Genomic DNA, 57,671 nt, shown 5'->3' on the forward strand with positions numbered 1-57,671 from the left:
CTACAAGGGGTGGGATGCGGAATCGGCAGCCGCGTTCAACGGAAACCGAAAATACGGCATATCGATCGCCGACAAGATCGAAGGTCCGTACACGAAGCACGAGAACAACCCAATCATTGATTTCTCCACCATTCACCCGAAGGTCCAGTGCGAGGATGCCTATGTCTGGATGCAGGATGGAAAGTTCAACATCATCCTTCGCGACATGGGATTCTACAATCACGAGTACGGCATCACAATGCAATCGGACGATGGCGTAAACTGGTCCGAACCGGAAATCGCCTTCCTCGACGCACCGACCTACTTCGACGAAGAAATGCCAGGTCTCGATCGCGAAGGTCGCTTTGAACGGCCCCAGCTATTGCTCGGACCAGATGGCCCGACCCATCTTTTCTGCGCGTATCGAGGCGGTAAATACAGGACTTCGAGCGGCGTCGTTCTAGCGATCGATCCTCAGTAGACAAGTAACCACTCAAAAAAACTGTAGGGCGGGGCGTCGACCCGCCTCCTCCTATGTCGCCTCACCGCGACTCCCCCCATCCCCCATCCCCAAATAACATGGAAACCCTCGACTGGATCATTCTAGCCGCCTTCGTCCTCCTACTCGTCTGGATCAGCATTTACACAAACCGGATCACTAAATCTGTATCCGGTTTCCTCTCATCTGAGCGACTCGCTGGTCGCTATCTCCTAACAATCGCCCAGAGCATGGCCTTCTTCTCGGCCATCGGAGTCGTCGGCCAATGGGAGAACTTCTACCGAAACGGCATCGGAGGATTCTGGTGGTCCTTCATTCAAATGCCAGTCGGCATCATCATTGCACTGTCCGGATGGATCGCCTACCGCTATCGAGCGACTCGTGCCCTAACGATGCCTCAGTTCCTCGAGATGCGGTACAGTCGGAAATTTCGCGTCATCGCTGGTATGGCAGCGTTTGTAGCGGGTATGCTTAATTGCGCTGTTTTCCCGATGGTGACCGCTCGCTTCGTGATGTATTTTCTCGGCTTACCCACCAGCTACAGTTTTCTCGGGGCAGAACTACCAACTTACCACAGCCTGATGCTTCTACTCGTGGGAGCTGGCGTCACTCTCGCGATCGCAGGAGGACAAATCACAATCATCGTTACCGATTTCTTCCAAGGCATCATCGCAAGCGTGGCATCGGCGGCCGTTGTCATCTTCGCCCTCTACAACTTTGGATGGACCGAGATGATCGATACACTGGCTGCGTCAGAGTTCATCAACTACTCGGAGAACAAAGACATGGTCCGCATCCTCGAAAGAAAGGAAGGCGTATCCATGATGAACCCATTCCAGCAGTCGGGCCTTCCTGACTTCGGTCTCCCCTATTGGATCATGTTCATCTTGCTCTACCTAGCTCGGACTCACGTCTGGCAAGGCGGGGCTGGTTACATGACCGCTGCTCGCACCCCCCACGAAGCCAAGATGGGCAATGTGCTGAACAACTGGCGCTGGCTATCGCTCGGTCTCGCTATGATCACCTGCGTGGTCGCGGTCTACACGCTTGTATGGAGCGGCAACTACGGCGAGGAAACAGCCCAGATCCAAGGTGTGCTCGACGGCATCAACGAACCTTACATCGAATCTCAGATGTTCGTGCCGATCGCCCTCTCTACTCTGCTTCCCGCAGGCTTGCTCGGTCTCTTCGCCGTCTATATGATCGGCGCATCGGTCTCCACCGACGACTCCGCTTACCACTCTTGGGGATCGATCTTCCTTCAAGATATCGTGATGCCTTTCCGCAAGAAACCATTCACGAAAGAAGAGCACCTCAAATACCTTCGCTGGTCCATCGCCGGCATCGGAGCCTTCGCCTTCCTCTTCAGCTCTATTTGGACCTTGAAGGAATTCATCAATATGTGGTTCGAAATCACCATGGCCATTTACCTAGGCGGAGCGTTTTGCGCGGTCGCTGGCGGATTGTATTGGAAATATGGAAACACTGCTGGAGCCTGGGCAGGCCTCTGCACTGGGAGCGTCTTGGCAGTAACCAGCATCGTCATCAAACAAATCTACCCTGACATCAAATTCCCAGGGACCGACGTCACGATCAATGGCCAACACACCGCCCTTTTCGCACTGATCGTATCTTGTATTCTCTACGTCGTCGTTTCTCTCCTTACGAACAAAGGCAAGACCTTCAATCTGGATAAGCTCCTCCACAGGGGTGAGTACGCAGTAAAGGAGGACCATGAAGTTAAGGACAAAGACGATAGCCGTGGTTGGATCGCACGTAAGTTCGGCATCACCGAAGAGTTCTCTCGCGGCGACAAGATAACCTACTTCGCCGTCATCGGGCACACGACTATCCTCGTCACTTGGGTTGTCTGTTTCTCGATCTACAACCTTTCCAATGAAGTCTCTAACGATACGTGGAAAACGATGTGGACCTACTTCTTTGGATACCTACTCGTGATCGCCCTTTCCACCGCAGTCTGGTTCGCGATCGGCGGAGCTAGGGATTTGCTGCGGTTGCTGAGCGACCTGAAAACGAAGAAGGTCGACGAAGAAGACGACGGCATGGTCCGCAACAAGGACTAGGCCCAAGCAAAATAGGTAGCGGCCGCTGTCCCCAGCGGCCACCCACCGTCTCCACACCCAATTTAAATCCTTAAATCACACACGTGTCGCAGTCGCAGGAAAACCAACAACAATTGAGATCATGCGCTCTTTGCTCCTCACCCTATTTGCACTCCTTAACATGAGCAGTTTTGCAGCCGTGCATAACGTCATGGATTACGGCGCAATCGCAGACGGAAGAACGAAAGATACCGTAGCCGTCCAAGCAGCCATCGACGCCGCGACCAAAGACGGCGGGGGCTTTGTCCTTATCCCCGCTGGAAAGACAGTAGTGGTAGGAACCATCTACCTGAAAGACTACGTCACCCTTCATGTTGAAAACGGTGCCACCTTGCTCGGTAGTCCAGACATCGGTGATTACGCAGAGGACACTCACAAGAACATGTACAAGAACGAGCCGCACATGGATCGTTGCCTCATATTCGCCAGAGGAGCCAAATCCTTCGCCATAACGGGAAAAGGTGTCATCGACGGAAACGGCCACCCAAAGAACTTCACTAATAAGACCGGCCGCCCAATGTTGATTCGCTTCATGGAGTGCCGCGACATAACGGTACGAAACATCACCATCCAAAACCCAGCCGCGTGGGCTTCGGCATGGCTGTATTGCGATGAAATCGTTGTAGAGGGCATTCGGATACACAGTCGCGTCAACCACAACGGAGACGGGCTCGACTTCGACGGCTGCACGAATGTACGTGTATCCAACTCCTCATTCGATACCAGCGACGATTCAATTTGCCTTCAGGCATCCCGCAAAGACCGACCTTGCAAGAAAATCGTCATCACCAATTGCACTTTTGAGAGCAAATGGGCAGGGATGCGCATCGGTCTTCTCTCCATTGGCGATTTCGAAAACGTGACTGTATCCAACTGCACCTTCACCAATATCCAGGACAGCGGACTGAAGATCCAAATGAACGAAGGAGGATCCATGCGCAATATGGTATTCTCCAACCTATCAATGAAGAACGTACCGCGGCCGATTTTCATGACCCTCTGCCAACAGCGAGCCTGTGACGACGCACCTGAGGAAATGTACCCGATGGGCGAGATCCGAGACGTCAGCTTCAATAATATCGTCGCCGACAACCGCGAACTCGATAAGAACTCCGCCTTTTTCCTCACCGGCATGCCGGACGGAATGATAAAAAACGTATCCATCAGTCAGGTACATTTCGCGGTTTCAGGTGGTGGCACCAAAGCAGACGCTGAACGCGAAATAAAGGAATACACACTCGAGACGCTTGAAGGCTGGTGGCCAGAGTTTTATCGAGTTGGCACTCTGCCCGCTTACGGCCTCTACGCTCGCCACATGGATGGCTTGAGCATCGATAATTTCCATGTCGAAACCAGTAGCACAGACGAACGTCCCCCATTCGGATTCGACAATGTGGCGATCACCAGCCTCACGAACGTGTTCGCCAACGGAAAGCCAATCAAAAACTAGAAACGATAAACGATTAGAAAAATGAATTTCGCTCGCTCACTCGCAGCAAGCGTCGTCGCCTTGTGCACGCTCGCCAACGCCAAAACTTGGAATATTGACGACTACGGAGCAACAGGAGACGCCGAAACTCTTAATACTACCGCCATTCAAAACGCCATTGACGCAGCGAACAAAGCGGGCGGAGGTACAGTCATAATCGATGACGGCGTATACGTATCCGGAACAATACTACTGAAAGACAACGTCACTCTCCACGTGGATGAATCCGCGGTTCTGCTAGGCAGCGAGAATCCCGCTGACTATTGGACTATCGACACCTTCGTCGATGCCACAGGCCAAGAACGCGGAAAGTGCCTCATCGGCTCCGTAGATGCGAAGAACGTCGGCATCTCCGGATCGGGCCTCATCGATGGCCGAGGTTCATCTTTCAAACGCAATGTCATCGCCAAAACGATGGAGAAACTGGGTATCGACAAATCTAAACTACAGGAGCTCGCAGCCAACCGCCCTTTCCTTCTCCGCTTTGTCAGATCTGAAGGGATTGAGCTAAAGGATATTAACCTTCGTCAGCCGGCCGCGTGGACCTGCCACTTTTATCAGTGCGATCAGATCGACGTCGATGGAATCAGCATCTATAGTCACGCCCACAAAAACAACGATGGTATCGATCTCGACTCCAGCACCAACGCTCGTATCCAAAATTGTGACATCGACGCTGGCGACGACGCAATATGCATCAAAGCGACCAGTCCACTTCCCACCCACACAGTCTACGTCGCAAACTGTCGTCTTAAAAGTGACTGGGGTACCATCAAATTTGGTACTGAATCCATGGGCGACTTCAGAGACATCACCATCGAAAACTGCACAATCTGGGATACCAAAGGTGGCGGCATCAAACTACTCAGCGTAGATGGCGCGAACATCAGCAACATCAACATCCGTAACATCTCCATGGAAAACGTGGACATGCCCCTATTTATTCGTCTCGGCGAACGGCGCCGCACTTACCGCGACGCTCCACAACAGCCAGTCGGTTCAATCGACAACGTCAACATCACCAACATAACCGCGGTTACGCGCTCGCTTGACGAATCCCGAGTATCCCCTCCCGCCGGTGTATTCATCACCGGAACGCCAAATCACAAGATCGGCAAGGTTTCCCTTAAGAACATCGACATCACACTCCCAGGTGGAGGCACGGAAGAGCACAGTGAGCTCTACCCTGCCGAAGACGAGAAACGCTATCCTGAGTTTAGCTTCTTCGAAGTTCTTCCCGCTTACGGCCTCTATGCCCGTCATATCCAAGGACTGGAGACGAAGAATATGTCTTTTACTACAAACTCACCCGACGCCCGTCCCGAAACACTGGTCAACGGCAAATAAAGATAGCGGCCATCGTCCCCGATGGCCACCTCCCCTTCATGAGAATTCTACTCTCTCTCCTCTTCACACTCTACACTTCACACTCCACACTCTTCGCAGCGTCCACTGCGAAGCCCAACGTCGTCATCATTTACACCGATGATCACCGGTACTCTGGAGTCCACGCCCTTGGCGGCGAAGCGGTACAGACACCCCATATGGATGCTTTGTCCGAGGAAGGCGTAACCTTTCACAACGCATACCTCATGGGGTCGTTTTCAGGAGCGACCTGTATCCCGAGTCGTGCGACCTTATTGACAGGGAAGAGCACCTTCGAGCTTCATCAACCAGGCAAAACGATTCCACCGAATCACACAACAATAGGAGAAGCTTTCCAAAAAGCCGGCTACCAAACCCACATCGTCGGCAAGTGGCACCAAGACTACCAATCGCTCGCTCGTTCATTCGACTCCGGAGATACACTGATGGGACTCTCCGCGTACCTAGTCGACCACTACAGAATGCCGCTCTGGGATTGGAACATATCCGGGAACTACCCGAAAAAGGACGCTTACCTATTGGAGTACGACAAAAAAGGAAAAGTCGTACGACGCTCGCTAAACGAAAAAGACAAACGCGGCCCGACCGGAACCGAGACACTGGGTCCCCACACCTCGGAAATCTTTGCCGACAACGCCATCAACTACATCTCGAAACAAAAACGAGCAAAGGACCCATTTTTCATGTATCTCGCATTCCACGCACCGCACGACCCGCGTCAGGCTCCGGCAAAGTACAAGGCGATGTATCCAGAAAGTGAGATCGAGCTACCCCCCTCTTACGCTCGTATTCACCCATTTGACAACGGACACATTGTTCTCCGCGACGAAGAGCTCGCCCCTTGGCCACGCACTCCAGAAATAGCTCGAAAGGAATTATCCGACTACTACGCCATAATAACCCACCTGGACACTCAAATCGGCCGTGTAATCAAGTCCCTCAAAGAGAGCGGACAATATGAAAACACTCTCGTGGTCCTATGTGGTGATAGCGGTCTGGCAGTCGGAAACCATGGACTCCTAGGAAAGCAAAACGTCTACGATGAGGATGGTCTTCACGTGCCTCTCATCTTCGCAGGCGGGGTCATCGAGAACAAAGGCGATAACTCTGATGCACTCTGTTACACCCACGACATCTTCCCGACGATTTGCGATATGGTCGGAATCGAAACACCTGGCTCTGTATCCGGCCATAGCTTCGCCAGAATCCTAAAAGGAAAAAGCAGTATTCATCGCAAACATACTTACCATGCTTACATGCAGTACCAGAGAGCCTTTCGCAAAGGCGACTACAAGCTAATCGAGTACGTCAAAGCCCCTGGAGAAAACAAACAAGACGGACCTCATATCCGCGGATCGAGAGTAACTCAGCTTTTCAATTACAAGACAGATCCATGGGAAACTGTAAATCTCGCCTACTTCCCTGAATACGAAGAGCTCATCGAAGAGATGCGTTCTCAAATGAAAGCTGAAGCAAAACGACTCGGAGACAACAAGGGAGCTCTCATCAACTATGACTTCGATTTTTGGGAGTCCTACAAGTAACCTCCTTCATATAACAATCCCGCCAAAGCCCATTTCTCAAAGGTTTAAATGTTCCGCGATTCGTAAAACCTCTGCACTTGCGGTTCTAGTAGGAAATCAAACCTAGCGATAAAATGAGAACACTCCACAAAGTAGCACTTGTACTCTTAACAATTCACTCCGCTTTCCTCTTCGCGGCTAAAGGGGAAAGACCAAACGTCATCATCATACTTTCCGATGACCAGGGCTGGGGGGACGTCGGTTTCAATGGAGCAACCGATATTCCTACTCCGCACCTCGACCGTCTCGCAGCGGACGGTACCATTTTTAATGCGGGCTACGCAGCCCACCCCTACTGCAGTCCAAGCCGAGCCGGGCTGATGGCTGGAGTATACCAACACCGTTTTGGGCACGACAACAATACACCCTACAAGCATGACGATCCCGAAGCAGGACTTCCGCTCGACCAGACTATGCTTTCTGAAGTTCTACAGGAAAATGGATACGCCACCGCAGCCATCGGCAAATGGCACCTAGGCGACTTCCCGAAATTTTGGCCGAACAATCGCGGCTTCGATTACTGGTACGGCATGTATAGCGGCGGAATGAGCTACTGGGGCGACCAGAAGGCTAAGACTCCCAAGATGGACCGTATCCTCCGCAACGGCGAAATCGTACCGTTTGACGAAATCACTTACCTCACCGACGATTTCACGAACGAGGCGATCAGTTTCATCGATCGTGAAAAGGAAAATCCATTCTTCATCTACCTCGCCTACAACGCGCCGCACGGTCCTATCCACGCAACCTCGGAGTATCTGGATAAGGTTGAGCACATCGAAGATGGTAAACGCGCCGCTTACGCAGGCCTTGTCGTGGGACTTGACGAAGGCGTTGGCAAAGTTGTGCAAAAACTGAAGGACGAGGGAATCTACGACAATACCCTTATATTTTTCTATTCTGACAATGGGGCTATGCGCCATGGCGCGAGCAGCTACCCATACCGAGGCTTTAAAGGCATGTTGTTCGAAGGCGGTATCCGCGTGCCGTTCTGCGTGACCTGGGGAGATCGCTTTCTCTCGGGTGCTAAGCTCGACGAACCGATCACCGCTCTCGACATCTTCCCAACTGTCCTCTCCGCAGCCGGTATCGAGCAATCTCCAGAGCTAGGGCTAGAAGGTCTCGACCTAACACCGATGCTCTCAGGCGAAAGCTCTTCACTTCCTTCCCGCGAGCTCTACTGGCGAGTGTCCGGGGGGGCTGGATACGCAGTTCGCCAAGGCGACTATAAGTTGGTTCACTCGATATTTAAGCCAGAGCCATTCCTCTTCAACCTTCGCGATGATCCCTACGAAAACACCAATCTCGCGAAGCAGATGCCTGAGAAGTTTCAAGAAATGCTAAAACTGTACAAGTCTTGGAATACGCAAAACATTGAACCAAAGTGGGACGACCCTCACTTTGCTAACCGCGACAAAGAAGTCGAAGGTCGCGAATCCTACATTCGAAAAGCCAAAGCCGGCGAAAAGAAGTAATAAAATGCCCCTCTACCCCAACCCTACCCCCTCTTTCAAAGGAGCCCTAGCAGGGCTCCTTTCTTTGCTTTTTGCGATTGTCACGATTGCCTCGCCCGAGGATTCCGAGCTCGTTCAATTTGGCCTGAAACAGCTGAACCAAAGCAAATATTCCAATTCCGTTAGTCTTCGGATCGACCCAACGTTGGGCCCACAGGCGTACCACATACAAAATGGGAGCTTACTCTCTGCCGGTGACGAACGCGGACTCATGTACGGGTTGTTTGAAATAGCAGAACGCCACAGCCTCTACGGCTCCAACGCGGATCTGAAGGACGTGCACGGCTCCCCATACATCAGCCAGCGCGGCATCAAATTCAATATTCCTCTCGACGCACGCACGCCAAGCTATGACGACACTGGCGACGCTGCCCAACGCAACATAGTCGAAATGTGGAATATGAGTTTCTGGATACAGTTTCTCGATCAAATGGCCCTCGATCGCTACAATATGCTTAGCCTGTGGAACCCACACCCCTTCCCCAGTATGGTTAAGCTCGAGAAGTATCCAGAAGTACAACTGGATGATATCTACGTTACCACACTCACTCCCAATGGCAGAGAAAACGAATGGGGAGAACCTCAACTCGTATCGGCCAGCGTCGCTGCAAATATCAAGAAGGTCAAAACGCTCAGTATCGACGAGAAGATCTCCTTTTGGCAACAAGTCATGCGGCACGCCAAAAATCGTGGAATCGACATCTATTGGATTACTTGGAATATCTGCCTCAACAGTGTGGCTGAGCCTGTACCGGACTACTACCGAACCTACGGAACAAAAGTACCAGACGAGAAACCAGGCAAATATGGCATTACTCACGACATGTACGACCAGGACACCCGGGACTACTTGCGTGCAGCGGTCAAGAGTTTCATCTCAACGTATCCAGATATCAAGGGCATTGGAGTGACGGCAGGAGAGCATTTTCCGCACAACAAAGGTCCAAAGGTTGATCGTGAAGAATGGCTGTGGGACACATACGGACGGGGAATCCTCGAAGCCAAGGAGAGCGACCCTGAGCGCGAAGTACGCTTCATCCACCGCGTTTGGAATACCGACTTCAGTTCAATCATGAATAGTTGGGAATCCTACCCCGACGACTTCGAGTTCAGTTTCAAATTCGCTAAAGCCCGACTCTACTCCTCGCCGAAGATGCCCTTCGCGGACGATCTCATCGAGGCAATGAAACCTCTCGGCCTTAAGAGCTGGTGGAATCTTCGCAACGATGACATTTTCGTGCACCGATGGGGTAACCCCGACTACGTTCGCGACTTCTTTAAACACTTCGACCTTGAGGCTACAGCAGGCTACCACATGGGATCCGACGGGTACGTTTGGGGACGCGAGTTCGTAACGAAGAAAGCAAAGTCACCTCGCGAACTCGAGATACACAAGCACTGGTACACCTTCATGTTGTGGGGGAGACTCGGATACAACCCGGATCTCGGAGACGACTACTTCATCGCACGCCTACAAGATCGTTTCCCTGAAGCGAACTCGGCTCAGCTATACGAAACTTGGCAAAACGCTTCGAAAATCATCCCGCTCGTTAACCAGTTCTATTGGCGAAACTGGGATCACATGTGGTCTCCTGAAAACTCACAAAGCCATGTAGAGGGCTATCATGGCATCGAGCTTTTCGCGGACAATAAGCCCATGCAAGGAAGTGGCATACAGAGTATACGCGACTACGTAGATGCAATGCTCTCAGAAAAGAAACGATCCGGAACCACTCCTACGGAAGTCTCCAGAGAACTCCTAAAGCTCTCCGAGGAAACGAGAGCGGTCGCGACCATTTTGCTAAGCGTCTCCGAGAACGACGACCTACGCTCTCTTCTGAACGACTGCATCGGCATGTCTTACCTTGGTGAATACTACGCTCACAAGATTCGCGCCGCTATAGCTCTGGCGACCTTCCAGGCGACTAGTCATGAAGCCGACAAAGCCGAAGCCATCAAGCAAGCTCAGCTTTCCTACGACGCCTGCACTAAGTACGCTGACCATTCCCAGGCTCGCTACCACCCTCAGATGCTGGCTCGCACCGGTCTTTTCGACTGGTCTGCGATGTTGAACAACGCTCGAAAAGACGTAGCGAATATGAAGGCGGCTCAAGCCCAATAATCCCCTTCTATTGAAGAGACTCCTAACAGGCTTATTGTTTCTTTCAGCTCCTCTCTGCGGAATTCTTTTCGCAAAGCCGGTGCGTCCTCTCCCACACGCAGACCCATGGCGATGGCAAGAGCTCGAACCGATCAGCAAGTTCTCAATGCGGCACGGCAACGAGGACGAGCAAGAAATTCTGTACTTTTGCGCCGACAAACAACTCGTTATCTATGACGGGTATCAGACTAAAATTCATGAACTCCCTGAAAGGTACCGACACCTAAACCTATTCAGAGTCTATCCTGGTTTGGAAGGCATCGTCTATCTCTTCAGCAACGGCGGCCTACTAAGTTTCCGGAACGAAACCTGGGCTCAGCTGAGCGAGTCAGACGAACCAATCGAACACCGCAATCCAAACCTCTACAGCAGAGGGAGAGGAAACAATGAGTTCTTTCTCGTTGGCGGACGCGTTCATATTCTTTACAAAGGAGAACTTACGCCGATCGAGGGCATAGACGAAAAAGCATCGGAGATCATGATCGATAGCTATGGACGTCTCTGGACGGCCAACCGAAAAAGCACCTTCTGTCACACCCTGTCTAACAGCGAACCTTGGCGAGCGACTGATAGCAAGGAGGCAAAAATTCCTTTCGACTCTAGCGATTTCTTTATCTTCGCGCCCAATCTTAACTCTAACGCGGACGGGAGCGAAATCTGGCTAAGCATCGGGCGCCGAGGGTATCCTTCCTATCGATACGATAGCGAAAAGTTGAAATGGATTCCTCAGGACGTTGGACAGACTGAACTCAATCTAGGCCATCAGGACGCATTCTTCGACAAGAAGACTGACGACTTTGTCATAGTCAGCCGCTCGGATCTCCATATACGACGAAACGGAACTTGGTTTCACTTGGACGAACTCGAAGATTTGGCCGATTCACGTTTCCGCTTCTTCCTAAGTCGCAAGAACGGAAACTTGGTCGTCGGAGGCCATGGCATCAAAACGGTCGAGGGGAACCTCTCGAACGATCGTCAGGAGACCTTCGAAGGCGTTCTCTTCCAATGCGAGGATACACGCGGGCACTGGTGGTTCATAGATATCGATAGCAAGATCTTCGAATGCGACCCGATCAATGATATCTGGACGCAACACAGTTCGAATCAAATCGACACCCCTATTTCAATTACCGCAGCAAATGATGGGACGGTCTGGGTTGCAGGGTCACACGAGGGGACTGCCGCAATCAGCTACCTAGACAAGAACAGATGGACTCGAGTTCAGCATCCAGAACTACGCAGCAGAATAGGCCATCTCTCAGTACACCAAGCTGCAAACGGAGACTTGTATTTTGGGAGCGGGCACGAGTTCAGAGGTCATCCAAACAATCTCGGCGGATTCGCCATCTACCGTCGCATCTCAGGCGAGTATCGCTCCACACACATCCCCTACCCGATGGTTCCAAACCGCCCTGTAGGATTCGCCGAATCTCCTGATGGGACGAGCTGGGTAGGAGGATTGCAACTACGGGAAACGAAAAGACTCTTCGAAGAGCGGATGATGGACATTCCTGAATTCAAAAACGAGTTCTGGATCGATCACCTTCTCTACGACTCAAACAACCTACTTTGGGTCGCGATTTGGAACAAAGGGCTTTTCCGTTTCGATGGGATCGATTGGGAGAAAATCCAAAGCGAGAACAAGCTCTCGAGCGAACAATACTGCTATCTTCTCGAAGATAAAGTTCGAGACGACAATATTTGGATCATGGGCAAGAGCGGCGTGTCTCGCTTCGACGGTCAAAACTGGTACCCTACCGCCCTTCCAGAAGCTTTAAAATTCGCTCGTGAATCAGGCACTCTAGCCCAGTCGTCAGACGGGTCACTATGGGTAAATCAAGCGGCCAGAGTCTGGTACTTTCGCCTGAATACAGATTTTCGCCCCAGCGAAAACCTCAGAGCAAATTTCAAGGCGATTCGCTATAATTTGGATACAGATGCTCCTATCGTGACGATCGACCCGACTTCACGCACTCCAGCAGCCCCGGCCGACATCTACATGAATTGGCAGGGTCACGACAAATGGTCCCGTACTCCGAGCAAAGAGCTCAAATACTCTTACCGCATAAACGGCTCTCCGTGGTCTAGTTATGAGGCCAAATCTGAAGTCGTACTCCTGGACGTAGAAGCCGGTAATCATAAGTTCGAAGTCAGAGCGATGGATCGAGAGGGAAACGTCAGCGATACAATCGCCGTATCCTCCTTCTACGTACAGTACCCAATCTGGCTACGCGCTTGGTTCATTACCCTCGTGGTTCTGGCAGTCGTTTCAATTGTCGCCCTCATCGCTATCGTCATTCGCCAGAGGATGAAACACCTGCTGGAAGTGGAGGACTTAAAACTTCAGCTTTTCACAAACCTATCGCACGAACTCCGCACCCCGTTGACTGTAGTCCTTGGTCCCCTGGAGAGCCAGATTGAGAAGCTCCCAGCTAATTGGGACAAGAAGCCCCTAGAGCTCGTTCACCGAAATGCAAAACGGGTTCTGAGACTGATTGATCAGTTACTCGATTTCCGAAGGGCAGAAGTACAGAGCATTCAGTTCAGCCGTTCGTTATTCGATGTAGTTGAAACAGTACGCGAAAATATCCAACTCCTCCAACCAGCGGCAGACCAGAAGCAGCAAAACATTTCATTCAAGAACGAACTTGAACACACCAAGGTCTGGTACGATCCAGAAGCCCTCGAGAAGATACTGAACAATCTCCTCGGAAACGCGATCAAGTACACACCAGAAAGTGGATACATAGAGGTATTCCTCTCTCATGAAACAAGTCCATCAGGAGAGAACATCGTCCTATCCGTTTCTGATAACGGCCTCGGAATACCGAGCGATTCAATCGATAAGATCTTCGATCCTTTCTTCCGAGTAAGTGATCGATCCAAGGAAAAGCTTCGCGGTAGTGGTATCGGCCTCGCATACACAAAGAATCTAGTCGACGCCTCAGAGGGCACTATCGATGTCGAGAGTCCGGTAAAGCAGTCAGACGGCAGCAATTCCGGTTCACGCTTCACCGTCAGGCTTCCTTTAACACACCCTCCCACAGCAAGCGAGGCACCCGACAAAGGACAGGCTCCTGCTACAATCGATGCCGACAAACCAATTCTACTCCTTGTCGAAGATGACCGCGACATTCTCGACTACCTAAACTCAGAGCTGAGACCAATCTACAACCTGCTCAACGCAACGAACGGACAGGAAGCCCTTGAACTCGCAGTCGCAGAAGTTCCCGACCTCATCCTAACCGACGTTCGGATGCCCAAAATGGATGGCAAGGAACTTTGTCGTCAGATAAAGAGCACAGAGGAGACAAACCATATTCCAGTCATCATGCTCACATCCCTCAAGTCGGACCATCACGAGCTTGAGGGCTTACGTTCCGGGGCGGATGACTTCCTAAACAAGCCGATTTCATCGTCTCTCCTAAGGGAAAAGATCAAGAACCACCTAGCGTCTCGCCGCCTGCTCCATGACAAGTTCAAGACTCAGACCCAGGAGATGCGCTTCGAGCCTAAGGAGTTCACCAAAAACCAGACCGATCAAGACTTCGTCGCAAAAGCTCGAAACTTCATCTTCTCGCACCTCGACGACCCTCAGCTCGATGTGGAAGGACTCGCTTCTCACATGAACATGAGCCGCACCCATTTGTATCGAAAGTTCAAAGCGATTCTGGGAATGTCCCCAAGTGTCTTCATCCGCTCCATTCGCATGAACGAAGCCGCTCGGATTTTGCAGACGAGCGACCACAACGTTACCGAGGTCGCTGCAATGGTCGGGATGGAGGACAGCTCTTCGTTTAGCTATACCTTCAAAAAGCACCACAACAAGAGCCCATCCGAGTTCATGCACCGGAGCAAAGGCTAATAGCTTACGGTAATTCCAGACAATTGAATCTGGATTCCTGACGCAAAACCTCAATTCCCCAGAGTATTTGCTCTATAGTTCAGTTGTAACGGCATAACCTGTTACAACACAGGTTATCAATTAACTGACAGGAACTTAGAGATTTCATGTATCGTTTTCCACGATTCTGGAAACGAAAGCCAATGCATGTAAAAAGGCGATTTTGGTAGAGTAATGGAGCTTCCCCATTGGGAGCGCCGCAAACAACTTACCTCAGAATACCCCAAGCTAACCCAACATTACCTGCCGGCCTCGCCACGAGGTCTTGACTGCCGCCTTTCAGTTAACCGCAGCGTGAGTGCCGCCTCAGAGCCGGCACGCTCCGCCCCAGTCGCACGCTCCCCTACCCCTCTTCAGATCTTTTGGGCACCTGTGTCCGAAAGGTCAGAAACTAAGAAACTAGAACCCACTATGAATAAATTAGCTTATTCCCAAACAGACCAGAGGCGACTCCCTGCAACTCTGCTCGGTCTCGCTCTGTTGATGGCTCCCCTAGGGCATGGTCAGAACGATGATGGAGACGACGAGGTTTTCGAACTGAGTCCTTTCGTCATCTCATCCGAAGACTCTGAGGGCTACCGCTCTCGTAATACCCTTGCGGGTACACGTATTAAAACAGAGCTCAAAGACCTAGGCGCATCCATCTCGGTTATAACCGAGGAGTTCCTCGAGGATACGGGAGCCACTGGAATCGAGGACTTGTTCCTCTACACCGGCGGCACTGAGATCGGCGGACCTGATGGAAACTTCTCTGGAATCGACTTCGGCGCCGACGCCGCAGGATCCGTTTTCAGCGACGACGCGGGACGTATCAACCCATCCGCTGGAGCTCGTGTACGCGGTATCGCGCGTCCAAACTTCACCCGTAACTACTTCAGCACCGATATTCGGGTAGATTCCTACAACACCGGCGGCATCACCATCAGCCGTGGCGCAAACTCTTTGCTCTTCGGTCTCGGTTCAGCGGCCGGGGTTGTAGAAAACAGTGTTAAGATGCCGGTTGTTGGTGAGGACAAGACGAAGGTCTCCTTGCGCTTCGACCACAACAGCTCAGTCCGTGCGACTATCGATCTCACGCGTACGATCATTGAAGATCGCCTAGCTGTTAAGTTCTCCGGATTGCGAGATGATAAGAAGTTCACTCAAAATCCAGCGTACATGGATGAAAGTCGCGCTTATGGCGCTTTCAATTGGACGGTTTTCAAGAATGAAGAAAGCAGCTGGTTGGGTAAGACCTCAATCAGAGGTAACCTAGAAACGGGCGACTCGATTGGAACACCTCCCAAATCGATCGCTCCGATCGTGGCTTACGACAGCTTCTTTATACCGCCTCCAAATTTCGCGGAGTACAACGGATACGATTACTTCACCTCCGCAGGTACCGACGGGTTCATCGAATCGTGGGAGAAGTGGAAGATTCTGGATACACGTGAGGCTGCAGACGGCACTCCAGGTTATCGCGAGACTTTCACGGCTGAAGGAGATTATCCCGTATACTCGACTCCGTTCTTCTTCTGGCCCGGAATGGTTACCTTCCAAGCGAGTGGAGATTTGTCTACTGGTATTCCTGGCCGCGAGAACATTCAGGGCTTCCGTACCTGGCCTAGAACTTCAAACGTAAACACTCCGAGTGGCATCAGGCATCGCCCAGCGATCCACGTAAACACTCGCGCATACGAGAATGCGCAACAAGGCGGCGGCTTCAGAACCAGAAACCTGAACAATCCTGCTATTTTCGACTACCGGAACAATCTGCTCACTGGAGATATGGACCAGGTCGAAATGGAATTCGATGCTCAAACCTTCTACTTGGAGCAGTCCCTCTTCGGCGGGAAAGGTGGCTTCGAAATTGCCATCGACCATCAGGACCACGAACAGTACTCCCTCTTCCCGTTCGGCGGAAACGCCCGGAATATCGCCCTCTTCATCGATACCACAGCGTATTTGCCAGACGGTACTCCTAATCCAAATGCGGGTAAGGCCTTCATGACTTCCGCAGGATCCAAGGAACAGGATGAACGACGAATCAGGGAGCGCGACAACGAGCGTGCCATTGCCTTCTACAATCTCGACTTCGCGGATATCGGTGACAAGTGGGCGCCACTCGGCCGCCACAGCGTAACGCTCCTCGCGCAAAGAGAAGAGTTCCGCCAAAGCCGGTTCCGTACTCGTGGCTTCCTTGATGGCCCGGTCAGAAACGCCAACCCGCTCAACTCAGGCCAGAACGGCTTCAACGGTGTTTACTACCTGACAGACGCAAGTGCGGCAGGAATGGAAGAAGGCGAAATGCGCTTCAACCAGTTGAGTCGTGACATGCTCATGCAAGATGGTGACACGTTCACGACCCTTCACTACCCATATTCCGGACCAGGCAGAGACCCGAAGTTCTCTACTGTAAACGATCCGGTGGGCGAAGGCTTCATTGAGCAGCCCTGGACATTCCGCCGTTGGCTTAGCAACGTCAACTACCAGCGCGAAGAAATTGAGAGTAAGGCTCTCGCCTGGCAGTCCTATCTTTTTGACGGCCACATCGTAGGTCTCGTGGGACTCAGAGAGGATGACGTCACCGAGTATCAGCAAGCACGTGTAGACCCTGAAACAGGCGAAATGCTATTCAGAGAAGACGGCAGCCCAGATACTCGCGGGATCGTACGCGTAGGAAACGAGCTCCTCACTGATTCAGTTGCGGCCGTGCTTCCAGTTACGGATCCAACGGGCAAAACCACCACCTGGAGTGTCGTTGGCCACCTCCCGGAAAAGTACCTGGAGAATCTGCCACTATCCCGAGTGTCGGCACACTATGGCGTATCCGAGAACTTCTCACCGGGCGAGAGCGGTATTGACCATGATCTCAACTTCATTCCTGCCCCGCAGGGTGAGACCGTCGAGTATGGCGTCGATATCAGCTTTGCTGGGGATGCCTGGAATCTGCGCGTCAATCGCTACGAAACAGACCAGCAGTACAAGTCGGCTGGTTCCCTTACCAGCCAAGTAAACCACGCTCGTAGCCGTCCTTTGAACTGGATCAACAATTGGTACGACGTTTACCTTGATAACACAGGACTCAGCAATCTCGACGCAGACGGTAATCCTCAACCGGATACAGATTTCGACTTGGTCGACGGATCTGGTGTCGTAAACATCCAAAACGTATGGGATGCCGGATACCGGGATTGGATGGACCTTGTTAACGACCTCCGTGGCCTCATACCTGACCGTCTCTCTGATCTGTATCAATATGAGCTTAACGATGACGGCTTGCAGTTCGTGGAGACAGGGCCCGGTGTCGATAACTTGAAAGGTGTCCAGAATGTCAGATCAAAAGGCTGGGGCGTGTACCTCACAGGTAGGCCTACCAAGAGCTGGAACGTTTCTGCCAACTTGACTCAGACGGAAGCGGTTCCATATGGCTCCGGCGAGCCGTTCGGCCGTTACGTTGGCGAGCTCTACTCTAATCTGCGAGATCTCGGTCTCTTGGGCATCAACGAAAGCGTCAACGGTATCACTAAGCCTTCGATCCGTTTGCAGCAGTCCTTGGCTGAAGTCGTGAACTTGCAAAGCCAGGACGGATTCCCAGCTCCGGAAGTACGCGAATGGCGCTTCAATGCCGTCACGAACTACAAGTTCAGAGAGGGCAAGCTCAAGGGGGCTGGCGTTGGCGGCGCGATGCGCTACCAATCCGCATCCTCCACAGGCGCTAAATTGATCATACGCGACGACGGCTTGGCCGTATCGGACCCCTACAATCGCTTCGAGGGAGCATCCGAAACGACCTTCGACGCTTGGCTTAGCTACAATCGCAAGATCATGAATGACGATGTGGATTGGAAGATCCAGCTAAACGTTCGGAACCTATTCGGTGACGAAGATGATATCGTCATCACTACGAATCCTGACGGACAGAATGCGCTCTACCGCATCGCTCCAGACGTCCGGAGTTGGTTCATCACCAACACCCTATCTTTCTAGCTATCCAAAGGCATACAGAAGCTAGAAAAAATCACCACTAGCGTGGGTTAGTAAACTTGGCTCGCGGGCATTATCGCCCGCGGGCTTTTTTGTGGCTCATCCGCAAAGACAGTGGAAACTGCTGCATATGAGTATTCAACTTATTGTGGTAAGCGGCCTTGTGCCGCGATCACTCGCATTGAAATCGCGGCTCAAGGCCGCTTCCTACAGGAGTTTTCGTAAGGAAGAAACCCTCCCCGCAAAATGGCGATGAGCCTGTTTGTTTGGTATAGCAATCAATCGATGCTACTGTGAAGAATACGACTTTCGTCTTTAGACTTTCCCGTATTCATAAACAAATGACTTCTGCAGATATCCAAAATCAAATCACGGAAACCAAGCCCTTCGGCGAGATTTCGGTCTGCGATATCATCCGCAACAATTCTTTCGTCAAACGAGAGTGGATGTCCCAAGGCATGAGTAAAAAGCTTCTCGGTTAACGCCCGATAAAACTGCTGAGAACGCTCGAGCAATATACTCTTCATCTCTGTCACACCATCGAAGAAACCATTTGAGACGGTTCCTTTTGAATACACGTCTTGTCCGTTTCGATACTCCGACCTGAAAGCTCCCACAGCATCGAACTGCTCTAATCCAAAACCCCAAGGGTCGATCTTTCGGTGACAACTGTTGCAGGTTTCAACCTCACGATGCTTGGCCAACATCTCACGAATCGTTGTGGTTCCCCTCACATCAGGTTCAATAGGAGGAACATCCGCTGGCGGTGGCGAAGGAGGAGCGCCCAGCACATTTTCGAGTACCCATACCCCCCTGACAACAGGAGAGGTACGTGTTCCATTTGAAGTTAGTTTTAGGATACTAGCCTGACCGAGCAAACCGCCCCTCGGACTATCCTCTGAAATTCCAACCTCACGGAAGTAATCTCCCACCACATCAGGAATATCATAGTGCTTCGCGAGTCGTTCATTTATCACTACAAAGTCAGAATCCAAGAATGCCGTCAGAGGCAGGTTCTCTTGCAAAACATGTAGGAAGAACTCCCTGCTCTCCTCCGCCATCAACCCCTCAAGCAAGGGTTCGTAATTTCGATACAGCTTCGGATCAGGTCGCATGAGCTCTATGTCCTTTAGCCCAAGCCATTGGGCCGTAAAATCGTGGACGAAGCGTTCTAAGCGTGGATCCTTGAGCATTCTCTCTGCTTGCCGCCCGACTTCTTCTGGGGACAACAAGCTACCTGCCCCAGCAGCTTCACGGAGTTCGTTATCGGGAGCCGAATTCCAAAGAAAATAGGACAAACGGTTCGCTAGCCCCCAAGCATCTTCGCCATCCCCGCGGTCGTAATTGAACAAAAACCGCGGAGAACAAAGCACCGCCTCCAATAAGTTCCGCATCGCCTCTTCATCGCTCAACCCTTGCTCCACTCCATTTAGGAAAAGCTCTGTGTAAATGCTCACCGTACTCTCAAGCACAGGACGGCGAAACGCTTCTTCAAGAAATCCTGACACTCTTCCCCCCAAGTCTACATCACTATTCAAAAGTCCAGCGTAAGCTTTCGTAGGCCAGCTCTCCATTAGCGGACCCTCGATTTGCAATTCACCCACATGGAGGATTTCCGCCACCAACATTCGCTTCCCTTCTACGATCGCATAGGGCGGAGCCTGCAAGTTCGCAGCCGACGCATACTGGATCATGATGTTCTCCCCCTTCTTCAACCGGACGTCGACAGTATCCCAAGCTACGTCTTTCTCGGAGTAGAAATAACCAACTCGCCGCCCTGGCAATGTACCCGAATCCTGAGGACGGGCCTCTTCCGCCTGTATGGCAACGATAGCAGCCAATCTCGTATCGTCAGGCGAACGACGTTTCTGCTTCGCCATGCTCTCGTTGTAATCTTGCTTGGTATAGCGGTATTCGATCCCTTTCTCTTCAAGCTCCCATCTATTGTCTCCAGCAAAAGTCCTGATACGAACCCGATAGAGCCCATCCTCTGGCACGACATACCCACACGGCCATATCGCAGCATTGCGATCCCTTCCTGACGCAGTATTCACAAATCCATCACGTAATTCAACACTACGTCCATGCCCTAGATCATCGGCTTCAAAAATCAGATTCTGTCGAGGATCCTCCCCGCTTGAAAGAGCAATAGCCGCTAATCGTCTCACATTGTCCTGAAGCTTCAAAACCAATTCTGGGTTGGCATCCAAAGTCATTGCCAAGTTCTCAAATCCCTCGAACTCCGCATCCGCTGGAAGGTTCTCAGACAAAAGTTGCTCGATCCCCAGTAAGTCACGGACCGTATTATCCAAGGCGCTGTGACTTAAACGTCGAATCTCGATCCGCCCTCCCCCTTGCTGTGCCTCAGCCGCTCGACGCAGCTGGGTATCGATCAACTCAACAACTTTCGAGATCTCTCCTTCAGGCGGCCGCTCCTCCTCTTCAGGAGGCATATCACCAATGATCAGCATGTCGGATATGTCCTGCCAAGCGACTGCATTAGATCCATCATTAAAATCCCATGCCAGATCATCAAGGCGTACATCGCCTTTTTGCTTCTCCTCACCGTGGCACTTCACGCAGTGCTCCTCGATAAACGGAGCCACACTATGCTCGTAGTCACCAATAGACGAATACGCAGATCCGCCCCCAAGTAGAACGAGCCCAATACTTCCGACTCGAAAGGAGTTAGACCAACTGAGCATTCAGATTTCCAGTACTTTTAGCAAATGTCTCTCTTTCGATTCCGAGACGCTGCAACATCGTTACATACAAGTTGGAGAGAGTTCCTTTACCTTCTTCGAACTCAAGGTCTCTGCCGTGCTTCAAGCCTCCACCCGCGAGCAGGACCGGCAAATTCTTGTTGGAGTGGGAACTACCATTTCCTAAGCCACTACCAAAGAGAACTTGCGTGCGGTCGAGTAGACTCGCCTCACCATCGTGAGTACCGTCCAAACGGGAAATGAACTTAGCCAAAGAATTCATGTGCATCAGCTCGATTTCGATCAGCTCCTCCACGACTTCAGGATCCTTACCATGGTGGGATTGCCCGTGATATCCCGATAGTTGGTTTTCACCGAGAATTATGGGCAGTCCCCCTTGCGGAAGTTCGACAGTTATAACTCGAGTCGAATCATGCTGCAAAGCCAAGGCCGTCAGTTCGAAGATCAGGTCCAGGTTCTCGTGAAAGGTCGTAGCCCTTTCCAGCAGCGGCGGGACTCCCGGCTTTGGAGTATTCACCCATTCCTGCTGTCGAGCGACTCGCTTTTCGACATCCCTGATCGAGCTGAAGTAAGCTTCGAGTTTTTCACGATCCTCGTAAGCGACCTCCTTTTGCAGAAGACGTGCGTCATCCGCTACCAGATCAAGAACACTTCGCTTGAAATCCATACTCCGACTCGCGGCTTGCGGATTTACATCATCAACGAAAAGACGGTTAAAGACTTTGATCGGATCGGATTCCGGTAACAATGGCACGCCATTTTCATCCCAAGAAAGCGTTTGCGTCGGCTGCCCTGGCGAGGCCCCTAATTGCAGGGAGTGGAAACGTGTATCACGGCAAAGCGTCTTGGCAGCAAGCTGATCGAGTGTGATCTGATTCCTGACCACAATCGAATCTCCCACGAACTCTGGTTGATATACCCCAGACAAAAAAGCCGGCGTCGCCTTATGCCCTCCATTCACGCCGTGATCCAGCCCTGAGATTACCGTGAAATGCTCACGAAGGGCATTCATTGGCTCAAGCAACTTTGGAGTTCGCCCAACAACTTCATTCGGATGCCACTCACGCGGATACATCCCTAAGGCCGTTCCGACACACACCAAGCACTGCCTAGGGGCGACGCTCTTGGAGGCTGCGGTAGCTAACGGAAGTGACTGCAGCAGCGGCAAGGCGATCATCCCGCTCGCTCCTCTTAGGAACTGCCGTCGATTCAATTCTACAACTCTACTCATGGGGTAAAAGGCACGTACCGCTCGCAACAGATGCGGCCAATTAAAACCCAAGCACTACGAGGGGTACCGCACAAATATAATCAACTAACCGCAGCATTCCATCTGCGCTTAACAATTTGAGCGAACGCGAGGCGAGAAGATTAGGTCTCTCTACTTCCTATATCCCTGCGGGGTAACCCCGAATTGCTTACGGAACTTGGTCGCAAAATACTGGCTCGTGCTAAATCCCGTCGCCATCGCGATATCCGTAACGCTCCGCTCCTCCCGCTCTTTCAACAACTTTGCCGCGTGAAAAAGCCGCACCTTGTTCAATTGTTCCGAAGGTGTCGTATTGAATATCTCCTTACAGGAAGCAGTTAAATAAGTCACACCGACTCTACATGCATGCGCGATATCAGCCACCGCCCAAGGTTCGGCGGCCTTTTCCACGCTCGCTTCTAAACCGTGGAAGAACTCCCGGATCGTCTGGTCAAATCCTTGCGGGTCGCTCGTCTCGTCCGAAATATCGCCAGACAGTCGATCAGCAACCTCCAGTAATAAGAAGTTGATCATGTTCGCAATCCGTGCCGTTGAAAGCTGGCTCTCTTCATCCAGTCGCGAACAGGCTTTCTCCATGAAACGCCGAAGCCCTTGTTTCTCATCCCGAATCTGACAACGTTGGTTTTTCCGGAAAACCTTTAGCAACTCACGGCGAGATTCTGCGTCCGGACCAATCCAGCTCGGGAACTCCCAAGCCGCTCGCCCGTCTCCACTTTCAACGTCGAGAATGAACCAAAACAGCTTACAGGCTCTGATGTTGGGGTCCCCCAAACGGTGCCTTTGCCAAGGTCGTGTAATCGTAATATCCCCTGGCCGAAGTACATAGCGTTCAGAATCTGTCGCGAATGCGGTCTCACCGCTTAACAAATAGCAAATCTCGATACCTTCGTTACGGTGCATCGGGAGTCCCCAAGTCTGGAGCCCCACCGCATCCCAGTACCCGATCGTTCTAAGTCCAGGAAGCTGACCTCCCTCTAGCCTGCGTCCAGGATATTGGCCACGCCCACAAGCCACGAGCCTCACTTCCCCTCTCTCCTCAGCTTCCTCGAGAGGAGAACAATCATCTGCCTGTAAGTGTGTCTTCTTCATCCTCGAAGCGATGTATAATATTTTTCGCAAGCAAATCCGAACGTCAAGCTAGCCTTTTCCTGCTAAAGTCTCGAGCATGATCAAAATCGGATGTTTTGCCCTCGTCACCCCTTTCAGCCCCTTATCCGCTCAATTCCAAGCAATTCGCGATATGGGCATCGACTACGCCGATCTGACTGACAGTCATGACGGCGCTATTCTTGGCAATGAGTTCGGCTTTACCGCCGCCGCGAGTCTCGATGCTCACCCTTCCCGTATCCGTCAAATGGTCGACGATGCGAACCTCACTCTTACTGCCGTTTGCGCACACGCCAACCTGCTCGACCCGACCTCACCGGAAACCTACGGAACTGGCCAAATCATCAAGGCAATCCGCCTTGCTCGCGACCTTGGCGTAAAGCAAGTGATCACCACCGAAGGCGATCCCAAAACTGCCTTCGGCGAAAACCTTTCCCACGCCGAGCGCATCTTCAGCATTGTCGAAAAACTATACTGGCCTGTGCAATGGGCCAAGGAACTTGGCATAGAGCTTCTGCTCGAACCACACGGAATTGTGACCGATAGTGTAGAAGGCACCGCCGAAGTTCTCGAACGTATCGGTGAACCCGATACATTTGGACTCAATCTCGACACTGGAAACCTCTGGCTCGGTGGCGGAGACAATTTCGAGTACATCCAACGTTTTGGATCCCGCATCAAACACGTGCACTGGAAGGACCTCGGATCCGCCTGGGAAGAGAAGCGCGGCAAGCAATTCGGCTGCGGCATGGGTGACATCGCTCTCGGCGACGGAGTCATTGGTCTCCCGGAAATAGTGGCAGAACTGAAGAAGATAGGATTCGAAGGTCCCACAACGCTCGAAGTCTTCGGTGAGGACAATGTCCGTCCCTCCGCCGAACGCTTGCGTGAATGGTTCGCCTAATTAACTCTTTCCCCCCCCCCACATGAACAAACAACAAACTCGTAGAACCTTTGTACAAAACGCTCTTGGCATCGGAGCATTGGTTGGTTTCCCAACCATTATCCCATCTAGCGTTTTGGGTAAGAACGGTGCCGTCGCCCCAAGCAACAAAGTTAACATCGGCGTACTTTCTTGCGGCGCCCAATCCGGCTCGGCAGGCAACTACTACAGCAAAGGCATTAGCCAAATCGTAGCTGTTTGCGATCCTATCAGAGAACGTCGAATCGCTCGGGCTGAGCAATGGGGAGTAGAAGATCACTATAACGACTTCCGCGATGTCCTCGCTCGCGACGATGTCGATGGCGTCCACATCTCCACGCCCGACCACTGGCACGTTCCCATGTCGATCGCTGCAGCCAAAGCGGGCAAGGACGTCTATTGCGAAAAACCGTTGGGGCTCACAATCGAACAGAATCTCGCCGCTCGCCAAATAACCGAGAAATACGATCGTGTTTTCCAATATGGCACACAACAACGCTCGTCCGAAGTATGCCGACGCGGGATTGAACTCGTGCTCAATGGACACATTGGAGAAATCGCAAAGATCTACGTTTGGGCACCGGGAGGAATGGCTGGCGGCTCAGCAACCCCGGAACTTCCTGTCCCGGATGGATTCGACTACGATCTCTGGCTCGGTCCAGCACCTGAAGCTCCATTCTCCTACGACCGTTGTCTAAACCAGGATTTCCAAAAGAAAGGCATCTGGTACATCTACGATTACGCGATTGGCTTTGTAGCTGGCTGGGGCGCACACCCTCTGGACCAGCTTCAATGGTGGGCCGACGAAGCTGGAATGGATATCCCAGTTGAATACGAAGCCACAGGCCGGCTTCCAACCGAGGGTCTCTTCGACACAGTCACTCACTGGGACGCTCATTGCCGCTACGCAAACGACCTGGAGATGCGTTTCATGGATACACAAACCGCTCAGGTAGTTACAAAGGAACTATCGCTGCCAGATCTAGGAAAATTTCCAGGCAACTGTACTCTTTTTATGGGCACAGAAGGTTGGGTAGCTGTTTCTAGAGGCTCCTTGAAAACTTCAAGTGAAGAACTTCGCAAGAAGGCCAAAGATCCCGGACCAATAAAACTGCCGGTAAGCCGTAATCACGGCCAAAATTTTGCTGAGTGCATTCGTTCCCGCAAACAACCGGTCTCCACCCTCAACTCGGCAATTCGCTCCGACATAGTATCCCACATGACCGACCTTTCCATCCGCACCGGAAAGAAACTTCGCTGGGATCCCAAAAAGGAAACCGTACGCGGCAGCTCACAAGCCCGAAAAATGATGTCTCGTCCTATTCGCGCCCCCTGGACAATCTAACCCAAAAAGGTAGCGGCCGTCGTCCCTGACGGCCATTTTCATAACCTAAAGTTTCGCGTAATGTTCTTTCGGATACTCCTTGCTACACTCGTGAGCATCTCCTCAACCGGTTTTTCTCAGTCAGCCGAGTTCGCCTGGGACAAGTCCGCCAACTCACTCGCTCTATTGGCGAATGACAAAGTCGTATGGCGGCACAACCACGACCCTGCTGAAGGAAAGCCCTACATTCACCCGCTTAGTACAGTGGACGGGAGTGTGCTCACCGAGCTGCGCCCCGAAGACCATCCGTGGCATCGCGCACTCTGGTTTTCATGGAAGTTCATCAATGGCGTGAATTACTGGGAGGAAAATCGCCAGACAGGCCAATCCGAGGGCAAGACAGAGATCAGAAAGATTGAGCTATTTCCACGTGAGGACTTCTCGGCAGATATCGTATCCACAATTGTCTACCAGGAGCCAGGATTTGGCGATGTTTTGACAGAGTCTCGTACAGTGACGATTTCACCACCGGACGAACTCGGCAACTACCAGATCGATTGGAAATCTCATTTTAAAGCTCTCACCGATATCACGCTCGATAGAACGCCACTCGAGCACGAGCCCAATGGAAAATCTTGGGGGGGATACGCCGGGCTTTCCCTTCGAATGGCGTTGGACTTGAGAAAAAAATGGAAGTTCTCCGATAGCGAAGGACGAACCTCAAAAATTCACGGAAGCGGCTCTCGCTGGGTTCGGTTCTCAGGTAAAGTGTCAAATGACAAGAATGCAGCCGTCACCTTCATCAATGCTCCAGACAGTGAGGATGGGTCCTATATCAAGTATTACATCGCCGAAGGCATGCCCTACTTCAGCCCAGCGATCCTGTTCGAGACTCCCAAGTCAATAAAGGAAGGAAACGAACTCGTCTTCAAATACAGGATACTTGTCGAGAGTGATACCAATCATGAGGCTCAGCCTCAGGTCAAATATCAAGACTACAGAAATTCGGTCGAACTGGTTGAGCTAGGAAAAGAGATGCTTCACCAGAAGGGGTGCCAAGAGTGCCACTCTGTGGAAAAGCAGGAGAATGCTCTCGGTATGCTCGGCCCTAGCTACTTCGGCCTTCTGGGATCACAAACAACCCAACGAACTGTTTCGATTCCGAGCGTGTACGCGGGCAAGTACAAGAATGAGGTCGCCACGATCGACGATGCTTACGTTGAGAACGCGATCAGAACCCCTAACGCACAACTTGCCATCTACACCCACGGGCCAAACAAAGGCAATCCCTACCCTCCAGTTATGCCGGCGTATTCAGATATTGAGGATCTTGAAGTCAAAGCGATCACCGCTTACCTAAAAACCTTAAACTCCCCTGAGAATAAGGGCCCTGAGCAAGCCTTCCTTGTTCTCGATCGCCCCTATCGAAAAGGCCCTCCTCCAAGCATTGTCGAAGTCAAAGATCAGGCTAAAATAGTGCGTGTCTCAATTTATGGCACTGGTACACGCTCCATCTGTGTCGGTCTTCCGGGCGGGTACAATTATCTTTTCGACCCATCGACCTTCGCCGTTAGCCGTGTCTGGTATGGAGATTTCCTAGACATTGGAGGAGAACGTCATGAACGCGGAACAGGTCCGAATCACCTACTTGGAGATGTCACGAATCTCGACGGAGCCTTCCTCCCGTTAGGTTCCTCAGGCCCGATCAACCAAGGCTACAAAGACTATGTGCACAACGGTGACTTCAAACGAGCCGCCTTCCAAAAAGAACTAAGAGACCAGCAACTGTACTCTGAGAAGTCCGCCGCTGACGCTCCAAACTTTCTTGGGTATCTTAACAAGAAAGACCAAGCGCCCGTTTTTCTCTTCGAAATCGAAGGCGTTGAGTACCGCCAACAACTCACCTTCAAGGGAGAAAACAAAATCATGTACTCGTTTGAAACACGGAACGCCGACAAGGACATTTGTTTCCAGGTGGACAACTCACGATTTAAGAACGTGAGCAGCACAAGGGGTACGATCGAAGCCGGTATCCTGAGCATACCAGCACACAAAGCCTCATCTTTCAGCGTAACCCTCGAACTGAATCGCTAATGAAATACGCACTGTTCGCGTCACTCGCTATCTCATCTGCAACACTCCTCGCCGCAACGGAAACAGAGTTCTATCCGAGAATTATTCCAGAAGGCTACTCCGTTAAGACCATCGCAACTCCGGTGGATGAAAACGGGGAGGATCTCCTCTTCGGCGTTGGAGGGATTGGATTTCTCTCCGATGGATCAGCGATGATCGCATCCCGCAACAACGGAATCTGGAAGTATCAGGATGAGAAATGGCATCGATTTTCGGAACATCTGCACGATCCTCAAGGTATCCACGTGGTGGATAACAGCTCGGTGATCGTCGCTCAAAAGCCGGAACTCACTCTTATCAAAGATAGCGACGGAGACGGAGTTGCAGACTTATACCAAACTCTCTGTGACGACTGGAGGTACATCGGTGACTACTGCGAGTACATCCATGGTCCAGTCGTAGATTCCGAAGGAAACTATTACCTCAACATCAATCTGGCCAATGGGCCTGACGACATGATGATGCGGCAAAACACTTGGATGGGAAGCGCTGGAGGATACGATGGTTGGAACGTTAAGATCTCTCCAGATGGAAAGATGACTCCCTTCGCCTCTGGGCTCCGCTCCCCTGCCGGTATAGGAATCGATAAGGTGTCCGACGAAATTTGGTACACCGAAAACCAAGGCGGCTGGGTCGCTGCCTCCTTTCTAGCTCATATAGAGGAAGGAAAGTTCTACGGGCACCCGTCCACTCTCCTCGATCATCCAGATTTTCGCGGGCAACCAGAGAAGATTCAGATAGAAAACTTCGAGCATATGCGAAAGCTTCCTTCAGTGTATCTTCCACATGGCGAGCTGAACAACTCTCCCGGTAATCCAGAATTCAATTACACAAAGGGCAAATTCGGTCCTTTCGAAAATCAGATTTTTATCGGCTGCCAAGCTCGCTCTAATATCACTCGTGTTTCGCTCCAAAAGGTGAACGGCGAATATCAAGGTGCAGCCTTCAACTTCATCGACCATCTCCAGTCGGGAGCAATCCGCCTCAGTTTCGATGACAGTGGTAGTTTATGGGTGGGTCAAACCGGTCGTGGCTGGCGTTCTAGAGGCGGTAAGCTCTATGGTCTTCAACGCGTTGAGTGGGATGGAGAAACAGTCCCCTTCGAAATGAAAGACATTAAGTTAACGGCTACAGGCTTCAAAGTCGAGTTTACCAGTCCTGGCAATCTCGATACACTATCGAACGACGACATTAAGGTGAGTCACTGGGGATACAACTACAGCGACGCATACGGATCACCCAAAGTAGACGAACAAAAAGAGAAGGCTGTAATCACCCAAAAATCCGACTATGGTCTTTCCTTCGAATTCGATGTCCCCCTCCAAAAAGACAGAGTCTATCGTATAACAATCGATTCTGAGAGCGTGGCCGGTAAACGACCAAGCGTTGTATCGGCTTACTACACACTCAACCATCTAATCGAATAGCAGGTATGGAAAGCACACTGGGAACTATCGCGATGATCACAGGCTTGTTGATGACGTTCTTAGGTCTCCCAGGCCAAATTCTCAAAACATGGAAAAGCAAATCGGCCAACGATCTTTCCCTATTTATGTGGGGGATGGGCTTCGCCAACGTAGTTGCCTGGACATCCTACGGTCTATTTCGTGAGGAGCCGGATTGGTACTTGGTGATCCCTAACGCTTTCGGACTGCTATTCGTTGCGGTTATCCTGTTTCAGATCTTTCACTACGGGAAAAAGAAACAGAACGTCCCGACAGACAGTCATTCTCCCAAATCCAAAAAATGAAAATCCTTACAGTATTCTCTTTCTTGATACTTTTAACTTCGTCTCAGGCCCAAACGATCAATGTCCTCCTTATCAGTGGTCAAAACAACCACAACTGGAGGCTTACAACTCCACTCATCCACACTTTCCTCGAATCGAGCGAAAAAATTTCGGTCAAAGTCACCGAGTCTCCGCAAACCCTGAACGCTGCGGATCTTTCGGAAATAGATGTCATTGTCTCGAATTGGAATACGTTCGCGAGCAAGAGCGTAAAAAAACCGGTCTCAGAGTGGAGCGAAGAAGCGAAAATTGCCTACGTCGACTTTGTGCGAAATGGAGGCGGGCATGTCGTGGTACACGCGGGCAGCACATCTTTCCATGATTGGGACGATTATTTCGCCATCTCCCTCATGCGGTGGGGCTTGTCGGGAACGACCCATGGAAAGAGACACAGTTTCCCTGTCCGGCTCGATGAGCCCTCTCACCCCGTTCTAAAAAACTTCAACCCGCAAACTCACTTCGACGAACTTTGGCGAAATGTTGAAGTCCACCCCGATGCGACGATCGTCGCCTCATCCTTCTCAGGCGAACCTGGCGGCACTCAGGAGTGGGAGCCGAGCGTGTTCGTAGGGCAATTTGGGAAGGGACGTTGCTTTGCCACCACTCTTGGCCACGATGCAAGTATACTGGCAAGCCCCCAACTTCAGACCCTTATTACCCAGGCGGTTATTTGGACAAAGGGCGAATAACGAAAATACAACCGCTTTAGGTTCAATAAGTACAAAAGAGCTCTGTGGACCCGCCTAAGGATCCCTACAAAATGGAGCTCTTAATACTTACCCTCAATGAAGAACCTAATCATTGTACTCCTAGCAATTGCAACTAGCTTCACCAGCATCTCTGCAGCTGATCTCCCCTTCGGTTTTCCAGAAACCGACCGAACAAAGCAGAGCATTAACCAAGGATGGAGATTCCATCGTGGCGAAGCTGAAGCCGAGTACTATAAAAAGAATTACGACGATTCCGATTGGGAGTTAGTAGACGTCCCTCACACGCTCGCCCTCACCTCCCTCACTCTCGACGACCTTCAAGACGAGAAGACTCAGCTCGTTTTCCACCGCGACGTTGGGTGGTACCGCAAATCCATTACCGTCACCTCCAGTTCCAGCAAAAAGGTTTTCCTAGAGTTCGAAGGAGCTCACCAAGTTACCGACCTTTGGGTAAACGGCAAACACGTCGGTCAACACTCAATCGGCGGATACACGCCTTTCCATTTCGACATCTCCGACTTTGTCTCCCGCGGAAAATCCAACCAAATCACCCTCCTCGTCGATAACCGCCGCAACGCCTTCGTTCCTCCCGATCCAGGCCCCTTCGATTATGTCAAATTCTCCGGTCTCTACCGCGATGTCTATCTCGTGCAGACCAACCCTGTCCACATCGGCTTCAACTGGGAGAGCCTAACCTCTGGCATCAACATCACCACTCCAACAATCGATACCGTGAACGGCAATGCCACGATCAACATCAAAACTGCCGTTAAAAATGCATCTCGTTCCACCGTCGAAGCCGAAGTCACAAACCGCATCATCGACAATCGTGGAATTGTCGTGCTCAAGCTGATACAGTCTCAGAAAATCGCTGCTGGACAAGAGTTACAATTCAACCAAATCGGAAGTCTCGAGGACGACGTAAAATTTTGGGACACAGAAAATCCCAACCTCTACCGCGTCAACACTATGGTCAGCGTCAACGGCCAGCCGGTCGACGTGCTCGAAAACCGCATTGGACTCCGAAAGTTCGACCTCGATCCCGTTCGCGGCTTCGTACTCAACGGCAAACCAATCAAGCTCATCGGTTTCAATCGCCACCAACAGTATCCATACATCGGCGACGCGCTTCCTGACTCCCTTCACTACAAGGACATGCTCCAGTTTAAGGAGTACGGCTTCAACGTCATGCGGACCGCTCACTACCCTCAGGACGATGCTCTAATCGACGCCTGTGACGAACTCGGAATCCTCGTTTACGAAGAAGCCCCTTCCTGGATCTCCATGTCAAACGATGGTGAGTGGTGGGACAATTTCGAGCAATCCGCCCGCATCATGATCCGCAACCACCGCAACCACCCTTCGGTCGTCATGTGGGGAGCTGGCATCAACCACCGCGGCTACGTGCCCGTCATGCACAACACGGTTAAGCAAGAGGACCCCACTCGCCTCACCGCCTCGCAAGGAGCTCGCTGGACGGGTTGGCAAGCTTCCGGCCTGACTGATATCAATGCCAACATGCTCTATGGCCCCTTCATCTGGGATCGCTCCGAGCCAATGTTCGCCATGGAAGGACGCAGCGGAGCCGAGCACGTCGCACCCTACAAACAGGACGACCTCATGGTCGGCCTCATCTCCTGGGTCGCCCACGCCTACTACACCTTCCACCCAACTCACGACAAAGCCAACGACAAGCGTGACCGCACTCGCAGCGGTGCAATGACAATCTTCCGCCACCCTCGCCCTTACCTCGATTGGTACAAAGCGGAGCTTCTCGAAGCGCCCTTCGTCGATATCAAAGAGGAATGGATGCCAGGCACTGAAGAAGTCGTAGTCTACAGCAACGCTCTCGAAGTTGAGCTTTTCCTAAACGGCAAATCAATCTCTCGTCAAAAACCGAGCTCCGACGAGAAGTACAAGGGGCTCGATCACCCACCGTTCCATTTCGAGAATATTGAATACACCGAAGGTAAACTGGTAGCGAAAGCGTACTTTGAAGATGGAAACGAAATGGAGTCGATCAAAGAATCCGCTGGTTCCCCAGCAGCGCTCCGACTCGTGCTCGATACCGAGGGACGTGAATTCCATGCCGACGGCACCGACATTGTTGTGGCTTACGCTCACATTGTGGACGCAAAGGGTGTAATCGTTCCCGACGCTCAAAACCTCGTTACCTTCAAGGTCGAAGGAGACGCTTCAGTGATTGGGGATGGCACGAACATCAACGCGAATCCGATGTTCCCAGAATACGGTGTCGCGCCCGCCTTGATACAAGCTGGGCACAGTCCTGGAAAAATCCGTGTCACCGCCAGCTCCCCTGGCCTTCGCTCTACAACAGTATCTCTCACAAGCTCTACAATCGGAAACGACATTGTAGTGAACACAGCACAAGCAATCTACGACTTTCGTAGCGAACGCGTCGACCTAGGAGCCCACGATCAGCTTGTGCAATTCGACTGGAACCTCTGGAATGGCACCGACAACGAGCCATCATCCTACACTCTCACATCGATTCCTGATGCGTCAGTGACAATCGCACCAAGCTCTGAGTCGGGCGTAATTCGCTGGCTAGGAGAAATGAATGTGATAGGTAAATATGGATACGCCTACGGCGACGGCGTTGTCGCCATCGATGAGCAAGGCCTCGATCTCACCTTCGAAAAACTTCCCAAAGGGATCTACAAGCTCACCACCTGGCACCACGCGCCACGCAGCAACTCCGACCACATGGATACGAATGTGGACAAGCTGAAGAGCCTGACCATCCACAAAGTACCCTACGAGGATGAGCTCACCCTTTCCTCCCCAAGCCTTATCGAAGGAGACTCACTCACAACGAAGGTCACTGAAGGCAAGGAGATGCAGTTCTCCCCAGTCGCTACCGCAGAAATCGTTTTTGAGTCAGACGGCAAGAGCCCCGTCGTGATCAATTTCAACGGGTCGCAAAACAAAGGTATTTGGCTAAACGCCTTCGAGATAAGCGAGTGGGCTGAATTCTGAAAACCAAAGTAGCGGGGGCATCCTGCCCCAGACCACAACCTCCACCGATCCACCGACGCGGGCTAAAGCACCGCGCTACTAAAAAAAACTCCCCCAATTTTGTGCGGTCTTAGGAATCGGTATCGTCTATAGTGTAGAAAATGCTCACTACGGACGAAGAGTTACTAGACGCCTTCACAGAGGCACAGTCGGACCAGGCTTTCGAAGCCCTGGTGCAGCGCCACCTTAGCATCGCGTTCTCGACTGCCTATCGGGTTACCCAAAACTCGAGTCTAGCTGAGGAAGTCGCCCAAAACGTCTTCATTAAACTCGCCCACGATACGAAGAGCTTGAAAAGGAAGAATTCTCTGGGGGCGTGGATCCACAAGGTCGCTTTTCGCCTCGCCATCGATGCGAACCGGTCGGAACAGAGCCGAAAGAAACGGGAACAAAGCTCCGCCGAACTCTCTGAAAACGAACAGGCCAGTCGCTACGACGAGAATTGGAGAAAGGTAGAGCCGGTCCTCGACTCCGCTTTGGCCGACCTCCCGGAAAAAGACCGTACCGCCGTCGTTCTCAGATTTCTCGAGAACGCAAGCTACGCAGAAATAGGCCGCTCCGTCGGACTTAACGAGAACGCCGCCCGCATGCGGGTCGATCGAGCGCTCGGAAAACTGAAGCGGATTCTTCAGCACAAAGGCATTCCTACAACTGCAGCAGCCCTGAGTGCGGGTCTAGCGTCAAGCTATGCCGCTCCTGCCACGAGCAGCTCATTCGCAACCATCGCTCTACAGACGCCAGCCTCCGCATTGCAGTCAATTAACTCTGTTCTAATGATGAAAACGAAAACGATGATCACCGCCGCCTGCGTATCCATAGCCGCCTGCACCACAAGTGGCTATCTTGGTTTCCAGTACGGAGAAGAATCAGCCAACTCAGAACGATCGGACAGCTATCGTTATCACGAGCAAACACACGTTGACGAGGTGCCCGCACAGATGACACCGGCCGAGCCCGCGACAGTATCGACAAAAAGGATAACAACTGAGAACCTATCTGCCCCATCACCTGATCCAGCGGCAGAGCAGTCCGCAAATAGCGAGTTTCTCAGGACTTTCATCAAGCAGATGAGAGAGCTCGAGCAAGGGACTTTTCGCCTAGAGGTGTTCGACAGTAATGGAAATATTACAGACACCTTCGCCACTCTCTACGACTTAAACGAGACTCAACGAAACTCCCTGACTCAATCCATAAGCGAAGCCAGAGAGTCCTACTACAATCTCGTGAAGCAAAACGCGGTACTCAACAAGGAAGACGACAACTCATTCTCCGTTAGCGTCTCGCCTTTCAGCGGCGGTGCCGATGTTTACGACGCTCTCCTTGAACGCTTCCAAAGCAACCTCGGAGAGGCAAAGTTCGCCGAGTTTTTGGATGTAGGTGATTCAGAACTACGGAGTGAATTCAATGAGTTCGGAGCCAGCCAACTCGAGATGGATTTCAAGCGAACCCTCGACAAGGACGGTAAAGACAGAAATGGGGAACCGAGCAAATACCGTTGGGATGTGAAGGTCCGAAGCAAAAGCGATAACGGGCGATCACAAAACTGGCACAGCCAAATGGGAGACACTCGATTCCAAAAAGAAAACGACCTAGCAGTCTGGCTCTGGGGCAATGAGTTGGACCTTTGAGCCGGCGAAATGTAGGGCTGCCGCTCGTCGGCACGCCGCAGATTCATAATCCTGCAACGCGGCGTTCCGCAAGCGGAAGCCCTAAAAAGATAGAGACAAAAAAAGGGCGGCTCAACGTGCCGCCCTACAAAAAAGACGAACTTGCGAGTCCTTAAGGGAGCTTCGCGTTTGTGATCTTAAGAACCACTGGGTTTGGCCATTTGCGGTCGTTGTAGATACGTTGTGCCCGCATGGCTGAGATCATCAATCCGTGGTCAGTCTGTTCCCAACGCACTGAAGGATCTACATCCAAGTAGTACTCGAGAATCTTGCTGGTCTGGCCAAGTACCGAAATCTCAGTCTTCTTGCTCGCCTTTACGTGCTCGAGGAGGAAGTTGCGACGAGTCCCCCAAGTCCATGGATCGCCACAAACAAAGGCATAAACGGTGTCCTCGTCCTTTTTCTTTGTATACCAGATATCTCCTTCTCGGATGACATGCCATGGACGAACCTCATAAATAGCCTCCTTGTTCAACATCATCCACGCTCCCATCTCGATCAAAGTACGGTTTTGTTCGTGTGGAATCATTCCTGATTGGTCCGGTCCTATGTTAAGAAGCATCGTCCCTCCCTTGGCCCGGGTTTCAATTAGGTTCTGTATCCACAAACCGCCATCTTTGTAAGTTTCGTTGGTTGGCTTGAACTGCCAAGAGGTTCCCATAGTGAAGTTTGCCTCCCAAGGTACATCGAGAACTTCTTCAGGAAGGCTTTGAGTCGTGGAAGCTGAAATCTCCGGAGTCTTGATCGCGCCGCGGGTAATCAGGCAGTTTGGCTGCATTTCCCAGATCAGCTCCTTGAGACCGCCATCATTGTGCCCTTTCGGGCCATCGAGGAACATGACGTCGATGTCCCCGTAGTTAGTGAGTAGCTCCTTCATCTGAGCTACATTCACGTCGTACAAACCAGGGTTATTTTCCGGCAAGGCTTCTGGCTTTGTGCGCGTGATCTCAGTTCCTTGCTTCCAGAGCACATGGAAGTCATCAGGCGAGAAATAGAATCCGATCTTGATCCCTTGAGCGCGGAACGCATCGACCACCTCGGCTACAATGTCATTCTTGTAAGGAGTGGAGCTGATATCGAACTCCGAAGTATCCGTATCGAACATACAGAACCCGGAGTGATGTTTTGTGGTGAAAACAACGTACTTGAAACCGCTGATCTTAGCCTGACGCGCCCACTCATCCGCATCAAAACGGGTCGGATTGAAGGTTTTAGGAAGCTCTTCAAAAAAGTCCTTCGCATACTCGGGCGACGCACCAACCAAAGAGTGGCTGATCACCGTCCCGATCTGGGCATCCACGCTCCAATGGATAAACAGGCCAAAGCCGGCATCCTTGAGCCATTCAAGCTTTTCGGGCTTATTCTCTGCGTAAGAGACACTCAATCCCGCCAAGAAGAACAAGGCGATACGAGTAGTCGTTTTGGTAAAGGCACAAACGTTTCGTAAGGTCATAGGGTAGTTAGTTAGACGCATGTATAGGGAACGAAACCGCAGCATGCATAGGCTAAGGCTTTTGTCGTTTTAACATTACAGCACTGGGTGCCTTTACTAAAGTTCACTATTCCGGCGATTGCACGCCGCGGGAGTGGATTTATTGTCGTCGATCGGGATTTTTTCCCCTAGTTAGGCTGAACGAATGGTTCGTCACATCCATACAGTTTCCCCCCACTATGATCCGATCTCGTTTTAAGCTCTTACTCAGTTCCACCGCACTCAGCCTCCTGCTCCCGGCATCGGCGCAGGACAGCACCAACTACCCGACGATCGGGGAGATCGTTCGCTTCAGCGACGAAGCGAACAAGATTCTTTCGAGCGACGCTAAGATCGAAGTAATCAGCTCTGGTTACGTCTGGTCGGAAGGTCCTGCCTGGAACAAACAAGGAGGCTTCCTCGCGTTTTCGGACGTTCCCGAAAATAAAGTCTACAAGTGGGTTGAGGGCAAAGGAGCTAGTCTTTGGATACAGCCATCCGGGTACACAGGTCTCGGCGAATACGCTGGTTCCGATGGAAGCAACGGACTCGCGTTTGACGACGCTGGCAACCTCTACTCCTGCGAATGCGGCGACCGACGCATCTCCATTCTGACAAAAGGACAAGGAAAACGAACGCTCGCCGACAACTACAACGGGATGCGATTCAACTCTCCGAACGACATATCCCTTCACTCCAACGGCGACATCTACTTTACCGACCCGGAGTACGGGCTTCCCAAACCAGGTCTCGACGGCAAGGAAACTCCTTACATGGGCGTTTATGTGATTCGCAAAGACGGTTCAGTTGAGCTGGTGGACGATAGCCTCACCGCGCCCAACGGAATAGCCCTGTCAGTTGACGAGAAAACCCTTTACGTCGCCAACTCTGACCGAGCGAACAACCCGAAAGTCTACGCGTATCCAATCAAAAAAGACGGTTCGTTTGGTAAACGTAGAACCTTTTTCAACGCGCAAGACTACCCTGCCCTCAAAGGCATGAGTCCGGACGGCATGAAGTTCGATGCCAGAGGGAACCTTTGGATTGGCGGGATCATCGGAGGCGTGGTTCTCAATCCACAGGGAGCCCCAATCGCCCTGATTAACTCAGGCGAGAAGATCTCTAACTGCGCCTTCGGTGGCCCAGACGGCTCAACCCTCTACATGACCTCCGACACTTACATCATTAAGGTGGAGACCAAGGTTAAGGGCATCGGTTTCTAAAGGAGGGCAACCCTCCTGCTACTTGATCAGAATCTTGAATACGAAGGCGTGATCGCCGGGCTTCTTCTTCGGTAGCTGAATAGCCAGCTCCTCTTTGCGTTGTTCGAACTTCAGCTTACCGCGGTGCCCCAACAAGCTAACCTTAGCGATCTCTTCGTTACAATCAGTGAGAGATAGCGACTTGATCTTAACCTCCTTGCCGTCTTCCGGCCAACCAAAGGCAATCGCGTAAAGTACACCATCCTTGGTCGTGAAACGGATGTCCTCGGCCTTAAAACCATCAAATTTAAGGTCCGACAAGTGACCAACCAATGTCTCAGTTGGGCCCTCTCCGTAGATCAGCCAAGGACGTGTCCCATAAATCGCCTCACCATTCACCTTCAACCAAGCTCCGATCTCGCGCATGATCCGCTTCTGCTCTTCAGGGATCGTGCCATCCGCCATCGGAGCTAGATTCAGCAACATGTTACCGTTCTTACTCACGACGTCTGCCAGATCATGTATAATCCGCGCCGTTGAGTAATACTCAATTCCTCCCGCGTAGCTCCAAGTGGTTCGAGAAATGGAGGAGTCCATGAGCCAAGGCTCGGGATAGATCTCCGGCATCCGACTACGCTCGAGATCCACAGTCCCCGTTCCAAGCGGCATGTCAGGGCGTTTAAACGTAAGCACGTAGTCAAGCCCCTCTGCCTCGCTGTGATTATAAAAGTGAGCGGCCATCTCCTGAATGTACTTTTCAGGCAGGATCTGCATGCGGTTGTCGAACCAGATCATATCAGGCGAATAGGCTTCAACAACCTCCTCAACCTTATCTCTCCATTCCGCGGCAAACTCATGACTTGGAGCTGGGAACGGGTTGTACGCCTTCCTCCCTTTTACGCCAAAAGCTGAGTTCGGCACTGGTGGTCCATACAATCCTTCATACTCAGGATTACTCGTGTCCGTGCTAGTATCCATTGTTGGATACCACCCCCACTTCCACTGATGGTGGAAACTGGTCATAAATTTCAGCCCTTTCGCGCGGATCGCCTTTTCGAGCTCCGCCACAACATCGCGCTTCGGCCCCATGTCCTTCGCATTCCACTTCGTAATCTCAGAGTCCCACATCGCGAAACCGTCGGCGTGCTCAGCAACAGGCCCCGCGAATCGAGCGCCTGACTCCACAAATAGCTCGGCCCACTCTTCCGGATCAAAATTCTCAGCCGTGAACATCGGGATGAAGTCCTTGTAACCGAACTCCTTTAACGATCCATAAGTCTCCTCGTGGTAAACGTTCTGCTTGGAGCCCTTCTTGTACATGTTTCGGGAGTACCAATCCGTATTCCGAGGACCCAAGCTAGCCGAGTACGGTCCCCAATGCAGGTAGATGCCAAACTTCGCATCCCGAAACCACTCAGGACATTCATATGCCTGCAACGATTCCCATGTGGCGTCGAAGCGTGCTTCCTCTTTCCCAGTGCAAGCGATCGCCAAAAAGGCAACGGATGCAGTCAAAACCGAGCGACAAGTTTTCATATGTAATTCCCTTTTTTACTTATGAAATTCCATTTGGCAACGACAACACCTCCAAATCGGAGTTAAATCAGTTAAGCTAATCTCGTCCGCGCACAAAAAAATCCTCCCGAACCTTTGTCCGAGAGGATTGATAAAAAAGTCTAAGTACCCAGTTACAGCGAGTTACTACAAAGCTCCGTCTACCGGATTCGGCTTCAACGTTTCGTCCGAGACGCCCAGCAGAGACGGAACCCATGGCTTTGCCTTACCTGCCCCTGAAACCTTGAAAGAAACCGAAGCGGCTTCGAGTCCATCCGACTCAGCGAGTAAAGTCACTTCTCCCTCTTCTCTAGAAGCCTGAACCAATATCTGGCAAAGCCCCTGATAGAGGTGACGCTGATCAGCCTTGTCCGGTTCATGGCTATTTGGGTCTCCATTGCCAACCCCTAGGTTTCTGCCGCAGCCAGTTACTGAGAATCGAATTAAATTAGAAGCATTCGGAACCACCCGACCTTCCGCATCGAGCACGCGTACTTCCACTGGAGCCAAGTCTTGATCGTCCGCGTCTAACTCACCTCGTTCAGCAATCAGCTCAACTTTTACCGGCTCGCCAGTAGTTTCGTGGACAGTCGAGAGAATCTGCTCGCCGGCGGAGTCGAAACCACGGGCTTCCAATTTACCGGGCTGGTAAACAACACTCCACTCCAAGTGACCGTTTTCTTCTACTGATTGCCGGCCTAGCAGCTCTCCGTTGAGATAGAGCTCAACTTCGGCACAGTTCGTGTAACACCAAACATCGATCGCTTCACCTTCCTTCCCTCGCCAATTCCAATGGGGGAAAACGTGAAGCAAAGGCTCATCACGCCACCATGCACGATAATACCAATAAGCGTCTTTTGGAAAGCCACAGAGGTCTAGTATTCCGTATCCAGTAATCACTGTCGGGAAACGGCACGGGTAGATCTCTCCACGGTAGTCGAACCCGGTCCAGAGAAAGGTGCCCATCATGAAAGGACGATTCGCGCAATCCTTCCAGGTTTCCATGATGCTATAGCCCCAAGGCGTGCAGGTTTCGCCGTAGGAACTGATGATCTCCTTGCGCTTGGGATTCGTCCAAAGCGGTGTGTCGTGATACTGAATTGGCGGGTCAGTCACGACCTTTTCGTACACGCCTCGATTCGAGGCTGAACCTCCGGTTTCAGATCCGACGAGTGGCCAGTCCGGGTACTTGGCGTGAAAATCATCGTAGTTTTCGCTTCGCTGTCCTGAACGATAGTTCGTACCAAAAACATCCAGACGGAAGCCTTCCTCTTCGTGCAAATCGCAAATGTCGATCCAGTCGCAATTCATGGCATAGGTGACGGGTCGAGAAGTATCCAAACGCTTAACACGTTGCTGCATTTTCCTCATCATGCGGATGCCGACTTTCGTATCTTGCACCAGCATGTCCTCATTCCCCAATGACCAAAAAACGATGCTTGGATGATTCCGCCCGCGACGAACCAAGTTATCGAGCTGCTTTTCATACTCCGGTGCAGTGCCGATGAGGCGAGCTTCATCCATGACCATGACGCCGAGCCGGTCGCAGATTTCGAGCATCTCCGGAGTCGCCGGGTTATGGGAGGTACGAATCGCATTCACCCCCATCGACTTCATCTTGTGGATACGCCACTCTTGCAAAGCGTAGGGAATAGCGATTCCGACACCTGCGTGATCTTGGTGGCTACAGACTCCCTTTAGCTTGATGTTCTTGCCGTTAAGAAAAAAGCCCTCGTTCGAACAAACTCTGATTGTACGAATTCCGAAACTTGTTTCGAATCGATCAACCACCTCGCCATCTACTTTCACGAGGGTTTCGAGGACATACAGAATCGGAGTATCAGGACTCCAGAGCTCAGGATCCGCAACTTCCAGAGACTGTAAAATCGCCTCACAAGAATCTCCACATACTCCCATTTCAACGGAGCCACTAGCAACCAACTCCCCAGCAGGACTCACTACATTCGAAACGATTTCACACACAACCTCATCCGCTAGGTCGTTACGTACAGATGTCTCGATATTTAGAGTCGCTCGACTCAGATCCGATTCATCGAGAACAGGCTCAACAAAAGTCCCCCAACTAGGGACATGCACCGCATGAGTCTTTACCAGTCGAGCATCACGATAGATACCGCCGCCTTCGTAGGACCAGAGTTCAAAGTCATTCGCATCCACGCGAATCGCGACTGTGTTTTGTCCTCCAAATTCCAATACATCGCTAAGATCGAAGGTGTAGCTCGCATACCCACTCCACTCCCGTCCGATAAAGTGACCATTGCACCAAACCTCGTAGTTTCGGTAAACCCCGTCTAGCTCGAGAACAAAGCGTTTCCCCTCATCTTCAGACGAAACATCAAAGGTCTTTCGATACCAGGCAATGTCAGTCGGCAAGGAACCGTGAATCGGCTCGTTCTTCCCAGAGATTTCGCCCTCGACCACGAAGTCGTGCGGCAAGTTCACAATGCGCCAATCACGGTCTGAGTACTTGACTGTGGAAATCCCGTGATTACCGGCCTTCATCCAGTGAGCACGTTCAAAGCGCTGAGCGTGAATACCATGATAATTGGTGGTTTCAATGTCTCCAAGATGGAAACGCCAATCAAAGTTCATAGAGAGGACTTCACGTCCTGAAGAAGAATCAGAATTCGTATTCATAGAAACAGTATATAAGTGTGAGTGACCTGTAGGGTTGGAGCTTGCTCCAGACCGCAATGCAGGATCAGAAAGTTCGCGGGATGGGATTCGGACAAAAGTCCCACTCGATTTCTAGTCTTCCCAGTGGGCGTCTATAATAGCCTGCAAATGCGGGTACTTTTCATCCCCTTCATTCAGCTCGGCACGCTTTTTCAAGATCTCCGCCTTCAGCTCAGCGATAATATCTTTGTACTCAGGGTCCGAATACCGGTTAACATCTTCATCAGGATCACGCTCGAGATCGTAGAGCTCCCAGGCCGCAGGAGTCTGAACAACCTTGTTGCATTTCCCAACCCACTCCGTTGACGGCGTCCCCATCTGCGATTCGTCGAAATGGTAGCCATAGTAGAACATCAACTTGTAACGCTTGGTTCGGATGCCGAAATTCGCAGGCACATCGTGATGCACCATGTGCATCCAATAACGGTAGTAGACGGAGCTGTCCCAGCCTTCGACCTCATCGCCTGTCGCAACCGTTTCCGCAAAGCTTCGTCCCTGCATATAGCTAGGGGTCTCACCTTTCGCGAAGTCTAAAACAGTTGGAGCGTAGTCGACATTGTTGACCAACATATCGGTCTCGACTCCTCGCTTATCCATATCCGGATGGCGAATAATCAGCGGCATATTCGCAGACTCTTCATACATCCAACGCTTGTCTTGCAAGTCGTGCTCCCCGAGCATCATTCCTTGATCGGAAGTATACACGATGATCGTGTTGTCCCAGAGATCGTTCTCCTTCAGGTATCCGAAAAGTCGGTTCAGGTTATCATCGATCCCCTTCACACAGCGAAGGTAGCGTTTTAGGTAATGCTGGTAGGCTTGGTGAGTCGCTTCGCGATCATCTTCGGGACCGCCTTCCGGGAAATAGTTGAAGACATAATTCCGGATTTCGTGACGACGCGAAACAGAAGTCCCAATCACTCTGCGTAGCGAATCATTTTCACCCCGCGTTCCAATGGAGCCCCAAGTGGACTGATCGTAGAGATTGTCGGGCTCGGGCACATCGATATCAGCCAAGAAGTCTTCATAACGCCGAGCGTACTCGAAGTAGTCATGCGGCGCTTTGAAATGGTGCATCAAGAAGAAGGGCTTGTCCCTGTCTCGCTTGTTTTCGAGCCAATCGAGACTGCTATCGGTGTTGATATCCGAGCTGTGCCCAACTTCTTTCACCGTAGCGAGCTCAGGATTCGCATGCAAATCGCCATACTCCGTTACGCCCTTTTCAAAGTAAGCGGGATCATAGTAACTGCCTTGCTCATGAGCATCGGCCATTACCTTGTAATAGTCGAAGTTCGGCTCTTCATGCAGATGCCACTTTCCTACAAGCGCGGTTTCGTAACCGAGTTTCGAAAGCTCCTGCGGCAAGTACTGCTTCTCTGTCGGCAACGACCCGTTCAAGTCGAGCACTCCGTTCGTCTGTGAATGCTGCCCAGTGAGAATACACGCCCGGCTCGGCGTGCAAATCGCATTGGTCACGAAACAGTTGCGAAAAAGGATTCCGTCAGCCGCTAGCGCATCGATATTGGGGGTGAGATCCAATCCCGCGAGTCGCCCTCCATAAGCTCCGATGGCATGCGAGGCATGGTCATCGGACATTATGTAGAGGATGTTGTACTTCTTAACCTGTGACATCGGCAGAGCCTATTTATCCCAATGCGTATCTATGATGGCTTGCAGCTTCGGATAGCCTTCGTCCGTCTCGTTGAGATCTTCACGCATCTTCTTGAGACGTTGCTTAAGTTCACGAGTGACATCCTCGTATCCATCCTTGCCGTACAAGTTCACCCGCTCCTCCGGATCGTTTACCATATCGTAGAGTTCCCAGGCCACTGGAGTCTGGTCGATAAGGTTCGACTTCTCCAACCAGTGGAACGCCTTGGTCCCCATACGCTCCTCATCGTAGTGACGACCATAATAGAAGATCAGTTTGTACTCCTTAGTCCTGATTCCGAAGTGAGCTGGCACGTCGTGATGGATCATGTGCATCCAGTAGCGATAGTAGACAGCATCGTCCCATTTCTCATCCGCCTTTCCAGTCTCGATGACTGAAGCGAAGCTGCGTCCTTGCATTTGGCTCGGCACCTTGCCTCCCGCTAATTCGATAAGCGTTGGACCGAAGTCCGTATTGGAAATCATCATATCATTGCGAAGACCTGAGTACTTAGCCTTCGGGTGGCGTACGATGAAAGGCATGTGGATCGATTCCTCATAAATCCATCGCTTATCCTGCAAATCGTGCTCACCGAGCATCATCCCTTGGTCGGAGGTGTACACGATGATCGTATTTTCCCAGAGACCTTCCTTCTTCAGGTATTCGAACAAGCGATTCAGATTGTCGTCTACCCCCTTCACGCAACGTAAGTAGCGCTTCACGTAAGTCTGGTACGCATCAAAAGTGTCCTTGGCTGGATTTGTAGTCGGCCCTCCGTTTAGCAAATCCACATAATGGCGCTGGTTGTGGCGGGCTGAAACCGAAGTTCCGATACGATCACGCATACCATCGCCATAACCTCGGGTGCCTTCCGATCCCCAATAAGGGTCGGAATAAAGGCTCGAGGGTTCCGGGATGATCTCGTCCTCAAGATACTCATCATAGCGAGGCGCATTTTCGAACATGTCGTGCGGAGCCTTATAGTGATGCATCAAGAAAAAGGGCTTCTTCTTGTCGCGACCGTTCTCCAGCCACTCCAAGGTCAAATCCGTTATGACGTCGGAGCTGTGTCCCTTCGTCTTGATAACTGGCAAATCCGGATGATCACGCGTGCCGCCGAAGGTCATTCCGATCTCCTGGAAATCTGGGTCAAAGTACGTCCCTTGCTCCCCTTCAGCTACCATCACCTTCCAATAGTCGAAATCGGGCTCAACCCCTAAGTGCCATTTCCCGATCAAAGCGGTCTGGTATCCCATATCCTTGAATACATTCGGCAGGTACTGACGCTCGAACGGCATCTTCGTATCCAAATCCAACACCGTATTCGTTTGCGGATACTGTCCCGAGATGATGCTCGCTCGGCTCGGAATACAGATCGAATTGTTCACGAAGACATTCTCGAACAGTAATCCCTCATCAGCCAACGAGTCTAAAACCGGCGTCGGATTCAAGCCCGAGAGCCGCCCACCATAGGAGCCGACAGCATGGGCCGCATGGTCGTCGCTCATGATATAGAGCACGTTGAGTGGCTTCGCCTTGGCGGTATTTTCGCCTAGGGCTACGGCAGCTATAAGAACGAGCGCAGGGAGCAACCCTCGCAGACCGGTAAAAAAGAACGAGCCCGCAGTACCCCCTGCGGACTCGTTCCTATACCCCTTACTTTTTTTGCTACTACAATATTGAAACATCGATACTGGCGTTTGAGCTAAGGATTATCTCTCAAACACGGACACATTGTACACAATTTCCCGACACATGGAAATCGACCATTTTCACAGTTTGATGGACTATTTGAACATGACTTTTGTGTCACTTATGCGGGACTATCGTTCACTGACTACTCCGGCACAGGCTCCTAAAAAAGTACCAAACGGTACATATCTCAGACAGGTGTTACGTTTGGACAATTTCGCTCGAGCCAAGGGTGATACTTTTGCCCTTAATCATTAAAATAGCGGTACTTTCCGAGCGCTTTCAAATTTGTGACGATCTCATAAGGGGATCTTCCGCCACTTTTGGTATATTGGTTACCGTCAGCAAGTTCTGGCACACCCCTAATAAAAGCAATCCCCCCACGGACTGCATAATTTAAGCTCACGTTCAACTGAGTTCAGCCCCCAGCCAATAGACCCCATATGGTTCACATCAACGAAAGAAGAGTCACCCAGAAAGACATCGCTCAAGCCGCCGGGCTGAGCATCGCAGCGGTCTCCATGGCCCTTAAAGGCAACCAGGCATTGCCAGAATCCACAATCAATCGTGTACGTAAAATCGCCGAAGAGCTCGGCTACGTTCCAGACCCCGCACTTTCCGCCTTGGCAGCTCACCGCAGCTTCACTCGCCAACGCACCAGCTTCTCAGTCCTCGCACTCGTCACTCACGGTGACCACTCATGCGACTGGGAAAAACGCGAAAGCTCCAAGTCCCTCATCCACTGGACCAGCGAACGAGCAAAGCAACTCGGATACCGCCTCGAGCACTTCTCTACTTACTCAGAGAACCTCTCTCCTAGCCGCCTAAGCCAGATCCTCTGCGCTCGTGGCATCCGCGGACTCATCCTTTCCCCAGCATCACAGCTTCCAGAGGATTGCGGCATCGACTGGGAAAAGTTCAGCATCGTCTCTATCGAGCAAGAAAAGCCTGAACTCGGTATCCATTGCGTCGCCTCCGACCAATACGGCGATATGAAAACGTGCTGGGAAAAGCTCCGCGCAAAGGGGATCCAGAAAATCGGCCTCGCCCTCGACTCTACTTGTCCAAGCGAAGGTAACGAACAGTGGCAAGCCGCCCACCTCTACTCTCTCAGCCACCACGGCATCGAAGCGAAGGACATCGTCCCAACGCTCAACATTGGAGCTGACGATGAACCAGAAAAGCTCGCTCAGTGGATTTCCGAAAACAAGCCGGAAGCCATCATTTCAAATAAGGCAGGCCTTCCAGAGCAATTGAAAGAGCTCGGAGTCAGCATCCCGCAGGACATGGCGTTCGTCAGTCTCAACGCTGAAGACGAATCAGATAGCATCAGCGGGATTCAGCGCAGCTCCGAGATTATCGGTAGCGTCGCGGTCGACACTCTCAACTCGCTCATCCAGCAAAATCGCTTCGGAACACGCCAAGCCGCGATCTCGACAAAGGTTCGCAGCAAGTGGCACGACGGCGAGTCGATCTAAACGACTTCGAAAAGATCTAATCAGTTTCCAAGGCTGCCTCATCGAGGCGGCCTTTTTTTGTTGGGAGGGAGGATAAAGGCGCTCCAAACGTTACATGCCCGCTAGGGACAGCGGGCTCTACCTTTTCAGCCCACGCGCACCAAGCAAACGCCGTGGGCACGGACGTTCACGGCGAAGCTCCCTTTAAACAAACCGACTTCTTCGTGTCGCCACAGGTCAAATACGGTTACTTCTCCCTCCAGGCCGATCAAACGCCAATCGAGACGAAAAACAGTCGCTTCTTCAGCGGTATTGAAAATCCCCACCGCCTTACGCCCATCGACGAGCTCCTTCACGATTACTTCGATACCGTCTAGCTTGTAGACCGTCTTTCCAGGAAGCGCCGTCTCGTCCTGGTGCACTGCAAGAACCTCCGAGTTAGCTAGCAGATTCATCGTAAATGGATCCATCGACTCCATCGTACAACCAATCAGCATCGGGCTAGCCCACAGTGCCCAGAGGGAAATGTGAGTGTACTGCTCATCCGCAGTCAGACGTGTAGGCCGAGGTTCATCAAGACGCGGGTTCTCCACGACATCGCCTACAACCAACATATCCGCATCCGGAAAGTGACCAGGGCCCGCGGCATCACCAGTATCAAGCCAAGCGCGATGATTCTCCCACACCTGATAAAGGTTCAAATTCGGGCCGTCTTCATTCCAACGATCCTTCAAATCGCCCGTGGTCCTCCAACAGTGTACTTCTTTGGCAAACAAGGTCGCGTGCTCCAGAGGAGCAGCGTTGGACAGTGAATACACAATATCACGCCCACACTCCTTTAAGGCGTCTGCCATCTGCTGAGTGTGCATCTCATCATTGGGTCGCCAATCGTACTTCAAGTAGTCGATCCCCCACTCCGCCCACTGCTTGGCATCGCAATGCTCGAACGAAAACGCCCCCATCCGCCAAAAGTAATTTCTTTTCCCGCCACGCGGACCGCTACACGTTTCCTCCGTCCAAACACCATCTGGCGAATCGCTCGATCCACCAACATAGCCAGCGTAAGTCGTTACCCAAGGCGAAGAGTAGATCCCCACCTTCAAGCCGAGTCCGTGGATTTCCTCACAAAGCTCGGCCATGTCTTCGAACTTGCTCGGATCAGGCTGAATGCCATTCCAGTCGCCTCCCCTGATTCCTTGCCAACCATCATCGATATTGATGTAGGACCAACCGAAGTCAGCTAACCCGCTGTTCGCCATCGCTCGAGCGGCCTGCAGTACCTTTTCGCCACTGACACGCGGTCCCCAGCAATTCCAGCTATTCCAACCTAACGGAGGAGTCAGGCAAATATTAGGCCCCACTTCGACACGAAGAGCCTTCTCAGCGACACCAAACTCACTCTCGACGGACAAGCGTAATTGGTAAGTCGCCTCGCTCGTATTCAAAATACAACCACTAATCACTCCCGTCTTGCCATCGATCGCCAGCCCAGCCGGCAGCCAGTCCACGCTATAGCATTTGTCCCCCGCACCGGTCGCGGGAATTTTGTACAAGAAAGGTGCCTTGGGTCGTACGCCAAAAACAGCCGGTCCATGAATTCTTGGCTCTTTGGGAGACTCAGGAGTCAAAATGTAGAGCCCCTCTCCCACGGATGGATCATAAATGGCTATCCCTTCGGCTTGCAGATGCCTTAAAGGAGCAAGACCTGTTTGATCCGCTGCCATCAGAGAACATCCTCCTCAAAACTCCACAAGGTTGGAGAGACCAATACGGGTGTGTGAAAAACAGGTACCATGTTTGCGAACCCCTAAAACTCGAGAGTAGCAGGGGCACTCACTCTTCTCAGTCAATGGGCAGGCTCTGATAGTACAAAGTACTGAGCAGATTGAAAATAGGAGGATCCGCATAAAACATGCCGGATCCCGCCACCTATCATCAGCCTCTACTTCAACTTTTCGCTAAGCGCGACTGACAAGGCCTCTACCAGGTCCGGATGATCCGCTGCGACGTTACGAGTCTCAGCCTCTTCCGTTCGGTGATCGTAGAGTTCAGCTCCTCCGCTTTTGTGTAGAGTAAGACGGAAATTATCCGTCCTCAGCGTACGGGCCCCTCCTCTGTAGCCTAGAGCCGTATGCCCATCGGCGTTGGGATCTTCCAGCTGATCGCGCAATGATTCGCCCTGCACAAAGTGTGGAGTCGGAATTTCCAACAAATCGCAAAGGGTTGGAAAAATATCTAGTGTCTCCACGATGGCATCGGTCTTCTCACCCGCTCTCGTGATCCCTGGATAGGATATGACCAAGGGAGACCTAAGCGCCTCTTCAAAGAGGTTGTGCTTCCCCCAAATCGCGTGCTCACCGAGATTCCAGCCATGATCCCCCCAAAGCAGTACGATCGTGTCATCCTTCCGGCCAGATTTCTCCAACTGATCTAAAATGCGTCCGACCTGCGTATCCGCATACGTAACACAAGCGGCATAATGACGCTTCACTTCGATCGCGAATGCCTCATCTGTGCGAGGGTCTCGTTCCCAACGCTTGTACTTCATAAACTCCCCAGATTTATGCCAAGTCGAGAGCCCCTTTGGCTTTTCCGGATGAGGTACTGGCGGGATCTCTACCCCGTCATACATTTTCAAATACTTGGCAGGAGCTCCAAATGGCAGATGGGGACGAATGATTCCAACCGCCATGAAAAAAGGCGGAGCATCATCTTCAGAGAGCTCCTGAAGTTGGCGCAAGGCTTCCTCGGTGATCAAACCATCTGGATAAATGGAATCATCCCCCTCCTCCGCTTGAAACAATGCCATATCCTCCGCCTTCACCCGAATCTCTCCGTGAGCGAGCCCATGCATAGATCCACGCGGATGCTGCCATGTGCCAGTGGGCATCAAGTTGCGATCCCAAGCGCCAGGCATTTCGACAACATTGGGATCGTCCCAGTCCGGGCCACCCAAACCTCCCGGGTGATGCGAGACCTTGCCGACAGAAACTGTAGTGTATCCATGAGACCGAAACCACTCCGGCATCGAAGGATGAACGCCCTCTGGCGAAGCTCCCATTTTCTTCGCTCGCTGGAACAAGGCGTCGTTTTTCGCCGTCCCGTAACGCCCCGTCAGCAAAGTGAAACGCGAGGGACCACAACTCGGAGAATTCACATAGTGCCGATGAAAGGCACGCCCTTGCTCTGCCAGGCGATCAATATTCGGAGACTTGATGTAATCAGCACCGAAACTTTTGAGTTCGGGTCGCAGATCATCGACGCAGATCAGCAACACGTTCTTTGGCTTAGCGTCAGCAACCGACGCGACAGCCGAGAGAATAAGAAAAATAGAGGAAAGCCAGTGCGGGGTACGAAGCATGACGCAGAAAAACCTCTACGCTTCGAAAGGTCAATCAATCAGGATATACCCAGACGAAGGGAATGTGTGCCGCAATTTCGAATACACACATAGAACTGCGGCAAAGTTCGTCTTCCCAAAAGACGAAGAGCTACCTACATCGATTAATTGGTAGGGTCGGCGCTCGTCGCCGTACCGTGCCGGTTTGATCCAGGCTCTGCGGTACGGCGGCAAGCGCCGCCCCTACAGAACCCAATAGACTTAAAGGGAGGACTAGAAGCTCTCGCGGAAGCCAGCTCCGTCTTTGAGCTTTTCCAGAGCAGCTTTCATTTCCGCAGCAAGCTCGGGATACTGAGCGAGAACATTGTTTTGCTCACTTGGGTCCTTTTCCAGGTTGTAGAGAGATTCTGGAATCGGATCACGATCATACCACCACTTTGGATTCGAAGGTTCGATGTACTTCCAGTTCCCTTTGCGAATCGCCAAGCCAAAGGACTCTTCGACAAGAAACTCTTGGCCCTTCTCGTCTTCTCCAAGAAACGCAGAAAGAGTGGAACGGCTATCGATCCCTTCGTCATCGGCCAAATCCTCGCCGATGATTTCCGCGAAAGATGCCATCAAGTCGATTTGGCTGACCAAAGCCTCGCTCGTTGCTGGCTTGATACGTGCGGGCCAACGAACAATAAACGGAACGCGCGTTCCCCCTTCGTAAATCTGGTATTTACCTCCTCGATACACGCCTGATCCATCATGCCCCCGATCTTCTTCTTCGGCAGAACATAGGACAGTTGTGTCATCTTCGTAGCCATCGTCGTAAACAGGGCCATTATCGCTCGAGAAGATCACGATCGTGTTTTCAGCCATGCCATGTTCTTCGAGAGAATTCATGATCTCACCAACGGCCCAGTCGAAAGCAACCATAGCGTCACCGCGAAATCCTAATTCGGTAGCCCCTTGAAAACGCGGATGAGGAGCACGTGGAACATGAATATCTTGCGATGCGAAGTAGAGGAAGAACGGCTCGTCCTTAACGGCCATCGCCGCTAGGTACTGCTTTGTTTCTTCGACAAACACATCTGCGATCGTCTCTTCATTCCAAAGAGCGGACTTGCCACCAGACATGTATCCAATTCTACCGATACCGTTGACCACACTATGATTATGACCATGCGTGCTTTGGTAGTAAGTCATCGCCTCACGATTGGTCTTACCATCTGGGTATTGAGTGCTTCCCGGGATCTGAACATCTTTGAGCGTATTACCGACGTAGATCGGATCGTTTGGATTCAGATTCACGACCTCATAATTGCGCAGGTAAACGCAAGGGACGCGGTCATTAGTCGATGGCAACAAAAAGGAGTAATCAAAACCGAGCTCCAGAGGTCCTGGTTTCACCTGGCCGTTCCAATCCGTTTTCACTCCCTCTTCACCAAGGCCGAGGTGCCATTTGCCAATCACCGAGGTATGGTAGCCAGCTCGCTTGAACAACTTCGGCAAGGTTAGCTTGTCAGTGGGAACGATCAGAGGAGCATTTGGCGGCAAAACGCGGGCTCCGTAGCGAAAAGCGTGAATTCCAGTCAGAAGAGAAAAACGTGACGGTGTGCAAGTGGCCGCAGAACAGTGGCCGTCGGTGAAGTTGATACCTCCATTCGCCAGGCGGTCGATATTTGGAGTTGGGATCATTTTCGATCCATTCACTCCAATGTCTCCAAATCCAACATCATCGCCATAGATGATCACCACATTCGGGCGATCCGCTGCAAATGTCGCTGCAGCGATACTGGCTAAGCCACAAAGAAACAACCTGCGGGCAAGACGGGGGAGAATCGATACTTTCGTCATCATCATCTGAATACAGTTAAATAGGTATAGGTGTTCAAACGCCACTCTTTCATAAGTGGGGTTTGCTGCACATTGTGCTTCAAACGCGACGAGTCTGGCAACGGCCAAGCCAAATTCTATAAAGGATTGGCCACTTTAACGATTAAACAGCGGATTCATGTTCATTGAGGGACATGAATCCTGCGATTCCTGCACAATTCGCCCGCTAAACGACAAAACTCATCAATACGGCAAACAGGAAGCCTAGTAGCGAAATCATCGTGGTCATCACCGTAAAGGACTGAAAAGTCTGCTTTTCCGTAAGCCCGAAGTAACGATTCACGAGCCAGAAGCCACTGTCATTAACATGCGAGAGAATCGATGCACCGGCCGCGATCGCAATTACCCAAAGCGCCTTTTGCCCGTCGCTTACCACGATTCCCATCTCCTCAACAAGAGGGGCAAGCAAGCTGGAAGCAGTGATCATCGCAACGGTGGCCGAACCTTGGATCACCCGCACAATCACAGCCAAAAGGTAAGCGATCAAAAGCAATGGAAGCCCTGACCCTTGCAACAAAGTCGCGAGATCATCGGCAGCGTGGCTATCGATGAGCATCTGCTTAAAAACTCCCCCAGCACCAGTGATTAGGATGATCAATCCCGCCGGACCAAGCGCCTTCGTGCACAGATCGCGCAGCTCAGCGCCACTTACGCCGCGTTTACGTCCCAAGTAATAGATCGATAAACAAGTCGCGATAATCAGTGCCGTAAAGGGGTGCCCGGCAAATGTCAGGAAGTCCAGAGCTGCACTCTTCTCCAGGGAACCAGCCTTGACCATCGATCCGCAAATCGAGGACGCCAAAATCAGCACGATCGGAAGACCGATAAGGAAAAGGACCATGCTGAAAGAAGGAAGCTCCGAATCTTTGAGCTTCTTCAAGTCATCGCCCTCCTCATTCATGTACTCGGGCACACCCACTTTAATGCGCTTTGAGATCCATGATCCAAACATTGGGCCCGAGATAATCGCAGTTGGAATCCCCACGATCACACCCAGCAAAATCACCCAACCAAGATCCGCTCCTAGCAGTTCCGAAACCGCAATAGGGCCCGGTGTTGGCGGAACAAAACTGTGAGTAACCGCCATTCCAGCGAGCAAAGGAATGCCGTAGTAAAGGATGGGTTTACCACTTTCTCGAGTCAGGGCGTAAATGATCGGAATCAGAATAACCAAGCCTGCATCGAGAAAAACCGGAATCGATATCAGGAAGCCTGTGACCACCATCGCCCACGGGGCCCTCTCAATCCCGAAGAACCCGAGCAAACGCCTCGCCATCGCTTCAGTGCCACCCGAGTGCTCAAGTATCTTTCCAAAAATCGAGCCCAAACCGATGACCGTAGCAATAAAGCCGAGCGCGCCTCCCATTCCATTCTGAATGCTCTTGTTGATTTCCGTAACCGGCATATCTGACAAGAGCCCAACTGCGATACTCGCGATCAACAGGGCGAGAAACGCATTCAACCTCAGCCACAGAATCAGCGACATGAGAAGGACGATAGCGATAACAGCGACCCAAAGGGGTGGTATGCCTAAGGCATAAGCAAGCAAAGGAGACATGAAAACGAGAGATTAGGGATTATTACGGCAACTTCGGTAAAACGCAGAGCGTTCAGGGGACAACCGATGAGACGCCTGAGTCTTAAAGATTCACTAAAGAAATCAACAAAGGATTAAAACAAAAGCAGGATCCCGGGATAGGTCCTGCTTTCAAGATAACCAAAGCGTGGATACGCCTTTTAGTAAACTAAGCGTTTTGGAGGGCAATGCTCCGTCATTGCCTATTACTTCTTCGCCTTGTGAACCTTTTCGTTCTCTTCAGCGATGCGCTTCTTCTGCGCGCCACTCAAGCCGTGCTTAAAGAAATGCTCCGGTTTGTAGTAAACGTTATGCTTCTTCATCGCCGGATCGTGCAGATCTTTACTTAAGTCACAGTCGAAGCGAATGAGAATCGCGTGATTCCTATCCCAAGATGTCGCATTCGTCACATGAGAAAGCCCCCACGTGATACCACGGCCATCCTTTGTATTCGTAAATGCATCCGGCGTATAAGGCCCCGCCGCGTTCGGCATGAGAGACTGAGTAATCGACGCGATTTCGAAGTTCACGCCATCAGGAGCGTATTGAATCGTGTAGTGTTCGTTGCCGTCACGGATAACGAGCGCTGCCATCCCTTCTCCAAATGGGAACATCGTCGTTTCGTGGCCAGAGTTCATGATCGGGTTAAGCGGATGCTTCTCAAACGGACCGAGCGGGTCCTCAGCGATTGCCAAGCCTTGCATGCGCACGAGATCACCTCGCTTGCCGGAGTCTGACTTGAAGTACAAGTAGATCTTGTCCTTGTAGACAAAAGGATGCGGATCGTGGATCGAGTACTGGTCCCACTCTCCTGGAGCACCATTTGCGACAACAATCTTATTGTGCGGAGTCCATGGACCGTCGGGAGAATCAGCATACGAGACCGCTACTGGGCAATCGTCGCCACGCTTACCGCTGGCTTCCATGAAGCCTTGGTAATACAAGTAGTATTTACCCTTCCAATACAGGATATCGGTCGTGGTAACAGAGCGCCAACCTACGTTTGGCTTGGGCGGACGTGGAACCGCAACGCCTTGCTCCTCCCAAGTAAATCCGTCCTCACTCGTTGCATACCAAATTTCAGACAAGTCCCAGTCGGCTGACGGAATCGTATCGCTGCTCTTCGCCGCGCCTTTGGGCGAGGTAGGAGTATTACGGTAGGTGTACCAAACGTAATATTTGCCGTTCGCATAAATCACCTTAGAAGGATCACGACGTGAGATGGTACCATTTCCACCATTGTAATCGAAGCCTTCGAGCTTGGTGTATTTGAACTGCGTATACAGCTCGTTCTTCTCTGGACGCTCAGCCGGATAATTGTCGTAGAGACGCTCCATTGCCGAGCTCAGCTGACGATCTGGCTTTTCCGCCGGCAACATAAACGGAAAACCGCCCTGCTCTTCCTTAGCAGCAGCGCCAGCAACTAGCGAACAGGCGAGTACGAGATGTGAAATTTTCATAGCTAGATTTGGGGCAAAGGCACAGGATTGTACACAATATGCCAATTATTGGGCAAAATGGAACCGTCACTCTCTTGGCCAAGCAAGCCCTTTGGATTGAATCTCCAGTTAACAATTAAAGGGCCCGGAATCAAATTCCGGGCCCTTTTTCCTAAATCTACTGGGGATGAAACGCTACTTTCCTGAGGCTTTCTCGAATGTCTCCCGAACAGAGGCTCCGTCCACAATCGGCAAAAGCACCGCCTTCATCGACTCAACGCGCTCTGGATTCGTAGCAGAAATGTCATTCTGTTCCCCGATATCCTCAGCCAGGTTGAAGAGCTCGAACTTCTGAGGAGGCTGTGGCCCCTGCTTCTTGTTCCACTTCTGGTATGGCATGGTCAGCTTCCAGTCACGATGGCGCAGCGCATAGCCCCGAGCTTCCTGAATCTGATACGGAGCTCCCTTCTTATCATCTCCAAGTAGCGCCGCTAGGTTGCTCTGGCTGTCAGGAGCAGCTCCCTCTGGCAGATCCATTTCGAGCAGTTCTGCAAAAGAGGACATGAAATCGGTATGGGAAACGAGAGCTTGGGATGTGCCTGGCTTGATGCGAGCCGGCCAGCGAACGATGAATGGTACACGAGTACCCCCTTCGTAGATCTGGTATTTTCCGCCGCGGTAAGGACCGGAACCGTCGTGACCGCGATCCACTTCTTCAGTCGAAGTCTTCACGACCGTGCCGTCGTCGTAGCCATCGTCGTAGACCGGCCCATTGTCACTCGAGAAGATCACGATCGTGTTGTCAGCGATACCGTGCTTTTCGAGCATTTTCATGATTTCACCAGTCGTCCAATCAAACTGGACCATCGCGTCTCCGCGGTAACCAAGCTCTGTAGCACCCCGGAAGCGTGGGTGCGGTACGCGTGGAACGTGAATGTCCTGAGACGAGAAATAGAGGAAAAACGGCTGATCAGGCGTCTTTTTCATGTGAGACTCCATCCACTTCTCAGTCTGTATAACGAACTCGTCAGACATAGTGGCGTCATCCCAGAGCGCGCTTTTTCCGCCGTATTGAACACCGATTCGTCCGATACCATTGATCACGCTGTGGTTGTGCCCATGCGTGTTCATGTAGAACGTCATGGTTTCTGGATTCTTGCGCCCATCTGGATACTCCGTGCTACGCGAGTCGCCCTTCTCCATCACAAACAAGGGATCGTTCGGATCGAGATTCACCACGTGGTGATTTTCCAAATACACGCATGGAACACGGTCGTTCGTGTTCGGCAGCAAGAACGAGTAGTCGAAACCGATTTCGAGCGGACCTGGCTTAACGGCCCCATTCCAATCAGTCTTAACACCCTCCTGGCCCAATCCGAGGTGCCACTTGCCGATTACCGCGGTCGCGTAGCCAGCGTCTCTGAAAAGCTCTGGCAAGGTGTACTCGTCGGTGATCGCCATTGGGGATGTCGGACTGATAATCCGCACATTTTTCCGGTGAGCGAGGATCCCTGTAAGCATCGCGTAGCGTGAAGCAGAACAGGTTGATGCCGGACAATGCCCATCAGTGAAATTCAAGCCGCCTTCAGCAAGACGATCGATATTCGGGGTTGGGATCATCTTTGATCCGTTGACGCCTACATCAGCAAAACCGACGTCATCGCCGTAAATGATAACAACGTTGGGCCGTGTTAAGTCAGCGGCATGGGAGCTTGCTGCAAACCCGGACAAAAACATGCCCGTTACAGCGGTCAAAAAGGCGATTCGAAGCTTCATAGTAGATTAATCGGAGCGATTGAGTGAAAACCATGATTCGGTTTTTCGCCAACGTGGTCCCGTCTTTTTCGCGTTTAACGTTTAAAACGTGAAGAGCCCACAAGTGGATCGCCCCTATTTCTTGCGATTCTTAGGGAAGTTGTAATTCGGATTCGGAGATTCCTCCCTAGCACCTGCGATCAAGCGGTTCACCTCAGCCACAACCTCAGGGTGCTTGGCGGCCACATTCTTTTGCTCTGCGACATCAACCGAAAGGTCGTACAGCTCGAGGGGCGAATGCGGGTCGACAGAGACATTATAGCGAACTGCCTTCCACTTACCCATGCGCATCGCCACCCGCCCTTTCTTGGCATGAAACTCCCAATACAGATACTTGTGCTGCTCTTGACCGGCCTCTCCCAATAGAGTCGGCAACATCGACAAGCCATCCGTGTTTTTCGGAGCCCGCTGCCCCGATAGGTCAGCTACGGTTGGCAAGAAATCCCAAAACGCGGAAATGTGTTCACTCCGCGAGCCGGCTTCGATCTGGGCTGGCCAAACAGCGATCATGGGAGTGCGAACGCCGCCTTCGTACAAATCTCTCTTGTAACCGGATAAAGGACCATTCGATTCGAAGAAATCAGGATCGTGTCCGCCTTCCACATGAG

The 57,671-nt window shown here is 51.7% G+C and carries 34 protein-coding genes (2 of these 34 cut by a window edge); 19 read left to right on the forward strand and 15 right to left on the reverse strand.

The window, feature by feature from the left end; translation table 11 throughout:
• The 9 genes from JIN87_RS00350 to JIN87_RS00390 form a co-directional block, all read left to right on the forward strand.
• On the forward strand, nt 1-460 hold the 3' portion of the coding sequence (locus JIN87_RS00350) for a glycoside hydrolase family protein (protein WP_234033160.1). 659 nt of this gene lie to the left of the window's left edge; 460 of the gene's 1,119 nt are visible here — the last part of the coding sequence; its start codon lies beyond the left edge, outside the window; it ends in the stop codon at nt 458-460.
• Between the two features lie 98 nt (nt 461-558).
• Nucleotides 559-2,562: a sodium:solute symporter family protein gene (locus tag JIN87_RS00355; protein WP_200353506.1), complete on the forward strand. Its 2,004-nt coding sequence runs from the start codon at nt 559-561 to the stop codon at nt 2,560-2,562.
• 160 nt (nt 2,563-2,722) lie between these two features.
• Entirely contained in the window at nt 2,723-4,051 is a 1,329-nt protein-coding gene (locus JIN87_RS00360) for a glycoside hydrolase family 28 protein (RefSeq protein WP_200353507.1), read from the forward strand.
• A 21-nt stretch (nt 4,052-4,072) separates the two neighbouring features.
• Nucleotides 4,073-5,437: a glycoside hydrolase family 28 protein gene (locus JIN87_RS00365; protein WP_200353508.1), complete on the forward strand. Its 1,365-nt coding sequence runs from the start codon at nt 4,073-4,075 to the stop codon at nt 5,435-5,437.
• A 38-nt stretch (nt 5,438-5,475) separates the two neighbouring features.
• The gene (locus JIN87_RS00370) at nt 5,476-7,020 is read left to right on the forward strand and encodes a sulfatase family protein (RefSeq protein WP_200353509.1); all 1,545 of its coding nucleotides are present in this window, start codon (nt 5,476-5,478) and stop codon (nt 7,018-7,020) included.
• A 113-nt stretch (nt 7,021-7,133) separates the two neighbouring features.
• Entirely contained in the window at nt 7,134-8,534 is a 1,401-nt protein-coding gene (locus tag JIN87_RS00375) for a sulfatase-like hydrolase/transferase (protein WP_200353510.1), read from the forward strand.
• Between the two features lie 4 nt (nt 8,535-8,538).
• Nucleotides 8,539-10,695 (forward strand): hypothetical protein, encoded by a 2,157-nt coding sequence (locus JIN87_RS00380; protein ID WP_200353511.1) that lies wholly within the window; start codon nt 8,539-8,541, stop codon nt 10,693-10,695.
• 10 nt (nt 10,696-10,705) lie between these two features.
• Nucleotides 10,706-14,599, forward strand: coding sequence for an ATP-binding protein (locus JIN87_RS00385; protein WP_200353512.1), 3,894 nt, complete (start codon nt 10,706-10,708; stop codon nt 14,597-14,599).
• A gap of 450 nt (nt 14,600-15,049) precedes the next feature.
• Complete coding sequence (locus JIN87_RS00390) at nt 15,050-18,607, forward strand: TonB-dependent receptor plug domain-containing protein (protein WP_200353513.1); 3,558 nt, start codon at nt 15,050-15,052, stop codon at nt 18,605-18,607.
• Between the two features lie 275 nt (nt 18,608-18,882).
• On the opposite strand, the gene JIN87_RS00395 is transcribed toward JIN87_RS00390, so the two are convergent.
• The 3 genes from JIN87_RS00395 to JIN87_RS00405 form a co-directional block, all read right to left on the reverse strand.
• Nucleotides 18,883-21,309 carry a DUF1592 domain-containing protein gene (locus JIN87_RS00395; RefSeq protein ID WP_200353514.1) on the reverse strand — a complete coding sequence of 809 codons (2,427 nt, stop codon included), beginning with the start codon at nt 21,307-21,309 and terminating at the stop codon, nt 18,883-18,885.
• Nucleotides 21,293-22,558: a DUF1552 domain-containing protein gene (locus JIN87_RS00400; RefSeq protein WP_200353515.1), complete on the reverse strand. Its 1,266-nt coding sequence runs from the start codon at nt 22,556-22,558 to the stop codon at nt 21,293-21,295. Before JIN87_RS00400 ends, JIN87_RS00395 begins: the two co-directional genes overlap by 17 nt.
• A 150-nt stretch (nt 22,559-22,708) precedes the next feature.
• The gene (locus JIN87_RS00405; protein WP_200353516.1) at nt 22,709-23,686 is read right to left on the reverse strand and encodes a helix-turn-helix domain-containing protein; all 978 of its coding nucleotides are present in this window, start codon (nt 23,684-23,686) and stop codon (nt 22,709-22,711) included.
• Nucleotides 23,687-23,762: 76 nt separating this feature from the next.
• On the opposite strand from JIN87_RS00405, the gene JIN87_RS00410 reads away from it, so the two are divergent.
• The 8 genes from JIN87_RS00410 (at nt 23,763) to JIN87_RS00445 (ending at nt 35,249) form a co-directional block, all read left to right on the forward strand.
• Entirely contained in the window at nt 23,763-24,608 is an 846-nt protein-coding gene (locus JIN87_RS00410) for a sugar phosphate isomerase/epimerase family protein (protein WP_200353517.1), read from the forward strand.
• Between the two features lie 22 nt (nt 24,609-24,630).
• Nucleotides 24,631-25,971 (forward strand): Gfo/Idh/MocA family protein, encoded by a 1,341-nt coding sequence (locus JIN87_RS00415; RefSeq protein WP_200353518.1) that lies wholly within the window; start codon nt 24,631-24,633, stop codon nt 25,969-25,971.
• A 90-nt stretch (nt 25,972-26,061) separates the two neighbouring features.
• Complete coding sequence (locus JIN87_RS00420; protein WP_200353519.1) at nt 26,062-28,044, forward strand: DUF6807 family protein; 1,983 nt, start codon at nt 26,062-26,064, stop codon at nt 28,042-28,044.
• Nucleotides 28,044-29,510 carry a DUF7133 domain-containing protein gene (locus tag JIN87_RS00425; protein WP_200353520.1) on the forward strand — a complete coding sequence of 489 codons (1,467 nt, stop codon included), beginning with the start codon at nt 28,044-28,046 and terminating at the stop codon, nt 29,508-29,510. The genes JIN87_RS00420 and JIN87_RS00425 overlap by 1 nt, the downstream gene beginning before the upstream one ends.
• Before the next feature lie 5 nt (nt 29,511-29,515).
• Nucleotides 29,516-29,833, forward strand: a complete 318-nt coding sequence (locus tag JIN87_RS00430; RefSeq protein ID WP_200353521.1) for a SemiSWEET family sugar transporter — start codon at nt 29,516-29,518, stop codon at nt 29,831-29,833.
• Nucleotides 29,830-30,561 carry a ThuA domain-containing protein gene (locus JIN87_RS00435; RefSeq protein WP_200353522.1) on the forward strand — a complete coding sequence of 244 codons (732 nt, stop codon included), beginning with the start codon at nt 29,830-29,832 and terminating at the stop codon, nt 30,559-30,561. Before JIN87_RS00430 ends, JIN87_RS00435 begins: the two co-directional genes overlap by 4 nt.
• Nucleotides 30,562-30,657: 96 nt before the next feature.
• Nucleotides 30,658-33,582, forward strand: a complete 2,925-nt coding sequence (locus tag JIN87_RS00440; RefSeq protein WP_200353523.1) for a glycoside hydrolase family 2 protein — start codon at nt 30,658-30,660, stop codon at nt 33,580-33,582.
• A 140-nt stretch (nt 33,583-33,722) separates the two neighbouring features.
• Nucleotides 33,723-35,249, forward strand: coding sequence for an RNA polymerase sigma factor (locus JIN87_RS00445; protein WP_200353524.1), 1,527 nt, complete (start codon nt 33,723-33,725; stop codon nt 35,247-35,249).
• Nucleotides 35,250-35,400: 151 nt separating this feature from the next.
• Here the strand turns inward: JIN87_RS00445 and JIN87_RS00450 are convergent, their stop codons facing one another.
• Nucleotides 35,401-36,741, reverse strand: a complete 1,341-nt coding sequence (locus JIN87_RS00450) for an alpha-L-fucosidase (RefSeq protein WP_200353525.1) — start codon at nt 36,739-36,741, stop codon at nt 35,401-35,403.
• A gap of 218 nt (nt 36,742-36,959) precedes the next feature.
• Here JIN87_RS00450 and JIN87_RS00455 point away from each other — a divergent pair, with 218 nt between their 5' ends.
• A complete protein-coding gene (locus JIN87_RS00455; protein ID WP_200353526.1) occupies nt 36,960-37,982 on the forward strand; it encodes an SMP-30/gluconolactonase/LRE family protein in 1,023 nt (340 codons plus the stop codon).
• 18 nt (nt 37,983-38,000) lie between these two features.
• Here JIN87_RS00455 and JIN87_RS00460 read toward each other — a convergent pair whose 3' ends face one another.
• The 4 genes from JIN87_RS00460 to JIN87_RS00475 all read right to left on the reverse strand — a co-directional run bounded on the left by JIN87_RS00460 (nt 38,001) and on the right by JIN87_RS00475 (nt 45,455).
• Nucleotides 38,001-39,497, reverse strand: a complete 1,497-nt coding sequence (locus JIN87_RS00460) for an alpha-L-fucosidase (RefSeq protein ID WP_200353527.1) — start codon at nt 39,495-39,497, stop codon at nt 38,001-38,003.
• Nucleotides 39,498-39,662: 165 nt separating this feature from the next.
• Complete coding sequence (galA, locus tag JIN87_RS00465) at nt 39,663-42,173, reverse strand: beta-galactosidase GalA (protein ID WP_200353528.1); 2,511 nt, start codon at nt 42,171-42,173, stop codon at nt 39,663-39,665.
• Between the two features lie 111 nt (nt 42,174-42,284).
• Nucleotides 42,285-43,844, reverse strand: a complete 1,560-nt coding sequence (locus JIN87_RS00470) for a sulfatase family protein (RefSeq protein WP_200353529.1) — start codon at nt 43,842-43,844, stop codon at nt 42,285-42,287.
• Nucleotides 43,845-43,853: 9 nt separating this feature from the next.
• Entirely contained in the window at nt 43,854-45,455 is a 1,602-nt protein-coding gene (locus tag JIN87_RS00475; protein ID WP_345780776.1) for a sulfatase family protein, read from the reverse strand.
• A 543-nt stretch (nt 45,456-45,998) separates the two neighbouring features.
• Between JIN87_RS00475 and JIN87_RS00480 the strand changes: the two genes are divergently transcribed.
• On the forward strand, nt 45,999-47,033 hold the full coding sequence (locus tag JIN87_RS00480) for a substrate-binding domain-containing protein (protein ID WP_200353531.1): 1,035 nt from the start codon (nt 45,999-46,001) through the stop codon (nt 47,031-47,033).
• 125 nt (nt 47,034-47,158) lie between these two features.
• Here JIN87_RS00480 and JIN87_RS00485 read toward each other — a convergent pair whose 3' ends face one another.
• From JIN87_RS00485 to JIN87_RS00515, 7 genes are all read right to left on the reverse strand, one after another.
• A complete protein-coding gene (locus tag JIN87_RS00485) occupies nt 47,159-48,736 on the reverse strand; it encodes a putative Ig domain-containing protein (protein ID WP_200353532.1) in 1,578 nt (525 codons plus the stop codon).
• 218 nt (nt 48,737-48,954) lie between these two features.
• Nucleotides 48,955-50,373, reverse strand: a complete 1,419-nt coding sequence (locus JIN87_RS00490; protein ID WP_200353533.1) for a sulfatase — start codon at nt 50,371-50,373, stop codon at nt 48,955-48,957.
• A 252-nt stretch (nt 50,374-50,625) separates the two neighbouring features.
• Nucleotides 50,626-52,197, reverse strand: coding sequence for a sulfatase family protein (locus JIN87_RS00495; RefSeq protein ID WP_378924091.1), 1,572 nt, complete (start codon nt 52,195-52,197; stop codon nt 50,626-50,628).
• A gap of 202 nt (nt 52,198-52,399) precedes the next feature.
• On the reverse strand, nt 52,400-53,791 hold the full coding sequence (locus JIN87_RS00500) for a GntP family permease (RefSeq protein WP_200353535.1): 1,392 nt from the start codon (nt 53,789-53,791) through the stop codon (nt 52,400-52,402).
• 224 nt (nt 53,792-54,015) lie between these two features.
• Entirely contained in the window at nt 54,016-55,269 is a 1,254-nt protein-coding gene (locus tag JIN87_RS00505) for a glycoside hydrolase family 117 protein (protein WP_200353536.1), read from the reverse strand.
• A 174-nt stretch (nt 55,270-55,443) separates the two neighbouring features.
• On the reverse strand, nt 55,444-57,024 hold the full coding sequence (locus JIN87_RS00510; RefSeq protein WP_200353537.1) for a sulfatase family protein: 1,581 nt from the start codon (nt 57,022-57,024) through the stop codon (nt 55,444-55,446).
• Nucleotides 57,025-57,138: 114 nt separating this feature from the next.
• On the reverse strand, nt 57,139-57,671 hold the 3' portion of the coding sequence (locus JIN87_RS00515; protein ID WP_200353538.1) for an arylsulfatase. 913 nt of this gene lie beyond the right edge of the window; 533 of the gene's 1,446 nt are visible here — the last part of the coding sequence; the start codon falls outside the window, past its right edge; its stop codon occupies nt 57,139-57,141.

The organism is Pelagicoccus mobilis (genome assembly GCF_016595505.1).
Classification (GTDB): domain Bacteria; phylum Verrucomicrobiota; class Verrucomicrobiia; order Opitutales; family Opitutaceae; genus Pelagicoccus; species Pelagicoccus mobilis.

Bases quoted from the DNA above. Each gene is read 5' to 3' on its own strand.
- JIN87_RS00390 (WP_200353513.1), top strand. From the start codon at position 15,050: ATGAATAAATTAGCTTATTCCCAAACAGACCAGAGGCGACTCCCTGCA.
- JIN87_RS00360 (WP_200353507.1), top strand. From the start codon at position 2,723: ATGAGCAGTTTTGCAGCCGTGCATAACGTCATGGATTACGGCGCAATC.
- JIN87_RS00380 (WP_200353511.1), top strand. From the start codon at position 8,539: ATGCCCCTCTACCCCAACCCTACCCCCTCTTTCAAAGGAGCCCTAGCA.
- JIN87_RS00445 (WP_200353524.1), top strand. From the start codon at position 33,723: ATGCTCACTACGGACGAAGAGTTACTAGACGCCTTCACAGAGGCACAG.
- JIN87_RS00490 (WP_200353533.1), bottom strand. From the start codon at position 50,373: ATGCTTCGTACCCCGCACTGGCTTTCCTCTATTTTTCTTATTCTCTCG.
- JIN87_RS00440 (WP_200353523.1), top strand. From the start codon at position 30,658: ATGAAGAACCTAATCATTGTACTCCTAGCAATTGCAACTAGCTTCACC.
- JIN87_RS00395 (WP_200353514.1), bottom strand. From the start codon at position 21,309: ATGCTCAGTTGGTCTAACTCCTTTCGAGTCGGAAGTATTGGGCTCGTT.
- JIN87_RS00375 (WP_200353510.1), top strand. From the start codon at position 7,134: ATGAGAACACTCCACAAAGTAGCACTTGTACTCTTAACAATTCACTCC.
- JIN87_RS00480 (WP_200353531.1), top strand. From the start codon at position 45,999: ATGGTTCACATCAACGAAAGAAGAGTCACCCAGAAAGACATCGCTCAA.
- JIN87_RS00505 (WP_200353536.1), bottom strand. From the start codon at position 55,269: ATGAAAATTTCACATCTCGTACTCGCCTGTTCGCTAGTTGCTGGCGCT.
- JIN87_RS00470 (WP_200353529.1), bottom strand. From the start codon at position 43,844: ATGTCACAGGTTAAGAAGTACAACATCCTCTACATAATGTCCGATGAC.
- JIN87_RS00485 (WP_200353532.1), bottom strand. From the start codon at position 48,736: ATGGCAGCGGATCAAACAGGTCTTGCTCCTTTAAGGCATCTGCAAGCC.
- JIN87_RS00400 (WP_200353515.1), bottom strand. From the start codon at position 22,558: ATGAGTAGAGTTGTAGAATTGAATCGACGGCAGTTCCTAAGAGGAGCG.
- JIN87_RS00410 (WP_200353517.1), top strand. From the start codon at position 23,763: ATGATCAAAATCGGATGTTTTGCCCTCGTCACCCCTTTCAGCCCCTTA.
- JIN87_RS00510 (WP_200353537.1), bottom strand. From the start codon at position 57,024: ATGAAGCTTCGAATCGCCTTTTTGACCGCTGTAACGGGCATGTTTTTG.
- JIN87_RS00450 (WP_200353525.1), bottom strand. From the start codon at position 36,741: ATGACCTTACGAAACGTTTGTGCCTTTACCAAAACGACTACTCGTATC.
- JIN87_RS00435 (WP_200353522.1), top strand. From the start codon at position 29,830: ATGAAAATCCTTACAGTATTCTCTTTCTTGATACTTTTAACTTCGTCT.
- JIN87_RS00365 (WP_200353508.1), top strand. From the start codon at position 4,073: ATGAATTTCGCTCGCTCACTCGCAGCAAGCGTCGTCGCCTTGTGCACG.
- JIN87_RS00425 (WP_200353520.1), top strand. From the start codon at position 28,044: ATGAAATACGCACTGTTCGCGTCACTCGCTATCTCATCTGCAACACTC.
- JIN87_RS00370 (WP_200353509.1), top strand. From the start codon at position 5,476: ATGAGAATTCTACTCTCTCTCCTCTTCACACTCTACACTTCACACTCC.
- JIN87_RS00405 (WP_200353516.1), bottom strand. From the start codon at position 23,686: ATGAAGAAGACACACTTACAGGCAGATGATTGTTCTCCTCTCGAGGAA.
- JIN87_RS00500 (WP_200353535.1), bottom strand. From the start codon at position 53,791: ATGTCTCCTTTGCTTGCTTATGCCTTAGGCATACCACCCCTTTGGGTC.
- JIN87_RS00430 (WP_200353521.1), top strand. From the start codon at position 29,516: ATGGAAAGCACACTGGGAACTATCGCGATGATCACAGGCTTGTTGATG.
- JIN87_RS00355 (WP_200353506.1), top strand. From the start codon at position 559: ATGGAAACCCTCGACTGGATCATTCTAGCCGCCTTCGTCCTCCTACTC.
- JIN87_RS00460 (WP_200353527.1), bottom strand. From the start codon at position 39,497: ATGAAAACTTGTCGCTCGGTTTTGACTGCATCCGTTGCCTTTTTGGCG.
- JIN87_RS00415 (WP_200353518.1), top strand. From the start codon at position 24,631: ATGAACAAACAACAAACTCGTAGAACCTTTGTACAAAACGCTCTTGGC.
- galA (WP_200353528.1), bottom strand. From the start codon at position 42,173: ATGAATACGAATTCTGATTCTTCTTCAGGACGTGAAGTCCTCTCTATG.
- JIN87_RS00455 (WP_200353526.1), top strand. From the start codon at position 36,960: ATGATCCGATCTCGTTTTAAGCTCTTACTCAGTTCCACCGCACTCAGC.
- JIN87_RS00495 (WP_378924091.1), bottom strand. From the start codon at position 52,197: ATGATGACGAAAGTATCGATTCTCCCCCGTCTTGCCCGCAGGTTGTTT.